The organism is Mesorhizobium sp. B3-1-6 (assembly GCF_006439555.1).
In the GTDB taxonomy this organism is placed as follows: Bacteria; Pseudomonadota; Alphaproteobacteria; order Rhizobiales; family Rhizobiaceae; genus Mesorhizobium.
The window spans coordinates 1-56,257 of record NZ_VFTM01000034.1 but is presented as its reverse complement, the minus strand read 5'-3'; the positions used below and the strand labels follow the sequence as shown (position 1 = coordinate 56,257).

The window sequence follows — 56,257 nt, the reverse complement described above, 5'->3', positions numbered from 1 at the left end:
TCATCGTCTCCTTCGCCCAGAGCAATGCCGGCCTCAGCACCGTGGCCGCGACCACGCAGACGCCCGTCGCCGGCATCACGGCTCCGAACGGCTCCTTCGCGCCGATCATCGCCGTCACCAAGCCGGCCGTTGTCACCATCACTTCGGTGATGAAGGCGCAGCCACAGGACGAGGGCTCGCCGCTCGGCGGCAATGCGCCTTTCGACCAGTTCTTCCAGCAGTTCTTCGGTGACCAGGGCATGCCGATGCCAAAGTCGCCGCCGCAGCAGCAGGGGCAGCGCGCCGAGGCGCTTGGCTCCGGCTTCATCGTCGGCGCGGACGGCACCATCGTCACCAACAATCACGTCATCGACGGCGCAAGCTCGATCAAGGTGACGCTCGACGACGGTACCGAGCTTCCCGCCAAGCTTGTCGGCCACGACGCCAAGAACGATCTGGCGGTGCTCAAGATAAAGGCCGACAAGCCTCTGCCGACCGTCAAATGGGGCGATTCCAATAAGCTGATGACCGGCGACCAGGTTTTGGCGATCGGCAACCCGTTCGGCATCGGCACCACGGTCACCGCCGGCATCGTTTCGGCGCGCGGTCGCGACCTGCATAGCGGCCCGTTCGACGACTTCATCCAGATCGACGCGCCGATCAATCACGGCAATTCCGGCGGCCCGCTGGTCGACGTCAACGGCAATGTCATCGGCATCAACACGGCGATCTATTCGCCCAATGGCGGCAGTGTCGGGGTCGGCTTTGCCATCCCGTCCGACCAGGCTGAGAAGGTCGTCGCCAAGCTGATGAAGGGCGGTGACATCGAGTATGGCTATCTCGGCGTGCAGATCCAGCCGGTCACTCAGGATGTCGCCAGCGCCATCGGCCTCGATCATCCGGGCGGCGCGCTGGTTTCCCAGGTCACCGACGGGTCGCCGGCTGCCAAGGCGGGCATCGAGACCGGCGACGTCATCACCGGCTTCGGCGGCCAGGAGATCAAGGATCCGAAGGATCTGTCGCGCGCCGTCGCCGACGTGTCGCCGGGCGCCAAGGAAACGCTCGATGTCTGGCGCAAGGGCAAGGCGATGCAGATTTCCGCCGATGTCGGCCGCAACGCTGACGATCAGAAGACGGCGTCGAACGGCAATGAAGGCCGCAGCCCGTCGGCCGAACAGGGCTTGCGCGTTCCCTCGCTTGGCCTCGGCCTGACCGACCTCACGCCCGATATTCGCGACCAGCTCAACCTTGCCGGCAACCAGCGCGGCGCGGTGGTCGAGCGGGTCAATCCGGACAAGGCGGCTTCGGTCGCCGGCATCCAGCCCGGCGATGTCATCGTCGGCGTCGACCAGATGCCGGTGAAGACCGCCAGGCAAGCCAACCAGGCGATCGCCGAGGCAGGCAAGTCCGGCAAGAAGTCGGTGCTTTTGCTGATCGATCGCGGTGACGCGCAGATCTTCGTGGCGGTGCCTTTCGCTGCCGGCTGACAATCATGGCGACCTGCCGGAAACCGGCAGGTCGCCGAGATTCCTGTTGCCCGTGGCGATATCTTCGAGAACACTGCGCCGATCGTTTCTGCCGGCGCAGGAGATGTCTCGATGGTTACGCGTGGTTTCTTTTCCGGACGGCGTCCTCCTTCCGACACCGACGCGCGCATTCCGCCCGGCCAGTATCTTGAGCAGGGTTTCCCGGTTCTGTCGGCCGGGCCGACGCCGCGGGTGCGCGCCGAGGACTGGTCCTTCACCCTCAAGCAGGGGCCGCGGCCGATCAAGAAATGGAACTGGGCCGAATTCAACGCACTGCCGCAGAGCAAGGTGACGCGCGACATCCATTGCGTGACGGCCTGGACCAAGTTCAACACGCCGTGGCAAGGCGTGATGATCGACGACATCCTTGCCGACGCCGGCATCGAGCCGCCGACCGCCTATACGCTGGCGCTGTCCTTCGACGGCTATTCCACCAATGTCCCGACCAAGGACCTCGTCACCGGCAAGGCGATGGTGGCGCTGCTCTATGAGGGCAAGCCGATCACATCAGATCATGGCGGGCCGGCGCGGCTCCTGGTGCCGCATCTCTATTTCTGGAAATCGGCCAAATGGGTGAACGGGCTGCAGTTCACCGAACGCGACGAGCCGGGCTTCTGGGAGCTGCGCGGCTATCACATGTATGGCGATCCCTGGCGCGAGCAGCGCTATTCCAGTGACCCGTGAGGGGCGATCTGTGAGCAGCAATCGATGACCGCCGAGCCGTCGCCGCAATCGCCCTGGCAGGCAGCCACGATCGCCCGCATCGAAAAGCGCACGCCGCGCGTCACCAGCTTCTGGTTCCAGCCGTCGCGGCCCTTCGCCCATCTTGCAGGGCAGCATGTCGACATCAGGCTGACGGCGCCGGACGGCTATCAGGCGCGCCGCTCCTATTCCATCGCTTCGGCACCGGAAACAGGTGACGGCATCGAGCTCGCGATCGAACGGCTCGACGACGGCGAGGTCTCGCCCTTCTTCCACGACGTGGCGGCAGTCGGCGACGAGATCGAGCTGCGCGGGCCGCTGGGCGGCCATTTCATCTGGGAGGAGAGCGACGGCGGGCCGATCCTTCTGGTCGGCGGCGGCTCGGGCGTCGTGCCGCTGATGGCGATGCTGCGCCATCGCACGCTGCGCAACAATGCGGTGCCCGTCGCGCTGGTGTTCTCGGCGCGGGTCTGGGACGAGGTGATTTTCCGCAACGAGCTGGTCGGCCTCGACGATCGTCGCGACGGATTCGATCTGGTGCTGACGCTGACCCGCGAGCCGGCGAGGCGACCGTCCGATTATTCCCGGCGCGTCGACGCCCGCATGATGGCGCAGGCCATCGAGCGTCTGCCGAAGACGCCGAGGCTCGCCTATGTCTGCGGCTCGAATGCATTCGTATCGGCCGCCGCCGACGCGCTGATCGGCGCCGGCGTTCCGGCGGGGTTGATCCGCACCGAGCGTTATGGCGTCTGAGGCGAGCCTCGTCTCAGCCGGGTCGGGAGAATCTTGCCGAAACGAGCTGGAAAGGCAGCGCGCCATAGGTGGCGACGGCCTGCTCGTTGTCCCAGACGCGAAACTGCCGTGACGGCCGCGCCTCCAGCACCAGGGTCCGCCCCGTCCGGTCAAGCTTCACCTTGCCGCGAAAGCGCAGCATCCGCTCGCCGCCGGAACGGCTGATCGCCATCGAGCGCAGCCGGGCCACATGCCGGTCGCCCGCATTGATCTCCATTTCGATGCGTCGCCTGACCGGCGGAACGACGATGCGCACGACGAGATCGAGCATCATCTCGCCGGCTTCCCCCTGCGGCTCATCCAGGGTTTGCGAGAGCACAAATGCAGCAGGCCCGCCGGCTGCCTTCGCCGCCATGGACTTGCCGCGCCACACGATGTCCGGCTCGGTCTGCTTCAGCCGGCCTTTCTTGCGCCGCAGGCGCAGCTGCTTCGCAAACCCCCGCGACAGCCAGGTCAGCGCGCCGAAATCGGTACGCGGCTTGGCCTGCAGGACGGATGACAGGCGCGCCGCGCCGCGCCGGTCGGCCATGCCCACCACCTGCGCCAGGACGGCTTCCGGCACCGCGATGCCGATCTCCAGCGCGAGGTAGGAAAGCGCCACCGCCGCGGCGACGGCGAGACCGCGCCTGGCGATGACGTCGAGGAATAGCGCCCAGTCGACATCGCCGCCTTCGATGGCCACGGTGCAGTCGACCAGCCAGTCGCTATGCGTATGCGCGTCGAGGCCGCCATGCGCGATGGCGAGCGCGATGCGGTCGGCGGGCGAGGGGACGACCACGCTGACGTCGCTGAACCTGGCGGCAATCGCGCGGCGCCAGATCGCGAGGTCGTCCTCGGCGTTCTGCTGCGAGCCGTCATAGGCGAGCTGATGCAGGTCGATGTCGCCGTAATTGCCCTTGAAGAAATTCATCGAGCGCAGCGATGCCAGCCTTGTGCGCAGATATTGCGAGGAAACTCCGGTGGCGATCTGCCAGCCGCGGTCGCGCAGCACATCGAAAGCCGGCTGCATATCGTCGGGGCGCACCAGTATATCGATGTCGTGCGCCACGCGCCCGCGCTGCGCGGCGGCGTCGAGCGCGATGCGGCTGGCGCCCTTGATCAGCATAACCGCGCAGCCGGCATCGACCATTGCCTTCAACGCCGGCTCCGCCTCGCGCATGGCCATGCGCGACTTGGTCCACAGCATCTTCTGCAGGCCGACGAGGCGCGGATGGGCGGCGTGGCCGGCAAGCTTGCGCCCGAACCTGTCGGAAATAGCGGCAAGCAGCCGGTGCTCCCGGAAGGAGACACGGTCGATGTCGTTCTCGTCCAGCCACCTTTCGGCGCAAAGGCGCGCCGCCTCTTCGTCGGGCAGAAGCGCTGCCTTGAGCAATTGGTCGAGCGAGCCGGTCGGCCAGGACCAGCCATAGTCTGGAAAACGCTTGCCGATGCGACGGATATTCGCCATCAGCTGGAGCTGGCCTTGCTTTGCGCCCGTCGCAGCATGGCCAGCCGTGCCACTTCCAGGTAGCCGCGGTCGCGTGCCGTATCGCGCCCGTAGGACAGGCTTCCCGGCCTGATGCGTCGCAGCGCCAGGATGTCAGGCATCATGTCGAGGACAAAACCGCTTTCCCGCGCCCGGGCGATCCAGTCGATCATCTCGCCACGGCCGCCCGGCGGGTCGATCATCGGTCCGACGCTCTCCGCGGCCGCTCGGCGCATCAGCATCGTCGAGCGCGACCAGCCGGGCGTTGCGGACGGGGCCATCGCATCGGGCTCTCCGTCGCGAAAACTGCGTATATGGGTGAAGACCCCCGATGTCCCGGGAAGCCGTTCGAGATGGGCAAGCTGCGCCGCGATCTTTCCGGGCAGCCAAAGGTCGTCGGCGTCGAGCGTGGCGATGAAGGGCGTCGACAGCGCGGCGATGCCGCGGGTGGTCGCGCTGCCCGGCCCGGCATTGTCCTGGTGCAAAAGCTTGAGCGGCAGGTCGATGCCGTCGACAGCAGTGGCAATATCATCGGTCGAGCCGTCGTCGACCACCACGACCAGCTCGGGCCGCGTCGTCTGCGCCGCCACTGATCGCAGCGTCTCGGCGATCGTGGCGCTGGCGTTGTAGGCCGGAATGACGACGCCGTATCCGCTCATCACATGAACCGCCAGTCCGCGAGTTTCTTCAGTTCGAAAATGCCTTCGATCGGCTTGAGCGACGGGTTGGCCCTGCGGCGCTTCATCGATTTGTAGATCGCGCGCATGAACTCGCGCGCCTGGACGTCTTCCTGCCTAGTCATGTTGCCGGCATGCCGCCGGTAATAAAGCGCCAGCGTGTCCGGGAGCAGGTATCGGGGGCCGACCTCGAAGCTGCGCAGCAGAAAGTCCGTATCTTCGGCCTGGACGAAGTCCTCGTCGAAATCGCCGAGCCGGTCGACCAAACGGCGCGAGAAGATCGCGGCCGACAGATGAATGCCGCGAATGGTGATGCTGTTGCAGTCTTTCGCCGGCTCCAGCGTCTGGTCATCGATCCTGTCGACCAGCATCATCCTGGAATAGGTAAGATCGAGAGCGGGATCCTTCCGGAAAAGCTCTATGTCGGCGGCGAAGCGCCCGGCTGGCGAGATGTCGTCGGAATCCAGAAAGGACACCAGCTCTGCCTCCGGCTCGAGCTGTCTCAGTCCGCTGTTGCGCGCCCGGGTCACGCCCATGTTCTCTTGCTGAAACAGCCGGATGCAGGATGCTTCGTCCATCATCGCGCGCACGGCTTGAGCCGAACCGTCGGTCGAGCCGTCGTCGATCACGACGATGTCGAGATCGGCGGCGTCGCGCTGTCTTAGCAGCGAGCGGAGTGCTGCGCCGACGTAAGTCTCGCGGTTGTGAACCGGCATGATCACGGAGAGCTTCATCCGTGACCCCCGAACTGTCTTGTGTGGTCCAGCCCCCCGGCGTCCATCACATACCCTGCCAGCTGGGTGGGCTCTTATACTCGAAAATGCCCGGAGCCTCGCGCAGCGACGGATCCGCCCTGCGCCGCCGCATCGCTTTGTGGATCGCCCGCAGATGGTCGCGGAGCCTGCCGTCATTTTGCCGTGTCGCGTTCCCTGCATGACGCCGGTAGTAGATCGCGACGTTGTCCAGCAGCTCGTAACGGGGACCCGTTTCGAAGACGCGCAGCAGATAGTCTGTGTCCTCTGACAACTCGAACTCCTCGTCGAACCAGCCGATGCGATCGACAAGCGCCCGGCCGAACAGGGCGGTGCACAGCGAGAGCCCGCGAAGCGTCAAGATATGGCTGTTCGCGGCCGGCTCCAACGTCTCGTCGTCGATCCGGTCGACCAGCGTCATTAGCGAGTAGGTCAGATCGAGGCCGGGATGCGTTTCGAAATGAGCGAGGTCGGCCTCGAAACGGCCGGGAAGGGAAATATCGTCGGAATCGAGGAAGGACACGAAGCCGGCGTCCGCCGGCAATTGCCGCAGACCGGCATTACGGGCTCGGGCAACACCCATATGAGCGTGTTGGAACAGGCGTATGCAGGCGTTCTCGTCCATCATCGCGCGAACCGCCTCGGCCGACCCGTCCGTCGAGCCGTCGTCGATCACGATGATGTCGAGGTCGACGGCGTCGCGCTGCCGCAGCAGCGAGCGCAGGGCCGGGACGACGAAGCGCTCGCGGTTATAGACCGGCATGATCACGCTCAGCTTCATCGGGCGCCCGCGCAAGGAAATCCGCAATCGTGCCGGCGATCTCCTCCGGATGCGTCCCGAGGTAAAGCCGGTAGCATGGCAGCAAGCGTGTGAGATCGCTGAAGAAGCGAAACCCGCTTTCCCGCTCCCCGGGCATCTGGGCAATGCCGGAGGGCGCCAGCGCGATGAGCGCATCCTTGCGCGAAATCGGTGCGATCGAACTCGTCTTTCCGCCACTGACATGTGGCACCATCAACGCGGAAATGTCCAGACTCGCGCGTACTGGCCGAGGCGCGATCTCGTTAATGTGAAAGGCATGCTTGCCTTGCCAGTTGAGCGGTCGGCCGGTTCCCAGCCGCCTTCCCAGCCCGAGCCGGGCGAAACCGTGCGGATCCTGTTTCAGGATCGAAAACAGCGGTCGCGCGGTCACGCCGCCGGAAAGGTCGATCAGCACATAGTCGTCGCCGACGCTGTCCAGCCCGTTGAGCAGTCCCGCAACGACGGTTCCGGATTTTCCCGCGCCCCCGGCGCCGGCCAGCAGCACGCCCTTGCCATCGAGGCCCAGCGTGCCGGCATGGGCAAGGCGCATGCCGCCTGCGGCGTATTCCCAATGCAGGAAGGCGCGCAGCGGCGCCCCTTGCTCCCAGGGCGGAAACGCGTCGGGGGACCGCATCAGCTGGACGCCGATCCGTCGGTCGGGGTCGTAGACCTGCCAGAAATCCAGATCATGGTAATGATGGCCGCGCAGCCCCGCCTCGGCGAGTTTCTGGGCAAAGCCGTGTTCGGTGAAATGCGCATCGCCCCAGCGTGCCGGCACCGGCATGCCGCCGACGCCTGGATGGCCGATGAAGACATGGCATTGGCGGGAGTCCCGCGGATCGCCGCCGGCTTCGATGAAAGCCTGGCCAAGGGCATCCGCGAGCGCGCCGGGCTCGAGATGCGCGATCAATTCCAGCCCTGGCAGGCGGACAGTCCGCTGGACCGGGAATTGCCCGGCCGCGCTCTCGGCGGCGGCGAGGAGGAAGCGGGCGTAGTTCGGCAGGGTCTCGAGCGTGACGCGTGGCATGGTCTGTTCCAGCTGACCTCGCCCTTCGCCGGTCGCTCAGGAAACCTGCTTGACGGCCGGCCAGCCGAGCGGTTCCTCGACTTCGTGGATCGGATCGACGGTGATGAGGTCGGCAAGATCGTCATGGACGCTGACATTGAGCGGCTCGCGCGCCGCCGCCAGCGCCGCCGGCAAATCGTCGGAAGAGGGCAGCGGCGTTGCGCCGGAAGGCGACAGCAGCCCAAACTCGACCAACTGCCCAATGAAGGACTCGAGCGCGGCGGCGTCGATCCTGGCAGCGCACGCCGCCGATCGGATCAGCGCCTCGGTACCGACACCCGAGGCCAGCGCCTGCCATACCTTGCTGCCGGAATCGGAGAAGCCGAAATACTTGCCGTTGGAGAGGTCGAGCACGACAGCCTCGCCGTCGAAGGATTCGAAGACAATGTCCTTGCTCGCAACGGCATAGACGTCGGAAAGAGGCATGTCGTGGACCCCGCTGCAATTCCAGCCGGCGGCTGCCGGTATCGTTGCCTGACCCCTGGACAACGCCTGTAAACACTCGGTCCTTGCTTTGCAAGGCAGGGCGTGCCGGCGCCACCGCGACCTTTCGGGGTTTAGTTCGCGGTTCGAGTCTCGATCTCGAGCGTCGACAAGGGGCAGCCGCGGCGCTTTCGGCACGAACACCGCTTTTGGCCTTCGGTCGGAACACGGGCCCGATGCGGGCCGAATCGGCCCTTGGAACGGCGGTAGAATGGTTAATAGTATCGAAAAGTGACTATTAGGGGATTCTAAAATCGAACTGAACGGTTCGTTTCTGTTGACGGTGCGTGCAGGACAGTGTGAACGCCGGTGCTCCGATACATTTGGTGAGCCAACCGCCAAATTGGAATAAAATATTGATTTTATTCAATAAAAATAAAGTCATAGGCATGCTTATGAAAACTTCAAGATGCGGATTCATGGTCCAGACGGAAAAACTTCGTGATTGGAATCCGGCAGTCGGTTCACCCAAATCAGCGTTGTCCGAACGACGCGATTTCATTCCCAAGACACGCCGCTAGACGGACTGACTTAAGATACTGGAGTAGTAAAAATGAAAAAGATTGTTCTCACTGCCGCAGCCCTTCTGGCAATTTCTGGCAGCGCCTTCGCTGGTAGCGACCATTACAACCCGAACGAAGCCAATCAGACGGCCGCCAAGGTCGACTCTTCCTACACGGCTTCGGTCCACCAGCCTGCGCCGGCCACTCAGCAGCCTGCCACGACGGGCGCCGACCACAACCTGTTCGGCAACAACTAACAACCGACCTTGAACCGGCGGCGGGCTCGCCCGCCGCATCGGTCGGATCACAAGATTCAGGAGCACTGAAATGAAGAAGATCGTTCTTGCCACGGCCGCCCTGTTGGCCGTTTCCGGCGCTGCTTTTGCCGCGGAGAGCGGCCATACCGGTAACGTAGGCGCCAGTCAGCCGGCTCCCGCCGTCGACACCACGCGCACGTCGTCGATCAATACCGACTCGACGGTCTACAAGCTGTTGAACTCGTCGAACGACGTTCACAAGTCGGCCCCTCAGGGCAGCGACCGTAGCCTCTTCGGCCGCTAACAACTTTAGACGATATACGAACGAAGAACGGCGGGCCTTGGCCCGCCGTTCTTCTTTTCCGCAACGGCTATGCGTCAGCCGGAGCGGCTAACCGTCAGGCAGCCTTTGCTTCCTCGCGATGCAGCGTGAAGGAATGGCCGTCGGCGTCGAAGATGTGCAGATCGCCGCCGCTGGCATTGAGCCGCAGGGTCTCGCCGCGCTTGACCTCGACATTGCCTGGCAGCTTGGTCACCAGCGGCAGGTCGGTGCGGCCGATATCGACATAAACGAGCTGAACCTCGCCAAGTTGCTCGATATAGTCGACCTTGCCTTCGAACAGATAGTCCGCGCCGGTCGCGATCGCGAGATACTCCGGCCGCACGCCGAAGCTGACCGCGGCGCCATTCGCCGAGGCCGGCGTCGCGATCGGCACCGTCGCCTTGCGGCCGCCGACATGGCTGACCACCGTTGGATTGCCGGCCTTCTCGATCTTTGCCGGCAATATGTTCATTGCCGGCGAGCCGATGAACTGGGCGACGAACAAATTGCCCGGACGCTTGTAGAGCTCCATCGGCGTGCCGACCTGTTCGATATAACCTTCCTTCAGCACCACGATGCGGTCCGCCAGCGTCATCGCCTCGACCTGGTCGTGCGTGACGTAGATCATGGTGGTGTTCGGCATCGATTCCTTGAGCTTGGCGATCTCGATGCGGGTGGCGACGCGAAGCGCGGCGTCGAGGTTCGACAGCGGCTCGTCGAACAGGAACACCTTCGGGTTGCGCACGATGGCGCGGCCGATGGCGACGCGCTGGCGCTGGCCGCCCGACATCGCCTTGGGCAGGCGGTCGAGATATTTGGTCAGCTGCAGGATCTCCGCCGCCTGGCGCACGCGCTTGTCGATCTCGGCCTTGCTTTCCTTGCCGATCTTCATCGAGAAGGCCATGTTGTCGTAGACCGTCATATGCGGATAGAGCGCATAGGACTGGAACACCATGGCGATGCCCCGCTTCGACGGCGGCACGTCGTTCACCACCTCGCCGTCGATCTTCAGCTCACCCGAGGTGATCTCCTCGAGGCCGGCGATCGACCGCAGCAAGGTGGATTTGCCGCAACCCGATGGCCCGACGAAGACGATGAACTCGCCCGATTTGATGTCGAGGTCGATGCCGTGGAGAATGTTGAGGTTGCCGTATGATTTCTTCACCTGGTTCAGCGTGACATCGGCCATGTTTTCTCCTCCCAATGATTTCCGTTGCAATGTTCAGTCGATACGCCCGAACCAGGCGCCGTAGCCGCCGAGGCGGACCGGCCCGGTGCCAGTCTGTGCCGAAAAGCCGTGCCCCGGCAAGGGCTGCAGCGAGCCATGGCCGAGATCGACCTCGGCGGGCTTGCCGCCGAGGTTGAAGGCGCAGACGATCCGCTCGTTACCTTCGCGGCGCGTGAAGGCGACGGTGTCGCCATGGCTTTCGATAAAGTCGATGTCGCCCTTGGCCAGCGCCGGATGCTGGCGCCGGAAGGCGAGGAAGCGGCGGTAATGTTCGAGCAGCGAGCTTGCGTCGCCCTGTTGCACGTTGACGGCCTGCGACAGGTGCTTGCCCGGCACCGGCAGCCACGGCTTGGCGGTCGAGAAACCGCCATTCTTGGCGGCCGCGTCCCACACCATCGGCGTGCGGCAGCCGTCGCGGCCCTTGAACTCCGGCCAGAACCGGATGCCGTAGGGGTCTTGCAGGTCTTCGAACTTCAGCTCCGCTTCGCCAAGGCCGAGCTCTTCGCCTTGATAGATGCACACCGAGCCGCGCAGCGACATCAGAAGCGCCGAGATCACCTTCAGATAGCCGGGCGGATCCGCCTCGTTGGCGGCCCAGCGCGAGGCGACCCGCATCACGTCATGATTGGAGAAGGCCCAGCACGACCAGCCGTCGCTGGCGACCGTGCCGAAGGCCTCCAGCACCGCGCGCACTTTCGCCGCGCTGATCTTCTCCGGCGCCAGGAAGTCGAAGGAATAGCACATATGCACCCGCTTGCCGTCGGCGGTATAGGCGGCGACCACTTCCAGGCCGCGCTGGGAATCGCCCACCTCGCCGACGGCGGCCTGCGCCGGATATTCGTCGAGAAGCGCGCGGAAGCGCTCCAGGAAGCCGAGGTTCTCCGGCCGGCTCTTGTCGTAGAGATGGTCCTGGTAGTTGTAGGGATTGACCGCCGGCGCCGTCTGGTCGTTGCGCTGTTCCGGCGGCAGCGGCGGATTGTCCTCCAGTCCCTGGCTGTGGAAGTAGAAATTGATCGTGTCGAGGCGAAAGCCGTCGACGCCGCGCTCCAGCCAGAAGCGGGTGATATCGAGCAGCGCATCCTGGACTTGCCGGTTGTGAAAGTTGAGGTCCGGCTGCTCGGCCAGGAAATTGTGCATGTAATATTGCTGGCGGCTGGTGTCCCACTGCCAGGCCGAGCCGCCGAAGATCGACAGCCAGTTGTTGGGCGGCGTGCCGTCGGGTTTTGCGTCCGCCCATACATACCAGTCGGCTTTCGGATTGTTACGGCTGGAGCGGCTTTCCTTGAACCAGGGGTGGATGTCGGCGGTGTGCGACAGCACCTCGTCGATCATCACCTTGAGGCCCAGCCGATGGGCTTCCGTCACCAGCGCGTCGAAATCGGCGAGCGTTCCGAACATCGGGTCGACGTCGCAATAATCCGACACGTCGTAGCCGAAATCCTTCATCGGCGATTTGAAGAAGGGCGAGATCCAGATGGCATCGACGCCGAGCGAAGCGATGTAGGGCAGGCGCCGCACGATGCCCTTCAGGTCGCCGATGCCGTCGTCGTTGGAGTCCTGGTAGGAGCGCGGATAGATCTGGTAGATCACCGCGCCCCGCCACCAGTCGCGGTCGACGGCGGGGTCTGGTCTCGAAGTCGCCTTCAAAGCCGATTGCATGTCTTCAACCTCCTTTCACCGAGCCGGCAAGCAGCCCGCGGACGAAATAGCGCTGCAGCGAGAAGAACACGATCAGCGGCACGATGATGGTGATGAACGCCGATGTCGTCAGGATCTCCCAGTTGCCGCCGCGCGAGCCGAGCAGCGCGTTGAGCTTGGCCGTCAGCACGATCTGATCGGGTGCCGTGCCGAGGAAAACCATCGCCACCAGGAGATCGTTCCATACCCACAGGAACTGGAAGATGGCGAAGGAGGCAAGCACCGGGAAGGACAGCGGCAGCACGATCTTGACGAAGATCTCGAAGTCGCTGGCGCCGTCGATGCGCGCCGATTCCATGATCTCGCGCGGCAGGCCGGCAATGTAGCTCCTGAGCAGGTAGATGGCGAAGGGCAGGCCGAAGCCGGTATGCGCCAGCCAGATGCCGAGATAGGTCTTGGATGGCACGCCGAAGAAGGTGCCGACGCCGTTGTAGAGCTTGAGCAGCGGAATCAGCGACATCTGCAGCGGCACGACCAGCAGGCCGATGATGACGGCAATCAGCAGCGCCCGGCCCGGAAAGCGCATCCAGGCCAATGCATAGGCCGCGAAGGCTGCGATGAGGATGGGGATGATCGTTGCCGGGATGGTCACCGTCAGCGAGTTCATGAACGAGCGGCCGATGCCTTCGGAAAACAGCACGGCATCGTAGTTGTCCGTGGTGAATTTCGGCGGCGCGGAGGAGGCGAAATAGACGCGTTGGCCGCGGTCGCCCTCGAAGGCTTTCACCGAGGAAAGGATAAACGTGCCGTCGGCGTTCATCTGCAAGGTGGTGCCATCATTGAGCTCGGCAACCGTCCCGGCCTTGTACTGCGTCGGCGCGGACGACTTCACGCCGAAGGCGCTGATCTCACGCTTGGGCCCGTCGCCGAAGATGTTGCCCTCGATGACGTATTTGCCGTCCTTCTGGGTTTGCGCCGACGCCGCGGGAAGCCGCCCGGCCTCGCTCTGGCTGGAACTGGCAAAGGAGTTCCACCAGCCGGCGGCGACGATCTGGTCCTTGTCGCGCAGCGACGAGACGAGAATGCCGAGCGTGGGAATGGTCCAGATCACCACGAAGACGAGCACGGCGATGTGGACGCCGAAACGGCCGGCGAAGGATTTTCCGGTCTTGGCGGCCATCTCAGTGCCCTCCCGTCTCTTTGTTGGCCTGGCGGATGTTCCAGACCATGATCGGGATGACCGCGATCATGATGATGATGGCGATCGTGGCGCCGCGGCCGAAGTCGCCGCCGCCGCGGAACATCCAGTCGAACATCAGATTGGCGAGCACCTGGCTGTTCCATTGGCCGTTGGTCATGGTCAGCACGATGTCGAACACTTTCAGCACCAGGATGGTGATGGTGGTCCACACCACAGCGATCGTGCCCCAGATTTGCGGCACCATGATCTTCCAGAAGATCTGGAACGGGTTGGCGCCGTCGATCACGGCCGCTTCCAATGTCTCTTCCGGAATGCCGCGCAGCGCCGACGACAGGATGACCATCGCAAAGCCGGTCTGGATCCAGACCAGGATGATCATCAGGAAGAAATTGTTCCAGAACGGCAACGATATCCACACCTGCGGCTGGCCGCCGAAATACTGGATGATGGCGTTGAGCAGGCCGATCTGCACCTGGCCCTCGCCGCGATACTCGTAGATGAACTTCCAGATCACGCTGGCGCCGACGAAGGAGATGGCGAGAGGCAGGAAGATCAGGCTCTTGGCGATCGTGCCCCACCAGATCTTGTCGGTGAGCACGGCGATGATCAGCCCAAGGAAGGTGCAGGCCGCCGGCACCACCGCCAGCCAAAGCACATTGTTCAGGATCGAATTGCGGAAATCGTGATCGCCGAGCGCCCATTCATAATTGGCGAGGCCGACGAAATTCTCGCCGCCGCGATCGAGGAAGGAGAGCCTCAGCGTCTCGATGACCGGGTAGATCAGATAGATGGTAAGGATGATCATCGCCGGGCCGACGAACAGCCAGGGCCGCACCAGTCCCTGCCGGCGCAAATTGTCGACGGCGGCGGTGCCCGAGACGCCGCGTGACGGGAAGACGAGATCGAGCAGTTTGTTGGCGCCCCAGAAATAGGCGACACAGCCGCCGACGCCGATGATGATGACGAATATGGCCGAGAAAATCTGAGTCGCCATGGATCCCTCTCCCTGCGCATGACCGGCCAGCCAGGGCTGGCGATCGGATGCGCCGACTTTCGGTTATTCGGAACAATCGAAACGCGAAGGCTTCCGGCGTTGACCGCCGGTCGGATCCGGGCCGTGGCCCGGATCCAGGTGGAGGATTAGGAGGATTTCAGGATGCTTACTTGATGGCATCCCAGCTTTTCTGGATGTCGGCGGCGACGTCCTGCGCGGACTTGCCGCCGACCAGGTCGATCATGCCGGTCCAGAACGAGCCCGCGCCGACCTTGCCGGGCATCAGGTCGGACCCGTCGAAGCGGACAGTCGTGGCGCCGACCAGGATCTCGCCCTGCTTCTTCAGCGCGTCGCTGCCATAGGCATCCTTATTGGCTGCCTTGAAGGGGGTGACGAAGCTCTTCTGCGCCATCCACAATTCATGCGCGAGCGGCATCTCGAGGAATTTGATGAACTCGCGCGAGGCCTTGGAATCCTTGGTGATCATCACCAGCGTGCCGGCCACTTCCAGCGGCGTGCCCAGTTCCGGCTTGGAGGCGTAAGGCGGGTAGGGGAAGAAGTCCGCGTCCTGGCCGAGCTTCACGTTTTCCGGGAAGAAGGAGGGGATGAACGATGCCTGATGGTGCATGTAGCACTTGGGCGGCACGGTGAAGAGGCCCTTCGGGCTGTCGCGGAAGTCGGTCGCCGCGACCGCCTTGGCGCCGCCGTCCACCATCTTGTCGTCGGTGGCGATCTTGCCGAAGATGTCGATGGCGCTGACCACGGACGGGTCGGTGAACGGAATCTCGTTCTTCACCCACTTGTCGTAGACTTCCGGCGGCTGGGTTCTCAGCATGATGTCCTCGACCCAGTCGGTCGCCGGCCAGCCGGTGGCGCCGCCGGAACCGAGCCCGATGCACCAGGGCTTGCCGCCGTCGGCGATGATCTTCTTTTCGAGGTCGGCGAGTTCTTCCTGGGTTTTCGGCACCTTGTAGCCGGCCTCGTCGAAATTGTCGGGCGAGTACCAGACCAGCCCCTTCACGTCGATCTTGTAGGGGAAGGCGTAGAAGCCGGGCTTGCCGTCCTTGCCATTATAGGTGCCGAGCTTGGCCCAGGAGTCGCCGGCGGCGTAGTTTTCCTTGATCCAGGCGGCGACGTCGTCGCCCAGCGGGGTCAGCACGCCCTTGGAAGCAAGATCCTGTATGAGGCCGGGCTGCGGCAGGACGGCGATGTTGGGCGGGCTGCCGGCCTGGGTGTCGATGACGATCTGCTGCTCATAGTTCTCGGACGAGGAATATTTCACCTCCGCGCCGGTGGCCTCGGCGAAATAGTCGAGAACCGAACGCACAAGCGTCTCGTCCTCGCCGCGCCACGGCCCGAAGATCGTCAGCGTCTCGCCCTTGAGATCGACCTTTTTGAGGTCGTCGTAGTTCGCCCAGTGAAACTTCAGATCCTCGCCCGGCTTGAACTTCAGTTCGGCTTGCGCCGGCAGGCTGAGGGTGAGTGCCGCAAACGCCGCACCCAAGAGAAGCATTTTCTTCATCGCAAGTCCTCCCAGTGGTCACAAACAGGACGAAACCTCCATTTCGTCCGCCGACGCCCGCGGAACTGTGACTCAGCGAAAGGGCAACCGCAACCTTTCGAAGAGACTTCCAAAGCGCTTTGGCTATTTTGATCTCGCCATTGAATTGCTCGAGAGTCAAGTGGGAGAGTTTGTAAATCGATTTAAATCTCTCGGGATTAGAGTGAGAAAGGTGCACTGCAGCATAGTTTTTTGGGCCGCAGCAGCAATTTTTGCTTCAAACGGCGCCTAGGGCCCTCTAAGGTCATCATGCTTGGCGATCTCGCCAACACTCATCGGATCGATTCAATTTGAAAGCGCTTTGAGGCTGGAGGCCTCCGATGAACCTCAAGCAACTCTCGCATATGCTGTCACTCTCGCAGACCACGGTGAGCCGGGCGTTGAACGGCTATCCCGAGGTGAATGAGGAAACCCGGCGCCGGGTGATGGATGCGGCCAAGCGCCATGGCTACCGGCCGAACCCCAGTGCGCGCCGGCTCGCCACCGGCAAGTCGGGAATGATCGGCTATGTGCTGCCGACGGGCGCCGCCGTCGACATCGACCCGCACTTCGTCGAATTCCTCTCCGGCCTTGGCGACTATGCCCGCGCGCACGAGCTCGACCTCGTGCTTTCGCCTGCCGATGCCGACGACGAAGAAACGACCTACCGACGCATCGTCGCCAACCGCCAGGTCGACGCCGTCTACCTGTCCTCGCCGCGGCCGGCCGACAAGCGGCTGGCGCTGGTCAACACGCTGGGCATCCCTTTCCTCGTCCATGGCCGCAGCGAAGGTTTCGACTTCGACTATCCCTATCTCGACATCGACAATGAGGGCGCCTTCCACGAAGCGTCGAGACTGCTGATCCAACTCGGCCACAAGCGCCTGGCGCTGATCAACGGCAACGACCGCGAGACCTTCGCCATCCACCGCGAGCGCGGCGTGCGCCGGGCGCTTGCCGCAAGCGGGCTGACGCTCGGCGAACGCCACATCCGTTCGGTGGCGATGACCGAGGAGAACGGCTATCGCGCCGCCCGCCGCCTGCTCGAGGAGGCTGAGCCGCCGACGGCGATCGTCTGCTCCAGCCTGATCATGGCGCTGGGCGTCGTGCGCGCCGTGCGCGATCTGGGTCTCACAATTCCGGGCGACCTGTCGCTGGTCGCCCATGACGACGTCTTCCCCTGGCTGCGGCCGGAGAATTTCCCGGTGCCGCTGTCGACCACGCGCTCCTCGATCCGGCTTGCCGGCGCGCGTGTCGCCGAGCGCCTGGCGGCGCGGATATCAGGGCTGGAGGAAGGGGCTCGCGGCGAGGTCTGGCCGGTGGATCTGGTGGTGCGGGGATCGGTGGCTGGGGCGCCGGTATAGGGAGCGAATTCAAACGCTCGAATGACGCAAGTGAGCCGACGTCCGCCCCGAACTGCGAGCGGCAGCTTTGCGCCTCATTTCAGTCGTCGGGTCGCTTTCGTGACGCTCGTTCTCTCAATTTCGCGAGAGCAGAACTATCCGAAATGCCAATCAGCTCTCAAACGAGCAGTCACCGGGATGGTCTATAATGCCGATAAGGGCGGACCCCATTTCTTCGAGTTTGGGATGTAACGAAATTTCGCTACCGACGAAGTAAGCTGGACGGCCCTCAAGAGCCGACAGCTTGCCAAACCCACGGCCGGCTGCCGCTCCTTGGTATGACATATCGCTTCCGGCAAAGGACACGGCATGCACAGAGAGTTCAATATCGCTGAGACAGGCTTCGGCTCTTATTGGCCGCTCGCCATCCTCAGGTGGGTAATGGTACTGATTTTCGTGTCGTTCGGCATTCAGAAGTTCACACCGCAAGCGGCGCAAGGGATCGTTCTATACATCTCACACAGTCCGTTCGTTTCTTGGCTCCAGATTTTTGGAATCAGAGGCGAGGCCTATCTTCTGGGTTGCATCGAGTTGGCGACAGCCGTTCTTCTCGCCTTGGGGGCTTTTGTGCCCGTCTTGTCTGCCCTGGGCGCATTGATCGGGGTTGGCGCGTTTTTTATCACTTGGTCATTTTTCTTTACGACACCTGGTGTTGTCGTATGGAGCATCTCCACCGATCCCATTGCGTGGAATCTAGCTGGAGAGTTTCTCTACAAAGACATCGTACTTCTCTGTGTTTGTCTGGTTTTATTTCTCAACTCTCTTCCAACAGCTTTGGTTCGCCTACGTGGGAAACAACAATAGATGTGATACTCATTGGAGCCTAACATCGAGGTTGCGCTTAGGGTTGAGCGCTCTGCGACATTCGCGAGATAAGCCACTTGGGCGCCGATGTGGGTCATGATCCGACGACTTCGCTGACCGCCTCCTTCTGGGCTGTTTTTGCTGTCGTGGGACAACGGTCCGCCTTCGGCTGCTCCTGATCTTGGACGGTGACAAACGGTAAGCCAGAACCGTCAACCAGCTCCTCAGAGTGCGCCATTGCCCACATTCCCGTTCACCGAAGCGGATCCAATCCAATACCCTGGTCCTCCGCCGAACACTTCAGAAGTGGTGATCGTCGGTGGCGGTATTATCGGCGTAACGACGGCCCTTTTCCTCGCGGCCCGGAACATTCCGGTGACGCTGCTGGAAAAAGGCCGCGTCGCGGCTGAACAGTCCTCGCGAAACTGGGGGTGGATCAGAAAGCAGGGACGAGACGCGGATGAACTGCCGATTGTCATCGAGGCTTCCCGCCTGTGGCGGCAACTGGCCGAGGAATGCGGCGAAGACATCGGGTTGAACCAGACAGGCGTGACCTACCTGGCGAATGCCGACAAGGACATGGCCAAGTTCGAAGAATTCATGAGGATCGCCGCGATCCATGAGCTCGACACGCGCCTTCTGGACGCCGACGAAACCGCAAAACTCATCAGCGGCATGTCGCGCAAGTTCAAGGGCGCGATCACGACGCCCTCCGATATGCGCGCGGAACCTTGGTTGGCGGTGCCGGCGTTAGCGCGGCTTGCCGTTCGAAAAGGCGCCAGGATCGTCGAGAATTGCGCCGCGCGGACCCTCGAACTCTCGGCCGGCAGGGTCAAAGGCGTGTGGACCGAGGCGGGATATATCGGGGCCTCCACCGTGTTGGTCGCGGGCGGCGCCTGGTCATCCCTCTTCTTGCGAAGACACGGCGTGGCCATCCCCCAGCTCAGCGTCAGGGTGACCACAGCTGCCACAGAACCCATGCCTGAGGTCTATTCAGGTGCGGCGGCCGACGACCACATCGCTTTCCGGCGCAGGCAGGATGGCGGATACACGCTCGCCGCAGGCGGCAGCCACTTGCTTTACCTGGGGCCAGACGCATTCCGGCACGCCACCCAATATCTTCCCGCCCTCAGGGACAATCCGTTCGGAACGCGCTATTTCCCGTTCGCTCCATCGGGCTACCCCGATGGCTGGTCGACCCCGCGCGATTGGGCGCCGGATTCCGCGAGTCCTTTCGAGAGAATGCGGGTGCTCAACCCAGCCCCTGAGCCGGCAAAGCTTCGTTCGATCGAGCGCAATTTCAAACGCCTGTTTCCACAGTTCGATAAAGTTCGCTTGAAGGTCGGCTGGGGCGGCATGATCGACGCAATGCCCGACGTCGTCCCCGCGGTGGATCAGGTCCAGGCGATCGGCGGTCTTTTCGTCGCAACCGGAATGAGCGGCCACGGGTTCGGCATCGGGCCTGGCATAGGCCGCGTCGTCTCCGACATGATCCAGGGAAACGAAACCGGGCACGATCTCGGTCGCTTTCGGCTGCCGCGCTTCTATGATGGAAGCCCTGTCCGGCTAGGTCCGGCTCTTTGAACCGGTCGCGCGCAGTCGGCAACAGTCCGTCGACTGCCCGGATTCACTCCTTCGCCGTCTCAGCCGCTTTCGTATCGATCAGCCCATAGCCAAAATCATTGTCCCGCCCCTTGGGCCCGAGATCCTTGGCCGTTGCCGCCAGCGCCTTCTCGATCTCGTCGGCCGAACGGTCGGGCGCTGCATGGATCAGATTGGCGATGGCGCCGGACACGATCGCGGCGGCGAAGGAGGTGCCAGTCACCACGTCGGAGCCGGCGCCGCTCGGCGCCACCATCTCGACGCCTGGCGCCGAGATGAACACATACGCGCCGCGATTGGCCTGCGGCATCAGCCCGTCCTTGGCGTCGGTGGCGGTGACGGCGATGACGCCGTCGAAGGCGGCCGGATAGCCATAGGGCGCCTTCGGCCCGTTGTTGCCGGCGGCCGCGACCAGCACGATGCCGAGCGCCCGGGCGTTACGGCAGGCGGTGCCGAGCAGGTCGTTCTTCGGCCCGACGAAGCTCATATTGATGATGCGTGCGTCCTGTTCGGCGGCCCAGTCCAGCGCCGACAGGATGACATCCATGGTCGACTTGCCGCCTTCGAAGGCGCGCGCGTGATAGATCCTGGCGCCCGGCGCCATGCCTTCCAGCGGGCCGACGCCGGCGATCAGCCCGTCGACCGAGGTGCCGTGGTCGCGCTTCTCGATCGGCACGTTGGGCATCGCGTCGTATTGCTCGGCGATGACGCCGGCGAGCGCCGGATTGGTGTCGTCAATGCCGGTGTCGATGACGGCGACGCGCACATTCTCGCCGCTCGCCTGTTTTGAATCGAGCGCGATGCGGTCGAAGGCGTAATTCACGACACCGGCCACTTGCTGAAGCGTGTAGATGTGGTTCGGTTCGCGGCGCTGCGTGCGCCCGTCCGCGGCAAGCTGCGCCAGCACCACGCCGACGGGCCGCCCGTCGGTGATGCCGAAGCGCACCAGCGTGGTGCCGAGCAGCCGCGACTGGCGCTGCGAGCGCACCTGCAGGCCGAAGGAATTGGCGATCTGCTGCACCACGCTAGCATCGCCGTCGACGGTCACCAGCACTTCGTCGGGCACGAATTCGCCGGCAATCGCGCGCGGCGGCTCCGCCAGATTGAGGCCCTGAGGCACCGCGACGGGTCCGTTCGGCGTCGGCGCTGGCGGCGGCGTGTTGCCGGAACCATTCGACGACGATGTTCCATTGGACGGCGCGGGCGTTTGCGGAGCCGCGCCGGCGGGCGTGTTCGGGAACAGGTCGACGATCAGCGCCGGCAGGAACACCGCGCCGCCTGTGGCGCCGCCAGATCCCGGTTTCTCGTCATTATTCGCGGTGCCGCCGTTCTTGTCGCAGCCGGCGCCCGCCGCTGTCGTGCGGTTCAGGCAGTCGACCTGGGTCTGCGAAAGATTCGGATCGTTGGTCTGCGCAAACGCAGGGGCGGCGGCAAAGGCCGCCGCCGCGAGGAGTGCCGCATGCAGAATGACCGCCTTAGCCGCCATCGACCGGTTTCCTTCCCTGGATCACCGTATCGGCGAAAGGCTGGGCCGCAATAAGGCTGACGAGCTTGTCGTAATCGGCCGCACTGCTCACCGGAATGGTCAGGTGAAAGACGCCGTCGGCGGTCGGCCCGCCGGCAATCTTCAACCCGTTCTGGCCGAGGAAGGCGGCGATATCGGCCATCTTGGCATCCGGCTTGAACTTGACCAGCGCAAAAGGCAGCTTGGCGAGATCGTCCTGAGCGCCGGCCACTTCGAAATCGCTGCCCTTGCCGCCCGGCTGTTCGAACGATTGCACGATGACCAGCGCAAGCAGCGCCGCGGCCGCGGCCCAGGCGATGCCGGCAGGCATTGCCGTCACCCGGCCGAAAACCTTGGCGAGCCACGATTGGCCGGCCGGCGCGCGCGCCGGGCCGGCCTCGGCGTCCAGCGCCTTGGCGAACCGGCTGAGCGCGTCGGCGGGCGGCCGGACCGCCTCGTTGGCGGCGGCGGCACCGGAGAACTCGGCCTCCGCTTCGCCAAGCGCATTCATTGCCGCCGGATCGGTGGCCAGCCATTCCTCGACGGCCTCCAGCTCGGCGCCTTCCAGCGAGCCGTTCAGGTAGAACGGCAGCAGCGTTTCCATCTCGTCGCGGCGCGACATCTTTTCAGCGGCGCTCATGGCCAACCCCTGTCGTAACCGGCGGCCTTGAGGGCTTCGCCGAGTTTCTTGCGGGCGTAGAACATCCTGGTCTTGACGGTGGCGACCGGGATGTCGAGCACCTCGCCGATCTCGGTCACCGACTGGCCATGGTAATAGGCAAGGTCGATCACCGTGCGGTGTTCTTCCGGCAAGGCATCGATGAAGCGGCGCAAGGCGGCGGCTTTGTCTTCCTTCATGGTCACGACTTCCGGCGTGTCGGCGCCGTCGGGAACTTGCGCCGCGTCGTCGTCGTCGATCCAGTCTTCCTTCTTCTTGCGCAGCATGGACAGCCCCTTGAAGCGGGCGATGCCGAGCAGCCATGTGGAAACTTCAGAGCGCCCCTCGAAGCTGGGCGCCTGTTTCCACAGCTCCAGAAAGACCTCGTTCGCGATATCGTCGGCCATCATTTCCGATCCCGTCTGGCGCGCCACGAAGCGGTAGATCCGCGCGTGGTGACGCATGAACAGGAGCCGGACGGCGGCCCGGTCGCCCTTCGCGACCCGGTCAACAAGCGCGCGATCGGTTTCCGTCGCCGCGTTCATGGCCGGTCGAGCCGCCTGGCTCCTCGAAGCTCTGTCGCTGATCGGTCCAAAAAGGTTCATCCTCCGCCAAGGAATTTTCGGAGGCTAACTGAAGAGAGGGGAGGTTGCCAGAGGGGGCGCTTCTCCTACTCCTTCCCGGCGATAGGCCGAGACGCCTATTGCTTCGTCATCCTAGGGCGAAGCAAGGAGCGAAGCGACGCGCAGACCCGAGGATCCATTCCGTGACGTCAAGGCATTGATCCCGTTGCAGAACTTTCTCAGTTGCACCCTTCGCGCGAGGTCACGGAATGGATCCTCGGGTCTGCGCGTCCGCTTCGCTCCCGCTCCGCCCGTGGATGACGAAGTTGCTTGGCCTTCGCCAATCTCCAACGTTGCAACGGGAGAAGGGGGAACTAAACCAAGAACACCTTCGCCTTCATCGTCTCCGGTATCGCCACCCCAAGCCGGCTCAGCACCGTCGGCGCGAGCTGCAGCTGATCGAGCAGCGTGTCGGCTTGAGGCCCCTTGGCCGGGCCGAAATAATAGAGCGCGAAATCCTGCATCTCGTCGTCATGGCCGCCATGATGGCCGCGATCTGTCTGGCCATGGTCGGCCGTCACGATCACTTCATAGCCGGCTGCGCGCCATTGCGGCAGGAAGGCTGCCAGCATCGCGTCCATCGCGTAGCAGGCATGGTCCATCTCGTGACAGTCATGGCCGAAGCGATGGCCCATCGAGTCCAGCGTGCAGGTGTGGAGGATGCCGTAATCGATGCCGTGGCGCTTCGCCAGCATGGTCAGCGTCGCGAACAGGTCGACGTCGCTCGGCGTCATCTGGTTCTTGAGATTGTAGCCAGTCATGGTGTGGAAGCGGCCATGCGTGATCGGCCCATCGGGCTCGTCGAATTCCATCTCCTCGACCAGGTCGAACGGGTACGAGCGGAAGAATTCCGACCAGTAGGAATGGGTCACGGCGCCGGTCTTGCCGCCGGCCTTGCTGACTTCCGAGAAGATATCCGGCTGCGTGACGCGAAAGCGGTTCTCGTTGGAAAGGATGCCGTGCACCTGCGGCGTGACCCCGGTGTGGATCGAGGCGTAGCAGCAGGCCGAGGTCGACGGCAGCACCGAACGCATCTTCCAGACCTGCGCTTCGCCGGACTGCGCCCAGCCCTCGAGGTTGCCCATCAGCCGGCGCCAGTTCCGGTAGGGCACGCCGTCGAGGATGATGAGCAGCAGTTTGGATTTGAGCGCCACGGCGGTTCCCATGATCATGCATCGAAAACAGAAGCGCCGCGTGCCAGGCGACACGCGGCGCTTCTTAGGACTAGCCCGATATCAGGCGTTCAGCCAGCACTCGTTGAGCGCATAGCCGTCCATCATCTCGCCATTCGGGTTCTTCACCCAGCCGCTGACCTTCTTGGTGTTGGCGGCGTCGACGAACTGGTTGAAGAACGGCACGATCAGGCCGCCTTCGTCGCGCATCAGCATAGCCATGTCGCGATAGATCGCCTTGCGCTTGGCCTGGTCCAGCTCGGCGCGGGCCGTGTAGAGCATCTTGTCGAATTCAGGCCGCTTGAAGCGCGTGTCGTTCCAGTCGGCGGTCGACAGATAGCCGGTGGAATACATCTGGCCCTGCGTCGGCCGGCCGCCCCAGTAGGAGAGCGAGAACGGCTGCTTGTTCCACACTTCCGACCAGTAGCCGTCGCCCGGCTCGCGCTTGATCTCTACCTTGATGCCGGCCTTGGCGCAGCTCTGCTGATAGAGCTGGGCCGCATCGACCGCCCCGGGGAAGGCGACATCGGAAGTGCGCAGCAGGACCGGGCCGCTATGGCCCGACTTCTTGTAGGCCGCGGCCGCCTTTTCGGGATCGAACTTGCGCTGCTCGATGTCGGAGGAAAACAGCGGATAGGCCTCGTTGATCGGGAAGTCATTGCCGACCGAGCCATAGCCGCGCAGGATCTTGTCCAGCATCTCCTCGCGGTCCATCGCCAGCTTCAACGCCATCCTGAGGTCACTGTTGTCGAAGGGCGCGGTGTCGCAGAACATGTTGAACGGGTAGTAGCCGCGCCCGGCGACGTTCTCGATGCTGACGCCCGGCATGCGCTTCACCAGGTCGACGACCTTGGGCTCGACCCGATTGATGAGATGCACCTGGCCGCCCTGCAGCGCCGCAAGCCGGGCCGTCGGATCGTTGATGACGACGATCTCGATCTGGTCGGCATGGCCGGCCTTGTCGCCGCGCCAGTAATTGGCGAAGCGCTCGCCGCCATGCTTCACGCCGGGCTGGTTGACGCTGACCTTGTACGGGCCGGCGCTGATACCGGCATTCGGGTTGTCCTTGCCGCCATTCGGCTGGATGACCAGATGGTAGTCGGCCATCAGATAGGGGAAGTCGGCATCGGCGTCGCCGAGCGTCACCACCACGTCCTTGCCATCGGCCTTGATGGTCTTGATGTTCTTCAGAACGCCGAGCGCGCCGGATTTCGACTTCTCGTCGGCATGGCGCTCGAGCGTCGCGACAACGTCTTCCGCCGTTACCGTCTTGCCGTTGTGGAACTCGATGCCGTCGCGGATCTTCATTGTCCAGGTCTTGGCGTCGGCCGAGGCGCCGATCTCCTCGGCAATCAGGTTCTCGACGCCGCCCTCGGGCGTCAGCCGCACGAGGAATTCGCCCCACTGCTTGCAAAAATTGTAGGTCACCTGGCTGAGGTTCAGCGCCGGATCGAGGCTGTTGGTCGATTCGCCGCCCTGCAGGCCGGCCTTGATGATACCGCCCTTCACCGGCGTCGCGGCAAAAGCCTTGCCAGCCAGCGTCGCAGCCAGCGCCGCCGAGGCGCCGAGCGCCGCCGCGCGGCCGAGAAAATCGCGCCGCGAGATCCTGCCCTTGCCGGCGAGTGCGGCGAGATGGTCGAGTTCGGTCTGCATGTCCTGCCCCCTTTTTGAGATTGGTTTGCTGCGGGCTCTACCCGCCCGCGGCCGATCTTTCCTGCTGCGCATTGCAGCCGCATGACAGCTTCTGGTCCGGGCTGACTTTCGGGGGCTAATTTCCGGCGCTCGCCATGCGCCGGCCCTTGATCGCCTTCTCCAGCCAGCCGATCTCCATTTCCGGCACGGAGGACAGCAGCAGGTCCGTATAGGCGTCGAAGGGCGGCGTCAGCACCTTGCTCCTGGAGCCGTAGCGCACGACCTCGCCGCGATACATCACCGCGATCGAATCGGCGATCGACTTCACCGTCGCCAGGTCATGCGTGATGAACAAATAGGCGACCTTTTCGTGCTGCTGCAGGTTCAGAAGCAGCTTCAGGATGCCGTTGGCGACCAGCGGGTCGAGCGCCGATGTCACCTCGTCGCAGATGATCAGCTTCGGCTTGGCGGCGAGCGAGCGGGCGATGCAGACGCGCTGCTTCTGGCCGCCGGACAGCTCGGCCGGGTAGCGGTCGACGAAACCCTTGCCCATCTCGATCTCGTCGAGCAGTTCGGCGACGCGCTTGTCGCGCTCGCGTCCCTTCATACCGAAATAGAACTCCAGCGGCCGGCCGATGATGGTGCCGACCGTCTGGCGCGGGTTCATAGCTACGTCGGCCATCTGGTAGATCATCTGCAATTGACGCAGATCCTCCTTCGGCCGGTCGGAAAGCCGGTTGGCCAGCGGGCGCCCATCGAAGGTCACCGTGCCTTGCTCGGGCGGCAAAAGCCCGGTGATGGCGCGCGCCAGCGTCGACTTGCCGGAGCCGCTCTCGCCGACGACGGCCAGAGTCTGGCCGGGATAGATGTCGACCGAGACGTTCTTCAGGACCTTCACATGGCCGCCGCCGTAGGCGGCGGTGACATTCTTCACCGACAGGAACGGCGTTGCGCCGGGCTGCTGTTCCTGGTGCTCGATCTCATGCACCGAAACCAGCGCGTTGGTATATTCCTGGCGCGGCTCCTTGATGATCTGCTGCGTGCCGCCCCACTCCACCAGCCGGCCGTGGCGCAGCACCATGATTTCGTCCGACACCTGGGCGACGACGGCAAGATCGTGAGTGATGTAGAGGGCCGCCACATGGGTGTCGCGGATGGCGTCCTTGATCGCCGCAAGCACGTCGATCTGGGTCGTCACGTCGAGCGCCGTGGTCGGCTCGTCGAAGACGATGAGGTCGGGCTCCGAGCAGAGCGCCATCGCTGTCATCACGCGCTGCAATTGGCCGCCGGAGACCTGGTGCGGGTAGCGCTCGCCGATCGTTTCGGGGTTGGGCAGGCTAAGCTTCTTGAACAGCGCAATGGCCCGCTTCTCGGCCTCGGCGCGGTTCGCGGTACCATGCAACAGGGTCGCCTCGACCACCTGGTCGATCAGCTTGTGCGCCGGATTGAACGCCGCCGCCGCCGACTGCGCGACATAGCACACCTCGCGTCCGCGCAGCGCCCGCACGCCTCTTGGTCCGGCCTTCATGATGTCGCGGCCGTTGAGGATCACCTCGCCGCCGGTGATGCGCACGCCGCCGCGGCCATAGGCCATGGACGACAGGCCGATGGTCGATTTGCCGGCGCCGGATTCGCCGATCAGGCCGAGCACCTTGCCCTTTTCGAGCGTCAGCGAGACATCGTGGACCAGCGTGATGGTCTTCGGCGTCTCGCCCGGCGGATAGACGGTCGCCTCGATGCGCAGGTTGCGGATGTCGAGGAGCTTGCCCGAGCTTGCCTGCCCGGACTTCGCCTGCCCGGACCTTGCTTGATTGCCAGCCATCAGCCACGTCCTCCCTTCAGGCTCGTCGTGCGGTTGAGCACCCAGTCGGCGACGAGGTTGACCGAGATCGCCAGCACCGCGATCGCCGCGGCCGGGATCAGCGCCGCCGGAATGCCGAACACGATGCCGTCCTTGTTTTCCTTGACCATGCCGCCCCAGTCCGAATCCGGCGGCTGCACGCCAAGCCCGAGGAAGGACAGCGCCGACAGGAAGAGCACGGCGAAGATGAAGCGCACGCCAAGCTCCGCCACCAGCGGCGACAGCGCATTGGGCAGGATCTCACGGAAGATGATCCAGGCCTTGCCTTCGCCGCGCAGCTTGGCCGCCTCGACGAAGTCCATGACGTTGATGTCGACGGCGACCGCGCGCGACAGGCGATAGACGCGGGTGGAGTCCAGAATGCCCATGACCAGGATCAGCGTCAGCGTGGTTGTCGGCAACACCGATAGCACGACGAGGCCGAAGATCAGCGTCGGGATCGACATCAAAAGATCGACGAAGCGTGACAGCAGCGTGTCGAACCAGCCGCCGAAGACAGCGGCCGTGAAGCCGAGAATCGAGCCCAGGGAGAAGGACAGCGCAGTCGCCGCCACCGCGATCTCCATTGTGATGCGCGCGCCGTAGATCATGCGCGAGATAAGGTCGCGGCCGAGATTGTCGGTGCCCAGCCAATGGGCGGCCGACATCGGCTCCCAGACGTCGCCGACGATCTCGCCATTGCCGTGCGGCGCGACCCAAGGCGCGAAGATGGCGCAGAACGCAAAGAAGCCGGTCAGGATAAGCCCGACCCAGGCGGTGAACGGGATTTGTCGTAGCGCCATTCGCCTCAGTTCCCCCTTTGGTCGTCTTGCATCCGGCCCGTCATTTCGGATGCCCCCGTCATTTCGGATGCCTAAGCCGCGGATTGGCCACGATGGCGGCGATATCGGCGACGATGTTGAGCGTGATGTAGACCGCGGCGAAGATCAGGCCGACCGCCTGCACCACCGGCACGTCGCGCTTGGCGACATGATCGACCAGATACTGTCCCATGCCCGGATAGACGAAGATCACCTCCACCACCACGACGCCGACGATAAGATAGGCGAGGTTGAGCATGACGACGTTGACGACCGGCGCTATCGCGTTCGGGAAAGCATGCTTGCGGATGATGTCGAAGGCCTTCAGCCCCTTCAATTCTGCCGTCTCGATATAGGCCGACTGCATGACGTTGAGGATCGCCGCGCGCGTCATGCGCATCATATGGGCGAGCACCACCAGCGTCAGCGCGGTCGCGGGCAGCACGACGGCCTGCAACCTTTCGAGGAAGGGAGTTGAGTCATCCACCGTCGAGATGCTGGGGAAGATCTGCCATTTCACGGCGAAGAAATAGATCAGCACATAGCCGATGAAGAATTCCGGGAAGGAGGTCGAGGCCAGCGCCAGCCCGGAGATCAGCTTGTCGACGAAGCCGTTGCGATAGCGCACCGCGATCAGACCGAGGACGATCGCCAGCGGCACGGCGACGATCGCGGCGCAAGCGGCCAGGAACAGTGTGTTCTTCAGCCGGGTGCTGATCGAGGTCGCGATGTCCAGTCCGCTCGACTGCGCCGTGCCGAAGTCGCCATGCAGGATGCCCCAGAGCCAGTGCACGTAGCGCAGCCACGCCGGATCGTTCAGCCCGAGCTGTTCGCGCAGGTTCGCCAGCGCCTCCGGCGTCGCCGACTGGCCGAGGATCGCCTGGGCGACGTCGCCCGGCAGAATCTGCGTGCCGGCGAAGATAAGCACCGAAACGGCCAAAAGAAGAACCAGGCCCAGCAAGACGCGCTGAGCGACCAATCTCAGGATCGGAGACGACATCGGCTACCTGCAACGGTGAAGAAGGGATGACACCCGCTTTCGGGCGGGTCATGAAAACGGGGAAGGGCCGGCCTACGCCAGCCCTTCCCGTATCCTTCATCAGGCCTGCAGCCAGCACTCGATCAGGGCATGGCCGTTGCTGAGTTCCTGCGCCGGGTTGTCGACCCAGCCTTCGACGCCCTTGCCGGTCGCGTCGACGAACTGGTTGAAGAACGGCACGATCAGGCCACCTTCGTCGCGCATGACCTCGCCCATGTCGCGGTAGATCTTCTTGCGCTTGGCTTCGTCGAGCTCGCCGCGCGCCGCAAGCACCATCTTGTCGAAGTCCGGGCGCTTCCAGCGGGTGTCGTTCCAGTCGGCGGTCGACAGATAGGCGGTCGAATACATTTGGTCCTGGGTCGGACGGCCGCCCCAGTAGGACAGCGAGAAGGGCTGCTTGTTCCAGACTTCGGTCCAGTAACCGTCGCCCGGCTCGCGCTTGATCTCGATCTTGATGCCGGCCTTGGCCGCGCTCTGCTGGTAAAGCTGGGCCGCATCGACCGCGCCCGGGAAAGCGACGTCGGAGGTGCGCAGCAGGATCGAGCCGCTATGGCCCGACTTCTTGTAAGCCGCGGCCGCCTTTTCGGGGTCGAACTTACGCTGCTCGAAATCGCCTGCGAACAGCGGGTAGGCCTTGTTGACCGGCATGTCGTTGCCAACCTCGCCGTAGCCGCGCAGGATTTTGGTCAGCATCTCCTCGCGGTCCATGGCGAGCTTCAGCGCCATCCTGAGATCGTTGTTGTCGAAGGGCGCGGTGTCGCAGAACATGTTGAAGGGATAGAAGCCGCGGCCCGAGGCGGCGCGGATGGTGACGCCGGGCAGCCGCTTGACCAGGTCGACGATCTTCGGCTCGACGCGGTTGATCATGTTGACCTGGCCGCCCTGGAGCGCGGCCATGCGCGCCGTCGGATCGTTGACGACGACGATCTCGACCTGATCGGCATGGCCGTATTTGTCGGGCTGCCAGTAGTGGTCGAAACGCGCGGCGGTGTGCTTCACGCCGGGCTGGTTGCCGGTGATCTTGTACGGCCCGGTGCCGATGCCGGCGTCCGGCTTGTCCATGCCGCCATTCGGCTGGATGATCAGGTGATAGTCCGCCATCAGGTAAGGCATGTCGGCATTCGGGTCCTTCAGCGTGACCACGACATTGCCGCCATCGACCTTGATGGTGTTGATGCTCTTCAGGACGCCGAGCGCGCCGGATTTTGACTTCTCGTCGCTGTGGCGCTTCAGCGTCGCCACGACGTCGTCCGGCGTTACTTCCTTGCCGTTGTGGAACTGGACGCCCTTGCGGATCTTCATCGTCCAGGTCTTGGCGTCGTCCGAAGAGCCGATTTCTTCGGCGATGAGGTATTCGACGCCGCCGCCCGGCGCGAGCTCGACCAGCGTTTCGCCCCAGCATTTGCCGAAGGCGAACGGAACCTGGCTAAGGAAAGTCGCCGGATCGAGACTGTTGGTGGATTCACCGCCCTGCAGGCCGGCCTTCAACGTGCCGCCTTTGACCGGGCCCGCCGCACGAACGGCCTTGGAGAGCAGCGAGTTGGCAACGGTGGCGGCGACGCCGAGCGCCGCGGCGCGACCGAGAAAATCGCGACGGCTAAGTTTTCCGGCCGCGACTCGCCGGCTGAGATAGTCGAGTTCGTTGGACATTACGGTTCCTCACTCTGGATATCCGACCTTAGGGTCGTTTCTTGCTATTGGAGGAGATAATGACCGTAAGGGAAAGCGGCAGGCAAGACCGAATGCGACATACCGTGGCGTAAATCGCACGTCGCATTTGGCCCAATCTGCCCTGGCTCAAACCAGGGCGCGGAGAATCGCCTGCTGGAAGCCGCGCTCGAAGACCAGTTTTTCACCCTCATAGGCTTCGATTCTGGCGCTGACGATGAAGTTGCCGGCGTCCGATCGCATCTCGGCAAAAGTTTCGGTCCGCACCGACCATTCATTGCGCGACAATGTCTGCGTCCAATGCGTGGCTCCGGTGGCCGACAGCGGGTCATTGGGATGGATCGTCCATGTCTCGCGCACGATGCTGCCATTGACCAACCCATGGTCGAGGTCGCGCACCTCGCCGAAATCGTCTGTTATGGAAAGCGTGACAAGACCGGTCTTCTCGTCGCGGCCGACGTGGCGTTCGGAATTCGCCGGCCGAATCGTCTCGGTCGCCCAGGGTGTCGCGCCTTCCGGCTCTGGAAACGAAACCTCATTGCCTTTCGCCAGCGGGCGCAACGGCAGCTTCAGCGTCGCCTTCGCGAGATCAAGCCGCACCGACTCCGGCGAGGGCCAGATCATCGGCCAATAGGCGGTCGAAACGGCGACGCGCAATTTGTGGCCGGCCGGCACCCGGTAGGCGCATTGGTCGAGCACGACGCGCGCCGAAACCGTCTCGCCGGGAATTAGCGCTTGCGGAAATTCATGCGAGTTTCGATGCGTGAGATTGAGCACACCATAGGAGATCAGCTCCGAGGCCCCATCGGGATGCACGTCGCAGAGGCGCACCGCGATGTTGGCCTGGGGTCGATCGGAAGCAACCCGGACCTCGAGCTCCGGCGCCCCGACGACGTCGATCGCCTCGCCGAGTTCAGGCTGGTCGAAACAAACCGAAAGCGCGTCATCGGGACGCTGGTCGCCCGGCAATTCCGGTCCGAAGGTGAAGGGAAAATACTCGCCGCCGGCAAGCCCGCAGGTCTGCGGCGACGCGACGATCGACGGCTTTGCGCCCGCGGAAATGAGTTCGATCGCCTCGACCTTGATGTTGGAGGACGGCCATTCCTGTTCCGCGACCCAGCGGCCCGGCCGCTCGGGATGCCAGCGCGCCGGCCGCACACTGTCCATGACATAGGCGCGATAGTCCGGATCGGCCTCGACGCCGGTCTCAGCACCCTTCAGCCAGCGGTCCCACCAGCGCAACGCCTCCTGTAGGAAGCCGATGGCCGGATTGGGCCCGGCGTAATGCGGGTATTTGTGGATCCAGGGGCCGACGATGCCTTTGACCGGCGATTGGATGCCGGTGACGAGATTGGAGATGGTGTTGCGGTAGCCGTCATGCCAGCCGCCGATCGACAGCACGGCCGCTTTCACCGCCGAAAAATCCTCGCAGATCGAGCCGCGCTTCCAATAGGCGTCGCGATGCTGGTGGCTGAACCAGAGCGGCAGGAGAAAAGACTGGTTCTCCAGCCGGCTGAGCCACAGGTCGCGCCAGCGATTGCCGCCGGCGATCGCCGGGTCCGGCGGCCGCGACGAATAGGACAGCATCGTCGAGGCCCAGCCGAAATTTTCCAAGAGCAGGCAGCCGCCCTTGTAATGGATGTCGTCGGCATAGCGGTCGACGGTCGAGCACAGGCTGATCACCGCCTTCAGCGCCGGCGGCTGTTTCGCGGCCACCTGCAGGCAGTTGAAGCCGCCCCAGGAAATGCCCATCATGCCGACATTGCCGTTGCACCAGGGCTGCGCCGCCGCCCAGGCGATGACGTCGCAGGCATCCTGCAGTTCCTGCTCGGAATATTCGTCGTCCATCAGCCCTTCGGAATCGCCATTGCCGCGCATGTCGACGCGGATCGAGGCGTAGCCGTGGCCGGCGAAATAGGGATGGGTGAGCTGGTCGCGAAAAATGGTGCCGTCGCGCTTGCGGTAGGGCAGGTGCTCGAGGATCGCCGGCACCGGTTTGTCGGCCGCGTCCTCGGGCATCCAGATGCGCGCCGACAGCCGGCAACCGTCCGGCATGGCGATGCCCATATCGGGAAATTCGACGACTTTTCGGGGGAATTCGGTGACGGTTTTCATGGGGCGCATAACGCCCCGCTGCGCTGCGACTTTCAATCGCCATTCGCGACTGGAGCAGCGAAATATGCGACCTGGGTCGTTAGCGAACGCACCCTCCGATCATCCAGCTTATTCTTGTGTCTCTCGATTAATTTGTGTATTACGTTTATTCACGTGGCCTGACGCAGACACACTGGATGATCTCGCCTGAAAATCGTTTGGGATGAGCCAAAACGGGTGACGAACCTCGCAAACCGGGGTCTCGACTTCTCCGATCTCGATATCGAGTTTTTTGCCACGTCAATCGTCCTCCCGGCCAAGGCCGGTCGGCTGAAGGCGATTGGAGAATTTGGAGGGATCATTCTCGCCGTGATCTTCAAGCCGCTTGGTTCCGAAGCGATCTCGGTGATCTCGATGCGTCATGCCAGCCGAAAGGAAAGGTCCGTGTATGAGCAACACTAAGTCACACATTCGGCGGCTTACCGATGCCGAGGAAGCCGAAATTCAAAGACAGATTGCTGCTGATCCCGAGGACGGGGAGGCGACCGACGAACAGCTGACACAAGCCAAGCCTTTCGCGGAAGTGCTCCCGGAGCTTTTCGAGAGCATAAGGCGTTCCCGTGGCCGACCGACCCTGGAGAAACCAAAGCAAGTCGTCTCCATCCGCCTGGACCAGGATGTCGTCAGAAAATTCAAGGCGACCGGCAAGGGCTGGCAGGCAAGGATAAATGAAGTGCTGAAAAACGCGAAGGTAAGGTAGGCTATACGCGTCAGTTCAGCGGAATGTCGTTCTCGGCCTTGCTGGCCTGATAGGCGCCTGACAGCTCGTCATAAAGCGTCGAAATCCTGCCGATGCGCGCTTCCAGACGGTTGCGTTCGGCCTCGGGCAAAGCCCGCACCAGCCGGCGGATGGAAAAACTTTTCCAATAGGCGTTCTCGGCATTGTAGCCGCCGGGGTCGAGGGTGAAGACCTCTTTCAGGATCTTGAGGTCGTGCGGGATTGCAAAACTGTCGCGTGAATCCTCATGGCTGAACAGGTAGTAGAAATTGTCGAAGCCGGTCCAGGTGATCGCCGACAGGCAGAGCGAGCAGGGCTCGTGGGTGGCTATGAATAGCGCGTCCTTGGTGTCGACGCGCTCGGCCTTTGGCATTTCGTAGAAGCGCTTCAGGCAATGCACCTCGCCATGCCAGAGCGGGTTTTCGATCTCGTTATTGGTCTCGGCCAGCACCAGCGAGCGGTCGTCCTTCCGCAGGATCGCGGCGCCGAACAGCTTGTTGCCATGGGCGACGCCTTCGGCGGTCTTGGGCACGATGTCGTGCTCGATCACGTCGAGCAGGCGGTCGATCAGCGAAATGTCGGTCATGGAAATCGCGAGCTTTCAGGAGAGGTGGATCTCGTATGGATGCGAGAAATAAAATTCTTCAAGATTGGAGCCGTCGCCGCCGCGGTCGACGATGAGGAAATCCTGTTCTTCGCCGATCGGCGTCAGCACGCCGTGCCAGAGGTTGCGGCGGTAATTGATGCCCTGTCCCGGACCGGCGAGAAAGGCATGCGGCTCGCCCGGCCCATCCTCGCTGTCGTGGCAGACGACCACCAGGAACGGTCGCGGCGACAGCGGGATGAAGGCCTGGCTCCCAAGCGGATGGCGCTCGACCATGGTGAGCTTCAGCGGCATCTCATAGGGCGTGCCGCGCACCATCGAGATCAGCACGCGCGCGTTCGGTCCGGCGGCCTCCGCGGTGGCGAGGTCGTGATAGCGCATCGCCTTGCCAGCATTGATCGGGTAGCGGTTGTCGCCGCCCATGTCGATGACATCGCCGAAGGGCGCGAAGTTCTCGCGCGTCAGCGGTCGGGCGACGATGCGGCTCACCGCCCTTTGCCCCCAAGATAGCCGCCCCCAAAATAGCCGCCAAGCCTGGCGTGACGGTTGACGTCCTTGTACAGCAGATAACGGAAATTACCGGGGCCGCCGGCATAGCAGGCCTGCGGGCAAAAGGCGCGCAGCCACATGAAGTCGCCGGCTTCGACCTCCACCCAGTCCTGGTTGAGGCGATAGACCGCCTTGCCTTCGAGCACATAGAGCCCGTGCTCCATGACATGCGTCTCGGCGAAGGGGATGACCGCGCCCGGCTTCAGCGTCACGATGGTGACGTGCATGTCGTGGCGCATGTCGGCCGGGTCGACGAAGCGGGTCGTTGCCCAGCGCCCCTCCGTGCCCGGCATCGGGCTCGGCGCCACATCCTGGTCGCTCGAGAAGAAGGCTTCCGGCGCGTCGAGGCCGTCGACAGCCTCATAGGCCTTGCGGATCCAGTGGAAGCGGGCAGCAGTGCCGCTTTCGTTGCGCACCGTCCAGCCACTGGATGGCGGCAGGAAGGCGAAGCCGCCGGGGGCAAGCACGTGTTCTTTGCCGGCAAGCGATACGGTGAGTTCGCCCTCGACGACGAACAGCACGCCCTCGGCGGCGGCATCGAGTTCCGGCCGCTCGCTACCGCCGCCGGGCAGAACCTCGACGATGTATTGCGAAAAGGTCTCGGCGAAGCCCGACAGTGGCCTTGCGATGATCCAGGCCCTCGTCTTGTCCCAGAACGGCAGCGGGCTGGTGACGATGTCCTGCATCACGCCCTTGGGGATGACAGCATAGGCTTCGGTGAAGACGGCGCGGCCGGTCAAGAGCTCGTTCTGGCCGGGATGGCCGCCATGCGGGGCGTAATAGGTTCGCTCGGCAGTCTTGATCATATCCATGGGGTCCTGGCCCTCAAAACATTACAATGGAAGCATGTCTTTCAGCCGAAGCAGGGCGATGCGTTCGACCTGTCTGCAGGCGGTTTCGAACTCGGTGCCGCGGCTGTTGCCGATCCGCGCCTCGAACTCCGCCAGGATTTCGTCCTTGCTCTTGCCCTTGACCGCGATGATGAAGGGGAAGCCGAAGGTGGTGACGTAGGCGGCGTTGAGTTTCGAGAACAGCTCGCGCTCCTTGTCGGTCAGCGCGTCGAGCCCGGCTGAGGCCTGCTCCTTGGCCGATTCCGGCGTCAGGCGCCTGGCCTTGGCCAGCTTGCCGGCGAGGTCCGGGTGGGCGTTCAGCACGGAAAGTCGTTCGGCTTCGCTCGCCGCGCGGAAGACGCGGCAGAGCGCGTTGTGCAGGCCGCCGGCGCTGTCATGCGCCGGGCCGAGCTCCAATTCGTAGGCGCGCTCCGCGATCCAGGGCGAATGCTCGAACACGCCGCCGAAGGCATGCACGAATTCCTCGAATTCCATCCGCGACGGACGCAGCGCCGGCGCCTCGTAGGGGTGCGTTTCGCGCCAGTGTTTGGCGATGTCGATGCGCCGCGTCAGCCATACCTTGTCGTGCGACTTCACATAGTCGACGAAGCGCTTCAATGCCGCCACCCGCCCGGGACGGCCGACCAGCCGGCAGTGCAGGCCGATATTCATCATGCGCGGCCGGCCTGCCTTGCCCTCGGCATAGAGCGTGTCGAAACTGTCCTTCAGATAGGCGAAGAACTGGTCGCCCGAGTTGAAGCCCTGCGGCGTCGCAAAGCGCATGTCGTTGGCGTCGAGCGTGTAGGGGATGATGAGTTGCGGTTTCTCCAGCCCGTCGCGGTCGAACCAATAGGGCAGTTCGTCGTCATAGGTGTCGGAGACATAGTCGAAGCCGCCTTCCTCGGCGACGAGCCGCACCGTGTTGACCGAGGTCCGGCCGGTGTACCAGCCGGTCGGGCGCGCGCCGGTGACCTCGTAATGCAGCTTGATCGCCTCTTCGAGATCGCGCCGCTCGTCTTCGGCCGCATGGTCGCGATAGTCGATCCATTTCAGCCCGTGCGAAGCGATCTCCCAACCAGCCTCCTGCATGGCGGCCACTTGGTCGGGCGAGCGCGCCAACGCCGTGGCGACGCCGTAGCAGGTCACCGGCACCTGCGCTTCGGTGAGCAGCCGATAGAGCCGCCAGAAGCCCGCTCGCGCGCCATACTCGTAGATCGATTCCATGTTCCAGTGGCGCTGGCCGACCCAGGGAGCCGCCCCAACGATCTCCGAAAGGAAGGCCTCCGAAGCCTTGTCGCCATGCAGCACGCAGTTCTCGCCGCCTTCTTCATAGTTGACGACGAACTGCACCGCGACATGCGCGCCGGCGGGCCATTTCGGGTCCGGCGGATTGGCCCCATAACCGCGCATGTCCCGATCGTAACGCATTGCCACTCCTGCCCGATGGTTGAGATGAAGATATCGAAAGGAGTGCGCACGCATTCCCCCGAAAATTTTTGAAAGTGCTTTTCGCCGCACTCCGCTCGACCGGGGCTTATGCATCGCCTTTAATTGGCGCACAATCGATCTGAAACGTATCGGGATGGGAGGCGGCCAGTGGCAGAAACGTCGAAAGCCGATGGCGGGCGTCTGACGACCCATGTGCTTGACACCGCGACCGGCCGGCCGGCAAAAGGACTGTCGATCGAGCTTTTCCGCATCGAAGGCCAAAGCCGCACGCGTCTCAAGACCGTGACCACCAATGACGACGGCCGCTGCGACGCGCCGCTGCTGGCCGACGCCGATTTCCTTACCGGCGAATATGAGTTGGTCTTCGCCGCTGGCGACTATCTGCGCGGCCAGGGTATCGACCTGCCCCAACCCGCCTTTCTCGATATCGTGCCGATCCGCTTCGGCATGGCGGAGCAGCGGCATTATCACGTCCCGCTCTTGATTTCGCCCTATGGCTACTCGACCTATCGGGGGAGCTGAGACATGGCTGAGACCCGCAATCAAATACGCTTTATCCTGAACGGCAGCGACGTGGCTCTGAAGGACGTCGCGCCCGATGCGACGCTGCTCGACTGGCTGCGGCTCAACCGCTCGCTTCGCGGCACCAAGGAAGGTTGCGCCGAGGGCGACTGCGGCGCCTGCACGGTGTTGGTCGGCAAGCTCTCCGCCGAAGGTCTCGTCTACGAAAGCGTGAATGCCTGCATCCGCTTCATGGGCTCGCTCGACGGCACGCATGTCGTGACTGTGGAGCACCTGCGCGGCGACGGTGAGAAACTGCATCCGGTGCAGCAGGCGATGGTCGATTTCCACGGATCGCAATGCGGCTTCTGCACGCCGGGCTTCATCATGTCGCTCTATGGCCTCTGGATGAAGACCCCCGATCCGTCCAACGCCGCGATCGAAAAGGCGCTGCAGGGCAATCTCTGCCGCTGCACCGGCTACGAGGCCATCATGCGCGCCGCGCACGCCATTTCGAGCTACGGCAAGGCGTCGAAGGATCCGCTGGCAGTGGAGCGCAAGGACATCACCGCGCGGCTGAAGGTGTTGCGTGATGGCGCCAGGGTCGAGATCGGGTCGGGCAAGGCGCGATTGATCGTGCCGGCCAGCGTCGACGATTTCGCCGCTTTGCTCGAAAAGGAACCGGGCGCTACCATCGTCGCGGGTTCGACCGATGTCGGCCTGTGGGTCACCAAGCAGATGCGCGACATCTCGCCGGCGATCTTCATCGGTGGCCTCGACGGCTTGCGTACGACGTCGGAGAAGGATGGCGTCATCACCATCGGCGCCGGCGTCACCTACACCGAAGCCTTCGAGACGCTGTCGAAGCGCATCCCGGCACTGGGACCGCTGGTCGACCGCATCGGCGGCGAACAGGTGCGCAACATGGGCACGATCGGCGGCAACATCGCCAACGGCTCGCCGATCGGCGACACGCCGCCGCCCTTGATCGCGCTCGGCGCGCAGCTGACGCTCCGCAAGGGCAAGGCGCGTCGCACGATACCGCTCGAAACCTTCTTCATCGCCTATGGCAAGCAGGACCGTCAGCCCGGGGAGTTCGTCGAAGCAGTCCAAGTGCCCGTGCCGGCAAAAGGAACGAAGTTTGCCGTCTACAAGGTCACCAAGCGCCGGGACGAGGATATCACGGCGACGCTCGGGGCTTTCTACCTGACCTTGGCCAAGGATGGCACGGTGGCCGACATCCGCATCGCCTATGGCGGCATGGCGGCGACGCCGAAGCGCTCCACTGCGGTCGAGAAGGCGCTGATCGGCAAGGCCTGGGATGAAGCGACGGTGGAGGCCGCGATGGCTGAGTACGCCAAGGATTTCACGCCGCTGACCGACATGCGGGCGACCGCCGAATACCGGGCGCTGGCAGCGAAGAACCTTTTGCTACGGTTTTATATCGAGACGACCGGAACGAAGGCGCCGTTCCAGGTCTCGCGCAACGAGGCGGCCTGATGCGTCCGCAATCCAACATATCGAGGCAAAGCGCCGGGCGGTCGCGAGTAGCGTCCTTCTCCCCGTTCACGGGGAGAAGATGCCGGCAGGCAGATGAGGGGCAGCGCCATCGTCGATCATCTCGCGCGAATTCGTCAACGTCTGCGCTGCCCCTCATCCGACCCTTCGGGCCACCTTCTCCCCGTGAACGGGGAGAAGGGAAGGAGGCAGAATGAACAAGCACGCCACACCCAGCCTCAAGGCTGAAAAGATCGTCGGCGGCGTCGCCACCGACCAGCGGCACGATTCCGCGCACAAGCATGTCAGCGGCACCGCCGTCTATATCGACGACATGCCGGAGCCCGCCGGCACGCTGCATGTCGGCCTCGGCCTCTCCAAGGTCGCGCACGGCGCGTTGAAGAGCGTCGACCTGTCGGCTGTGCGCGCGGCGCCCGGCGTGATCGATGTGCTGACCTATGCCGATGTCCCCGGCGAGAACGATGTCTCGCCGAGCAACATGCATGACGATCCGGTGCTCGCCGAAGCCAACGTGCAGTTTTACGGACAGCCGATCTTCGCAGTGGTTGCCGAGACGCGCGAGGAAGCGCGCCGCGCCGCGCGTCTCGCAAAAATCGAGTATGACGAGCTTCCGGCCGTCATCGACATCTGGAACCTCGATCCGGTCAAGGACAGGCAGGTCACCACGCCGCTGACCCTGAAGCGCGGCGATGCCGCCGCGGCGATCGCGGCGGCTCCCCGCCGCATCAAGAACCGCATGTGGCTCGGCGGCCAGGACCACTTCTATCTCGAGGGCCAGGTTTCGCTGGCAATCCCTGGCGAGGACGACGAGGTGATCGTCTATTGCTCGACGCAGGGCCCGAGCGAGACGCAGCATCTGGTCGCGCATGCGCTCGGCGTGCCGAGCCATGCTGTCACGGTCGAAGTGCGCCGCATGGGCGGCGGCTTCGGCGGCAAGGAAACCCAGGCCAACCAATGCGCGGCGATCGCCGCCATTGCCGCCAAGAAATTGAAGCGCGCGGTCAAGATCAGGCTCGACCGCGACGAGGACATGACCGCCACCGGCAAGCGGCATGATTTCGCCATCGATTATGAAGTCGGCTTCGACGATGAGGGCAACATCCTCGGCGTCGACTTCACCTATGCGCTGCGTTGCGGCTTTTCCGCCGATCTGTCCGGTCCGGTCGGCGACCGCGCGCTGTTCCACTGCGACAACGCCTATTTCTATCCGGCGGTGCACGCCAAGTCGGCGCCGCTCTACACCAACACCGTCTCCAACACCGCCTTCCGCGGCTTTGGCGGCCCGCAAGGCATGGTTGGCGCCGAGCGCGTCATCGACGAGGTGGCCTTCGCCGTCGGCAAGGACTCGCTCGAAATCCGCAAGCTGAACTTTTACGATCCCATGGAGGCGATCGGCGAGCGCAGCATCACGCCCTACCACCAGAAGGTCGAGGATTGCATCATCCAGCGCATCGTCGCCGAACTGGAGGAAAGCGCGAACTATGCGCGGCGCCGCCGCGAGATCAGCGCCTTCAACAACAACAGCCGGTTCGTCAAACGCGGGCTGGCGATGACGCCGGTGAAGTTCGGCATCTCATTCACCAAGACAGAGGCCAACCAGGCCGGCGCGCTGGTGCATGTCTATGCTGACGGTTCGGTCCACATGAACCATGGCGGCACCGAGATGGGCCAGGGCCTGCATCTCAAGGTGGCGCAGGTCGTGGCGGAAGAATTCCAGATCGATCTCGACCGGGTCAAGATCACCGCGACCACCACCGCCAAGGTGCCGAACACCTCGCCGACGGCCGCGTCTTCCGGCGCCGACCTCAACGGCATGGCGGCGCAGGACGCCGCCCGCCAGATCCGCAAGCGGCTGACCGACTTCGCCGCGGACAAATACCAGGTGCCGCACGACCAGGTCGTGTTCCTGCCCAACCGGGTGCGCATCGGCAATCAGGAAGTGGCCTTCAACGATCTGGTCAAGCAGGCCTATATCAACCGCATCCAGCTCTCGGCGGCCGGTTTCTACAAGACGCCGAAGATCCATTGGGACCGTAGCAAGGGCCGCGGCCATGCCTTCTACTATTACGCCTATGGCGCGGCCTGCTCGGAGGTCTCGGTCGACACGCTCACCGGCGAGTATGTCGTCGAGCGCACCGACATCCTGCACGACGCCGGCCGCTCGCTGAACCGGGCGATCGACCTCGGCCAGATCGAGGGCGGGTTCATCCAGGGCATGGGCTGGCTGACGACGGAGGAATTGTGGTGGGACGATAGCGGCCGGCTGCGGACGCATGCGCCGTCGACCTACAAGATCCCGCTCGCTTCCGACCGTCCAAAGATCTTCAACGTCAAGCTGACCGACTGGTCGTCGGCCTATGAGCCGACCATCCATCGCTCAAAGGCCGTGGGCGAGCCGCCGCTGCCGCACGGCATGTCGGTGCTGCATGCGCTGTCGGACGCGGTCGCGAGCGTGGCCGACCACAAGATCTGTCCGCGCCTCGACGCGCCGGCGACGCCGGAGCGGGTGCTGACGGCGATCGAGCGGTTGAAGCGGGAAGCCGAAAAGCCGGCCTAAAACGTGCAATTCGGCCGAAAAACACTATATTTTGGCGCTAGGGCATGATCCCGAAAAGTGGGAACCGGTTTTCGGAGAAAGATCATGCTCCAACAAAGAGTTAGATCGTGAGGGCGGTTCAACGAAACGCCATCACGATCTAGGAATGCAGACGATGAACTCGAAAGTGCAAAGCCTGAAGACGTTTTTCGGCCAAGCTGGCCGGGTCGCTCTCGTCGAGGTCGCGGCCACCAAAGGCTCGACACCGCGCGAGGCCGGCGCCTTTATGCTTGTCTCTTCGTCATCGATCTTCGGTACGATCGGGGGCGGTCAGCTCGAATATATGGCGATCGACAAGGCGCGGCAGATGCTGCGCTCCTCGCCTCGCGACAACGGGGAGGGTGAACAGGCCCGCATAGAGGTCGATGAGGTGTGCGCGACGCTCGACGTGCCGCTCGGGCCGGAAATCGGCCAATGTTGCGGCGGGCGTGTCGAGGTGCTGATCAGATTGGTCGATAGGACAATCAAAGAAAGGCTGATCGCCAACGCCGAAGCCGAAGAGGCGCATCTTCCGCATGTCTATCTCTTCGGCGGCGGCCATGTCGGCCAGGCGCTGGCCGCGTCGCTGGCATTGCTGCCAATCCATGTGGTAGTCGTCGAGACTCGATCCGATGCGTTGGAAGGCATGCCGGAAACGGTGGAGACGCGGCTGACGCCGTTGCCCGAAGCCGTGGTGCGCGAGGCGCCGGCGCGATCGGCCTTCGCCATCCTCACCCACGACCATGCGTTGGATTTCCTGATCGTTGCCGAGGCGCTGAAGCGCGACGACACCGCCTATGTCGGCATGATCGGTTCGAAGACCAAGAAGGCAACCTTCAGGAACTGGTTCCTGAAATCCGCCGAGGGCAGCGAGGCCCAGTTCGCCCGGCTCGTCTCCCCGATCGGCGGCAATGCGGTGAAGGACAAGCGGCCGCCGGTGATCGCCGCGCTTGCCGCCGCCGAAATCATGACCGCGCTGGTGTCGCGTGCCTCGGACACGCCAAGCGCGGCCAGTGCTGAAAAGGCGATGGCCGGCTGATCCGGCCGTCCAAGCAAGAACAGTTCCCGGTTATTCCTTTTCCTGCGTGTGCGCCTCGAGGAACCACAGCAATTTATCGAGCGAGCGAGAATAGGCGGTGAAGATATCGGCGGTGTCGGCATCGCCGGCGTCGTCCGCCTCGTCGATCGCTTCGCGGGTCAGCTTGGCCGCCGCCGCATAGCGGTCGATCAGCGCCGCCAGATGATCCTTGGTCTTGTGGATGTCGGTCGGATAGGGTTTTAGCCTGGTCGTCTTCGACACGTCCTGCGAGGTGCCATGCGCGGTGCCGCCGAGCTGGACGGCGCGCTCGGCGACGATGTCGACATGGCCGTCGATCTCCTCGCGGAATTCATTGAGCATCTCATGGATGGCGATGAATTGCGGGCCTTTGACGTTCCAATGCGCTTGCTTGGTGATCAGGGCCAGGTCGATGGCGTCAGCAAGCCTGGCGTTGAGCAGATCGATCGATTCCTTCTTGGCATCGGCTTTGAGGTCGTTCTTGGTGACGATGGCGTCCATGGTTGGCTCCTGTCGCGCTGCGTCGATGGCTGGGAACTGAAGGACGGCCCGAACGACCGCCAATCGTCAAAACGGCGATGGGTCGAATTTCGTTCCGCATTGGATTGAAGCGCTGGCTCCGATCGCAGATGTGACTGGCGCTCACCGCTGCTCGCCGCTTTCTTCATTTCCCAAGACGGCCCGAAACGTGTTTGTTGCGCCCACGCACAACGAGGCCAGGAACATGGATGTATTGAAGATCGCAGCATTTTCAGACGGCAACACCGGCGGTAATCCGGCCGGCGTGGTGATTGGCGAAGCCTTGCCCGATGCGGCCGACATGCAGCGCGTCGCGGCCGAAGTCGGCTTTTCGGAAACCGCCTTTGCCGCGCCCGAAGGCGATCAATGGCGCGTGCGCTACTTTTCGCCGGAGTCGGAAGTACCGTTCTGCGGCCACGCCACCATCGCGCTTGGCGCGGCGCTGGTCGGAAAATTCGGCGACGGCACTTTCAAGCTGACCCTCAACCAGGCCGACATCACCGTCGAGGGTTTTCGCAATGGCGCCAACTTTGCCGCCGCCCTGCGGTCGCCGCCGACGCGCAGCCGGCCGGCGCCGAAGGAACTGGCCGGCGAGGCGCTCGCCTTGTTCGGCTATGAGCCGGGCGATCTCGATCCCGCCATTCCGCCGGCGCTCATCCATGGAGGCGCCGATCATCTCGTGCTGGCGCTGAGGTCGCGCGAGGCGTTGGCCGCCATGGCCTATGATCTGAGGCAAGGCCAGTCCTTCATGCGGCGCGAAGGCCTGGTCACGATCCTCCTCGCCCACGCCGAGACGCCGCGCCTCTTCCACACGCGCAATCCATTCGCTTCCGGCGGCGTCTATGAGGATCCGGCGACAGGGGCGGCGACCGCGGCCTTTGCCGGCTATCTGCGCGATCTCGGCTGGCCGCATGGCGGCTCGATCGACATCGTCCAGGGCGAGGACATGGGCATGCGTTCGCGCCTCCATGCCGATATTCCGCCGGCCGCCGGCAGCTCGATCAGGGTGTCCGGAGCAGCCCGGCTGATGGATTGAACAAACTTAGATCGGCCGCTTGAGGCCGAGATGTTCGCGCAGCGTGCGGCCTTCATAGTCCTTGCGGAACAGCCCGCGCCGCTGCAATTCCGGCACGACCAGCGTCGCGAAGGCGTCGAGCTCGCCCGGGAACCAGGACGGCATGACGTTGAAACCGTCGGCGGCGCCGCCTTCGAAGCGGGCCTGCAACTCGTCGGCGATCTGCTCCGCCGTGCCGACGATCCGCCAATGGCCGCGCGCGCCGGCAAAATAGCGCGCGAGCTGGCGGATCGACAGGCCATCGCGACGCGCCTGCTCGATGACCAGCGCCTGCCGGCTCTTCATGCCTTCGCTTTCCGGCAGTTCGGGCAGCGGCCCGTCGATCGGGTAGCGGCGGAGGTCGGAGATACTGAGATAGCTGGAGAGCAGCGCCACGCCGACATCGTCGGGGATCAATTCCTGCAGCGCGTCGTATTTTGCGTGCGCCTCGGCTTTCGTGGCGGCCACGATCGGCGCCACGCCGGGCATGATCTTCACGTCGTCCGGCTGTCGTCCATAGGCGGCGAGCCGTCCCTTGAGGTCGTCGTAAAAGGCCTTGGCTTCCTCGAAAGTCTGCGCCGCCGAGAACACGACATCGGCGGTGCGCGCGGCAAGATTCTTGCCGTCGTCGGAGGCGCCCGCCTGCACCATCACCGGCGCGCCTTGCGGCGAGGGCGGGATGTCGAGTGGATCGCGCACGGAAAAGCTCTCGCCGTCATGGCCGGCGACGCGCCGATTCCACAACCCAGTGATCACCGTGGCGAATTCCCGCGCCCGCGCATAACGGTCGGCATGCGGCCGCAAACCCGTCGCGCCGAAATTCGCGGCCTCGATCGGACTGGCCGAGGTGACGAGGTTCCAACCGGCCCGACCGCCGCTCAGATTGTCGAGCGAAGCAAAAGTCCGCGCCAGGCCGTAGGGCTCGTTGTAGCTGGTCGATGCCGTGGACACGAGGCCGATGCGATCGGTCTGCGCGGCCAGCGCCGAAAGCAGGCTGATCGGCTCGAAGCCGATCGAGCGCGAGGTCTGGCTGGCGATGTTGATATTGGCCTCGCGCAGTCCGGCGGCGTCCTCGCAGAACACCATGTCGAACTTCGCCGCTTCCGCCGTGCGCGCCAGCGCGATGTAATGGTCGATGTCGATGCCGGCTCTCACATGCGCGTCCGGATGACGCCAGGCGGCGATGTGATGGCCGGTCGCCCACAAAAACAGGCCGAGCTTCATCTGACGCGCGCTCATGGCTTGCTATCCTCACTCAACCCAAGGCGATCGCGCAGCGTTTTGCCCGGCTGTGCTTTGGCAAATCCGTGTCGCTTGAGTTCCGGCAGCAATCGCTCGACAAAAGCCTCCACGGCGGCAGCCCGAGGCTGCACAGTCAGAACGATACCGTCGCAGCTGGATGACAGGCATAGGTCCTCCAGACTACGGCCATCGTGTTCGGGCCCCGCATCGGCCATCGCCAGCACCTTGATCGTCACCGGGTCGCGCCCTGCTTCGTGCGCCCTGCGTTTGATCTCATCGCGGGTCGCTCTCGCGCCCGACGGTTCAAGCTTGTCCAGCAGCACGACATCGGCGCGGCGGCTGGCGAAATCGAGCTCCGTCCCTGCCAAGCCGGACATCACCAGCACTGGCACGTCTTGCGGCGAACGGGCGACATTGAGTGGCCCGCGCACCGAGAAGAATTCCCCGGTGAAGTTCGCCGGGTGCATCTTGTCTGGATCGTGGAAGCGGCCTGATGCCTTGTCGAACAACAAGGCGTCATGTTCCCAGCCGATCCACAAGAGCCGCACAATGTTGATGAACTCCCAGGCGCGGCGGCGAAAATCATCGTCGGAGAAACCTTCCGGCCGGCTGAAATTCGCAGCTTCGCGCGGGGTCTGCGCCGTCGTGGCGTTCCAGCCGATGCGGCCATGGCCGATGATGTCGAGCGAGGCAAAGCGGCGCGCCAGGTTGTAGGGCTGATGCGCGAGCGTCGAGGCGCTGGCGACGAGTCCGATCCTGTCGGTCACCGTCGCCAAAGCGGCCAGCAGCGTGGTCGCTTCGAACGGGCTGCTCGATGGCTTATCGGCGGAGTCGGAAATGATGACCATGTCCACGCCCGCCGCTTCCGCCTTGCGCACGAAGCTGCTGATCTGGTCGAAGTGGAGGACGTCTTGTCCGTCGGCGGCGGCGATGTTGAGCGAAATGGCGAGATGCATGGTGCGGTCCTTCGGTCGCCTTGAAAGCAGCCGCTTTGGCTACCAACCTAGGCTCGCTTTCGCGCAAGGCAACGGGAGCAAGTGGACCACCGGACTGTCACTTGCCAGCCAGCCTTCGCGTGTGTCGAGATGGAGGTCTTGACGGCCCGAAGGCGATTAGCCTGAACGCCCATCACGTCATCATTCTGTGGCGGAGCAACGAGCGAAGCGACGCGGCGCAGACCATAGAATCCGTTCCGTGACTTCGAAGCGTTGCGACGGTGCAGAATTCTGCTCCGCAGCACCCTACGATCAAAGTCACGGAATGGATCCTCGGGTCTGCGCTCCGCTTCGCGTCGCTCCGCCCGTGGATGACGACGTCACGGATGCTTCGGCCAATCGCGATACAACGCTACCAGCCCTTACTTTCCGGCCAAGAGGTCCTTGATCAGCCGCTGGCAGCGCTCGGCCATGAAGTCGAGCAGCAGCCGCACCTTCGGGTCCTGCAGCTTCTTGTGCGGATAAACGGCGGCGAATTGCACCGGCGTCGGCGGCGCCTGGGGCAGGATCACCTTCAGCCGCCGGTCGCGGATGAACGGCTCGACCTCGAAACGCGGCTTGTTGATGATGCCGCGCCCCGACAAAGCCCAGCCGGTCAGAACGTCGCCGTCGTCGGTGTCGTAGGGACCATGCACCTCGAATTTTTGCGGTCCGTTCGGCGTCTGCAGCGTCCAGACATATTCTCGCGCGCCGGCATAGCGCAGCATCAGGCAGTCGTGCTTCTTGCCGATCAGTTCCTGCGCCTCGGCCGGCTCGCCGCGCGCTTCCAGATATTTCGGCGCCGCCACCAGCACGCGCTCGCATTCCATGATGCCGCGCATCCTGAGGCTCGAATCCTCGATGATGCCGAGCCGGAAGGCGACGTCGATGCCTTCCTTCATGATATCGACATTGTGGTCGGAGAGCCTGAGCCGCACCTCGATATCGGGGTATTTGTCGTGGAAATCCGGAATGCCGGAAGCGATCAGCCGCCGGCCGAGGCCGAGCGGCGCCGTGACCCTGATGGTGCCGCGCGGCTGGCCGGAAAGTGCCGCGACCGCGGCTTCCGCTTCGGTGATCGCGTCCAGCACCTGCTTGGCGCCGGTGTAGAACACCGTGCCGTGCTCGGTCGGCATCAACTGCCTTGTGGTGCGGTTGAACAGCCTGACCCCGAGATGCTTTTCCAACTCCTTGATGCGGTTGGAGGCGACCGCCGGCGAAATGCGCATGTCGCGCCCCGCCGCCGACAGATTGCCGAGCTCGACGACACGGACGAAGACGGCAATGTTGTCGAGATAGGCCATGCGGCGGCTTCCGTGGCTCTGAAAAGGCTGGGCAAAGCAACCCTAGTATTTTTTATTTTTTTTTGAAAGTCATCGCGCACCTCGCCTCTTTTCGTTTGCGCGCCAGCCCGTAAAGTCCCTCTCATCGGCAAGGACGAGTTCCCAGGGGCCACTCGATGACGGATTTCGCGATTTTCTGGGACTGGCTGAGTTTTGCGGTCCGCTGGCTGCATGTCGTTACCGGCATCGCCTGGATCGGCTCGTCCTTCTATTTCGTCGCCCTCGATCTTGGGCTCCGCCAGCGTCCCGGCCTGCCTGCCGGCGCCTTCGGCGAGGAATGGCAGGTGCATGGCGGCGGCTTCTACCATATCCAGAAATATCTGGTGGCGCCGGCCGAGATGCCGGAGCACCTCACCTGGTTCAAATGGGAATCCTACGCCACCTGGCTGTCGGGCTTCGCCATGCTCTGCGTGGTCTATTATGCCGGCGCCGATCTCTTCCTAATCGACCCCAACGTGCTCAACATCTCGGTGCCGGTCGGCATCCTTCTGTCGCTGGCCACCATCGGCGTCGGCTGGATCGTCTACGACCTGCTCTGCCGCTCACCGTTAGGTAAAAGCGATACCGGGCTGATGCTGGTGCTCTACTGCGTGCTGGTGTTCATCGCCTGGGGGCTTACACACCTCTTCACCGGCCGCGCTGCCTTCCTGCATCTCGGCGCCATCACCGCCACGATCATGTCGGCCAATGTCTTCATGGTCATCATCCCCAACCAGAAGATCGTCGTCGCCGACCTGATCGCCGGCCGCAAGCCAGACCCGAAATACGGCAAGATCGCCAAGCAGCGCTCGCTGCACAACAACTACCTGACCTTGCCGGTCCTGTTCCTGATGCTGTCGAATCATTATCCGCTGGCTTTCGGCACCCAGTTCAACTGGGTCATCGCCTCGCTGGTCTTCATCATCGGCGTGCTGATCCGGCACTATTTCAACACGGTGCATGCGCGAAAGGGCAACCCGACCTGGACCTGGCTGGGCGCCGCCGTGCTGTTCATGATCATCATCTGGCTGTCGACCGTGCCGAAAGTGCTGACCGGCGAGCCGAAGGCTTCCGCCGCGTCGGCCGCCGCCCAGGTCTACATCGCTTCGGCCCACTTCCCGGCCGTGCGCGACACCGTGCTCGGGCGCTGCTCCATGTGCCATACGGAAGAGCCGGTCTATGAAGGCATCTACCATGCGCCGAAGGGCGTGCTGCTCGACACCGACGAGCGCATCGCCGAGCATGCGCGCGAGATCTATATCCAGGCTGGCCGGGCGCATGCCATGCCGCCCGCCAACGTCAGCCACATAACCGACCAGGAACGGGCCCTTCTGGTCGCCTGGTTCGAAGGCGCCGGAAAGTGAGCATGACATCGAAACTTCTGCGCGGCCGCACGCTCTCCTTCCTGCGCTGGCCCGAAGCGATAGACGACCATTCCGCCTGGCGCTACGAGGAGGATGGCGGGTTGCTGATCGACAACGGCAAGATCGTTGCCGCCGGCTCCTATGCGGACGTCTTGAAGAAGGCGGGCGCCGGTGTCGAGACGATCGACCATCGTCCACATCTCATCCTGCCGGGCTTCCTCGACGCCCATGTGCATGTGCCGCAGATGCAGATCATCGCCTCTTACGGCGCCGAGCTGCTCGACTGGCTGAACAAATACACGTTTCCGGAAGAATCGAAATTCCAGAACGCGCAGCACGGGCGCCGCATCGCCAGGCTGTTCCTCGACGAGATGTTGCGGCATGGCACGACGTCGGTCGCTGCCTATTGCTCGGTGCACAAATCTTCCGCCGAAGCCTTCTTCGCCGAGTCGCATGAACGCAACATGCTCAACATCGCCGGCAAGGTGATGATGGACCGCAACGCGCCGGACGGCGTGCTCGACACGCCTCAGACCGGCTATGACGATACCAAGGCGCTGATCGCCGAATGGCACGGCAAGGGCCGCCAGCTCTATGCCATCACGCCGCGCTTCGCCATCACCTCCTCGCCCGAGCAGATGGAGATGGCCGGCGCGCTGTGCCGCGAATATCCCGATCTCCACATGCAGACGCATCTGTCGGAAAACCACGCCGAGATCGCCTTCACCCAGGAGCTCTATCCCTGGTCGCGCGACTACACCGACGTCTATGAGCATTACGGCCTGCTCGGCAAAAAGAGCCTGTTCGGCCACTGCATCCATCTTTCCGAGCGTGAGGCCGATGCGCTGTCGCGATCGGGTTCGGTCGCGGTGTTCTGCCCGACCTCCAATCTTTTCCTGGGCTCCGGCCTGTTCGATTATCAGCGCTATCGCCGGCGCGAGGCACCGCTCAGGATCGCGGCCGCCACCGATGTCGGCGGCGGCACCAACTATTCGATGCTGCGCACCATGGATGAAGGCTACAAGGTCATCGCGCTGAACGGTGAGAAGCTCAACCCTTTCCAGTCCTTCTGGCAGTTGACGCGCGGCAATGCCGAGGCGCTGTCGGTGGCCGACAAGGTCGGCACGCTGGACGAAGGCACCGATGCCGATCTCGTCGTGCTCGACGCCCACGCCACGCCGGGCATGCGGCTCAGGATGGAGACGGTGGAAACGCTGGCGGAAGAACTCTTCCTGCTGCAGACGCTGGGCGACGACCGTGCCGTGCGCGAGGTCTATGTGGCGGGGCGGCCGGCGAAGAGCGCCATTGCGGCGTGAGCTTTGATGCGCTCTCGGCTTGACCCGGCGTCAGTCATCGGCCAAAGCGTGCCTCGACGCTGACAGGGGAACGCCATGGCCACCGCCGACGACATCGCTCTGATCAAGAAACAGGAAGCCACGCTGGTCTTCCCGGCCTTCGACGAGGCCGTCGCTTTCAAGATCGGCTCTGTCATCAGGGACCGGGCGCTGAAGGAAAACCTGCCTGTTATCGTCGACATCAGGACCTTCGACCGGCCGCTCTTCTACGCCGCGATGCCGGGCTCGAATGCTTCCAATCCCGACTGGGCGCGGCGCAAGATCAACGTCGTGAAGCGCTATCTGAGAAGCACCTATCGGCTGGTGCTGGAGCAGCAGCGACCGGACCGCACGTTCAAGATCGGTGAGGGTCTGGACATCGCCGACTATGTGTTGGCCGGCGGCGGCTTCCCGGTCACGGTGAAAGGCGCCGGCGTCATCGGTGTCATCGCGGTCTCGGGCCTGCCGGAACGCGAGGATCATGGCGTCGTCGTCGACGCGCTTTGCGCTCATCTTGGCATCGATGCGAGCGGGCTCGCGCTGCCGCCGGAAGAAAAATGACCGACCCGAAAAGCTTCCTGACGTCGATCTTCAACGCCGCCGTCGCCGCCGCCGACCCGGAAAGGACGATCCGCAGTCATTTGCCAGCGAAGCCGAAGGGCCGCACCATCGTCATCGGCGCGGGAAAAGGCTCGGCGCAGATGGCGGCAGCCTTCGAGAAGGTCTGGGACAGTCCCGTCGACGGCCTTGTCGTCACCCGCTACGGTTACGGTGCCAGATGCGAGCGTATCGAAATCATCGAGGCGGCGCATCCGGTGCCGGATGCCGCCGGCCTGGAAGCCTCGCGCCGGCTGCTTGAGAAGGTACAGGGCTTAACCGCTGACGATCTGGTGGTAGCGCTGATCTCCGGCGGCGGCTCGGCTCTGCTGCCGTCGCCCGCTGCCGGATTGACGCTCGCCGACGAGATCGCCGTCAACGAGGCGCTGCTTGCCTCCGGCGCGCCGATCGCGGCGATGAACACTATCCGCAAGCATGTCTCGACCATCAAGGGTGGACGCCTGGCCGCGGCCGCTCATCCGGCGCGCGTGGTGTCGCTGGTTGTCTCCGACATCCCCGGCGACAACCCGGCGCTGGTTGCTTCGGGACCGACCATTCCCGACACAGGCAGCCGCGAGGATGCGCTGGCGTCGATCGCCGCCTATGGCATGAAGCTGCCGGCTTCGGTAATGGCGCACATTCAGTCGTCGGCGGCGGCCGCGCCGCGCCCGGACGATCCGCGCTTCGCCGGCAACGAGGTGCACCTGACCGCCTCGGCCGGCGTGTCGCTGGAAGCGGCTGCCGCCGAAGCGAAGCGGCAAGGCATCGAGGCCGTCATCCTGTCGGATTCGATCGAAGGCGAGGCGCGTGAGGTCGGCGGCGTGCATGCCGCGATCGCGCGCGAGGTGGCGACCCGCAATCGCCCCTTCGCCAAGCCCGTGCTCATCCTCTCCGGTGGCGAGACCACTGTGACCTTGCGCGCCAAGGGCAAGGGTGGCCGCAACTCGGAATTCCTGCTTGCCTTCGCCATCGGCATCGACGGCGTGAACGGCATACATGCGTTGGCCGCCGACACCGACGGCATCGACGGCTCCGAGAACAATGCCGGCGCCTTCGCCGACGGCTCGACCGTGGCGCGCATGCGGGCGGCAGGCGCCGACGCCAAGGCAATGCTTGCCGGCAACAACGCCTGGACGGCGTTCAATGCGGTCGGGGATTTGTTTGTCCCGGGTCCGACCGGAACGAACGTGAATGATCTGAGGGCGATTCTTATCCGCTAGCGGCAAAGCTTCAAAGGTCGTCATTCCAGGGCGAAGCAGGAGCGAAGCTCCGTCGCGAAGACCCTGGAATCCATTCCGTGACCTGAACCGTAGGATGCAGCGGAGCAGAACTCTGCACCGTTGCGGCGTTCATGCGTCACGGAATGGATCCTCGGGTCTGCGCGCGTCGCTACGCTCCTTGCTCCGCCCGTGGATGACGAAGCGACGAGCGTTTCGGCCAATCTCCTAAGTCGCAGGATACGTGCGTCTACGCGAGGCTCGTTCGGGCGCCTAAATTGATCACGCTCTCATCAGCCCTTTCACCTTCCGGATATCCTGCAAAAACCGGTCCCTCTCCGCCTCCTTATCCTCCTGATCGCGGATGCGCAGGATGAAGGAGGGGTGGATGGTCACAAACACGCGCAAGCCATCCTCGCGCTCGATCACATCGCCGCGCATCTTGGTGATCGGCACGGCCTTGCCGAGCAGCGACTGCGCCGCCGTCGCGCCGAGCGCAACCACGAGGTTCGGCTTGACGAGGTCGAGCTCCTTGTCCAGCCACCAGCGGCAGGCCTGGATTTCGCCGGCATTGGGCTTCGAATGGATGCGCCTCTTGCCGCGCGGTTCGAATTTGAAGTGCTTCACCGCATTGGTCACATAGACCTTGCGGCGATCGATTTCGGCGTCGTCCAGGGTGCTGTCGAATATTCTGCCGGCCGGGCCGACAAATGGCTTGCCGGCCAGATCCTCCTGATCGCCTGGCTGTTCGCCGACGAAGACCACGTCCGCGCTTTCCGGTCCTTCGCCGAACACGGTCTGCGTTGCGTCATGCCAAAGCGGGCAGCGGCGGCAGCCTTTCGCCTCTTCGCGCAACTCCGGAATGTCTTCGGCTTCAGGCGCCACCACATCGGCCGGCTCGGGCGTCGGCCAATGCTTGACCTTCACCTTGGCATGGTGCGGTGCTGGGGTGGTTGGCATCCGGGCGATCATCTCTGACGCGGCTCTGTCTGCTCCTGCTATCAAACCTGGAATGAGCGAGGCCACGGGAAGGTTCCGCCAATATTTCTTCGGCATCTCCTGCCGTCGCCAAAGCGCGATCGCCGCGCCTGTCAGGCCCTGTGCTCAAACCTCGTGCAGATAGAGATGATAATCCAGCTCGCTGACGGTGCGGGCGACACGCAGATATTCCGCCTGCTTGATCGCCACGAAGGTGCGATGCAGGTCGGCGCCGAGCGCTGATTTCAGGAAATCGGAGCCCCTGGCCGCCTCGATCGCGGCGCGCCAGTCGGCCGGCATGGTCGACTTCTCCGGGGCCTGCTCGTAGCCATTCCCGGTCGTCTCGGGGCCGGGGTCCAGACCCTCATCCAGGCCTTTGACGATGCCGGCCAGCACCGTTGCGGCGATCAGGTAGGGATTGGCGTCGACGCCCGACGGCCGGTGCTCGATGCGGCGGTTCTTGGCGTCGCCCGCCGGCACGCGCAGCGCCACCGAGCGGTTGTTGACGCCCCATGTCGGCGCCACCGGCGCGTAGGATTGGGCGACGAAGCGCCGCCATGAATTGGCATGCGGGGCAAACACCAGCATCGATTCCGCCATGGTGTGGATGAGGCCGCCAAGCGCATTGAGCAGTGTTGGCGACCACTTTTCACCGGCGGCCTCGGTGAAGACGTTCCGGCCCGCATCGTCCTGCAGCGAGACATGGAAATGCATGCCCGAGCCGGCATAGGCCTCGATCGGCTTGGCCATGAAGCAGGCGGTGACGCCGTGCCGGCGCGCCTGTGCCCGCACCAGCCGCTTCAGCATGACGAGGTCGTCGGCTGCCCGCATCACGTCCTTGCGATAGTTCAGCGTCAGCTCGTACTGGCCGGGCGCGTATTCGGAAATGACGGTTTCGGCCGGAATGCCTTGCGCCTTGGCCGCCGCGTAGATGTCGGAAAACAGCGGCTCCATGCCATGCAGATGGTCGACCGAATAGACCTCGGTCTTGGCCGAACGGCGGCCGTCGAGCACCGCGCGGGCGGCTTGCACCTTGCCGTCCGCGTCGCGTTCGTTGGCAAGGAGAAAAAATTCGAGTTCGAAGGCGCCGGCCGGATGCAGGCCGCGTGCCGCCAGCAGTTCCACCTGCCTTGCCAGCACCAGCCGTGGGTCTGAGGTCATCGGCTCGCCGTCGAGGTGGTGCATCGACATCAGCACCTGGCCGCGCGGCGGTTTGGTGCCGAAGAGCGGCGCCAACGTGCCTGGGATCGGCCATGCGCGCAGGTCGCCGTCGCCAGTGTCCCAGACCAGCCCGGTTTCGTGCACGTCCTCGCCGGTGATGTCGAGGCCGAGGATCGAGATCGGAAGATGCCGGCCGCTCTCGAAAATGCCCATCAGCTCGTGCCGGCGCACGATCTTGCCGCGACCGATGCCGTTGGCGTCAGTAAGCACGATGTCGAAAGCCTCGATCTCGGGATGCGCGTCGAGAAAGGCCTTCGCCTCGGCGGGCGTCGAGCCGGAGGGCGAAGTTGTTACGGCGTTCGGATTGTCCATCGCCGCTTTTCTCACGCCGTAAGCCTTGCCGCAACCGCGGCGAAGGCGGCGATCAGCCGGCTCACTTGCGCTGAAGTCGTTGCCGGCGAGATAAGCATCATGTTGTGGAACGGCGCGATCAGCACGCCGCGGTTGACCAGCGCCACATGGATTGCGGCCTCCAGCTCAGGCGCATGCGCCTTTTCCGCCTCGCCGCCATTCCCGAGCGGCCCGGGCGCGCAGATGAACTCGACGCGGGCGCCGACACGCGCCACATGCCAGGGCAGCTTGTTGCGCGCGATGACGGCGGTCAGTCCAGCGTCGAGGCGGCGCGCCAGCCGGTCCATATGGGCATAGGCCTCCTCGGTCATCACCTCTTCCAGCGTCGCCCGCATCGCCGCGAATTGCAGCGGGTTCGCCGACAGCGTCGTGCCCATGCCGGAATAGCCGGGCTCCTTCACCCGGTTGTAGGCGCCGTAGCGCGTGGCGACCTCCTCGCTCATGCCCCAGATGCTCGCCGGCACGCCGCCCGCTACCGGCTTGCCGAGCACGAAAAGGTCCGGCTCCAGCCCGTGCTTGCGCGTATAGCCGCCGGGGCCGGTCGAAATCGTGTGCGTCTCGTCGATCAGAAGCAGCGTGCCGGCATCGCGGGTAAGGCGGCGCAGCGCGTCGTGGAAACCAGGTTCCGGCAGCACCATGCAGGAATTGGTCAGCACCGGCTCGGCGATGACGCAGGCGACGTCGCGGTCAGCCAGCGCTGATTCCAATGCGGCAACATCGTTGAATTCGACGACCTTCGTTGCCCGTGTCAGGTCGCGGAATTCGCCGGCCAGGCCCGGCCGGTTCACAGGCTTGCCGTCGATCAGCTGCACCATCGTCTCGTCGACCGAGCCGTGATAGCAGCCGTTGAAGACCAGGATCTTCTCGCGCCCGGTCACGGCACGGGCGACGCGCAGCGCGAAGCGATTGGCGTCGGTGGCGGTCGTGGCGATCTGCCAGTAGGGCAGGCCGAAGCGCTGCTGCAGCAGCGCGCCAATCGCCAGCGCATCCTCGCTGGGCAGCATATAGGTCAGCCCGCGCCCGGACTGCCTGCGGATGGCGCGGGCGACCGCCGGCGGCGAATGGCCGAGCATCGAACCGGTGTCGCCAAGGCAGAAATCGTCGAGCTTGTTGCCGTCGATGTCGGTGATGGTGGCGCCTTTCGCGCCCTCGACCAGGATCGGGAACGGCGTCGGCCAGTCGGTCATCCAGTGCATCGGCACGCCGCCGAGAAATCCGGCGATGCCGTTGCCCAGCTTCGCCTCGGATTTCGGCCGTGCCTTACGGAAGGCGGCCGCCTCTGTCTCGCGCAATTCGGCGATGCGGGCGACGTCGATGCCGCCGATGGAAGTTTGGTCGATTGAATGCATGAAGCCCCCTCAGGCAGTAGGCAGTAGGCAGTAGGCAGTAGGCAGTAGGCAGTAGGCAGTAGGCAGTAGGCAGTAGGCAGTAGGCAGTAG

General features: G+C 63.9%; 51 protein-coding genes (1 of these 51 cut by a window edge). 19 read left to right on the top strand and 32 right to left on the bottom strand.

Going from position 1 to position 56,257, the window contains the following annotated elements:
- From FJ414_RS25635 to FJ414_RS25625, 3 genes are all read left to right on the top strand, one after another.
- Positions 1-1,466 carry the 3' portion of a DegQ family serine endoprotease gene (locus FJ414_RS25635; RefSeq protein ID WP_140647166.1) on the top strand. Its footprint begins 73 nt before the window's first position, so 1,466 of the gene's 1,539 nt are visible here — the last part of the coding sequence; its start codon lies off the left edge, out of view; its stop codon occupies positions 1,464-1,466.
- Positions 1,467-1,577: 111 nt separating this feature from the next.
- Complete coding sequence (locus tag FJ414_RS25630; protein WP_140647165.1) at positions 1,578-2,189, top strand: molybdopterin-dependent oxidoreductase; 612 nt, start codon at positions 1,578-1,580, stop codon at positions 2,187-2,189.
- Positions 2,190-2,213: 24 nt separating this feature from the next.
- The gene (locus FJ414_RS25625; protein ID WP_140647164.1) at positions 2,214-2,960 is read left to right on the top strand and encodes a ferredoxin reductase; all 747 of its coding nucleotides are present in this window, start codon (positions 2,214-2,216) and stop codon (positions 2,958-2,960) included.
- A 13-nt stretch (positions 2,961-2,973) separates the two neighbouring features.
- Here FJ414_RS25625 and FJ414_RS25620 read toward each other — a convergent pair whose 3' ends face one another.
- Genes FJ414_RS25620 through FJ414_RS25595 form a run of 6 tightly spaced genes read right to left on the bottom strand, consistent with a single transcriptional unit; the run spans position 2,974 to position 8,184 of the window.
- Complete coding sequence (locus tag FJ414_RS25620; RefSeq protein ID WP_140647163.1) at positions 2,974-4,446, bottom strand: nucleotidyltransferase family protein; 1,473 nt, start codon at positions 4,444-4,446, stop codon at positions 2,974-2,976.
- On the bottom strand, positions 4,446-5,123 hold the full coding sequence (locus FJ414_RS25615; RefSeq protein ID WP_140647162.1) for a glycosyltransferase family A protein: 678 nt from the start codon (positions 5,121-5,123) through the stop codon (positions 4,446-4,448). The genes FJ414_RS25620 and FJ414_RS25615 overlap by 1 nt, the downstream gene beginning before the upstream one ends.
- Complete coding sequence (locus tag FJ414_RS25610; RefSeq protein WP_140647161.1) at positions 5,123-5,875, bottom strand: glycosyltransferase family A protein; 753 nt, start codon at positions 5,873-5,875, stop codon at positions 5,123-5,125. Before FJ414_RS25610 ends, FJ414_RS25615 begins: the two co-directional genes overlap by 1 nt.
- A gap of 46 nt (positions 5,876-5,921) precedes the next feature.
- Positions 5,922-6,674, bottom strand: coding sequence for a glycosyltransferase (locus FJ414_RS25605; RefSeq protein ID WP_181181713.1), 753 nt, complete (start codon positions 6,672-6,674; stop codon positions 5,922-5,924).
- Positions 6,643-7,719, bottom strand: a complete 1,077-nt coding sequence (locus FJ414_RS25600) for a serine kinase (protein ID WP_140647160.1) — start codon at positions 7,717-7,719, stop codon at positions 6,643-6,645. The genes FJ414_RS25605 and FJ414_RS25600 overlap by 32 nt, the downstream gene beginning before the upstream one ends.
- A gap of 36 nt (positions 7,720-7,755) precedes the next feature.
- Positions 7,756-8,184, bottom strand: a complete 429-nt coding sequence (locus FJ414_RS25595; RefSeq protein ID WP_140647159.1) for a PqqD family peptide modification chaperone — start codon at positions 8,182-8,184, stop codon at positions 7,756-7,758.
- Between the two features lie 610 nt (positions 8,185-8,794).
- Between FJ414_RS25595 and FJ414_RS25590 the strand changes: the two genes are divergently transcribed.
- Both FJ414_RS25590 and FJ414_RS25585 read left to right on the top strand, forming a co-directional pair.
- Entirely contained in the window at positions 8,795-9,001 is a 207-nt protein-coding gene (locus FJ414_RS25590) for a DUF680 domain-containing protein (RefSeq protein ID WP_140647158.1), read from the top strand.
- 70 nt (positions 9,002-9,071) lie between these two features.
- Positions 9,072-9,305: a DUF680 domain-containing protein gene (locus FJ414_RS25585; protein ID WP_140647157.1), complete on the top strand. Its 234-nt coding sequence runs from the start codon at positions 9,072-9,074 to the stop codon at positions 9,303-9,305.
- Between the two features lie 94 nt (positions 9,306-9,399).
- Here the strand turns inward: FJ414_RS25585 and ugpC are convergent, their stop codons facing one another.
- From ugpC to FJ414_RS25560, 5 genes are all read right to left on the bottom strand, one after another.
- Positions 9,400-10,512, bottom strand: coding sequence for a sn-glycerol-3-phosphate ABC transporter ATP-binding protein UgpC (gene ugpC, locus FJ414_RS25580; RefSeq protein WP_140647156.1), 1,113 nt, complete (start codon positions 10,510-10,512; stop codon positions 9,400-9,402).
- A gap of 33 nt (positions 10,513-10,545) precedes the next feature.
- A complete protein-coding gene (locus FJ414_RS25575) occupies positions 10,546-12,210 on the bottom strand; it encodes an alpha-glucosidase (protein ID WP_140647155.1) in 1,665 nt (554 codons plus the stop codon).
- Positions 12,211-12,214: 4 nt separating this feature from the next.
- Positions 12,215-13,369, bottom strand: a complete 1,155-nt coding sequence (locus FJ414_RS25570; protein ID WP_140647154.1) for a carbohydrate ABC transporter permease — start codon at positions 13,367-13,369, stop codon at positions 12,215-12,217.
- 1 nt (position 13,370) lies between these two features.
- A complete protein-coding gene (locus FJ414_RS25565) occupies positions 13,371-14,384 on the bottom strand; it encodes a sugar ABC transporter permease (protein ID WP_140647153.1) in 1,014 nt (337 codons plus the stop codon).
- A 166-nt stretch (positions 14,385-14,550) separates the two neighbouring features.
- The gene (locus tag FJ414_RS25560; protein ID WP_140647152.1) at positions 14,551-15,906 is read right to left on the bottom strand and encodes an ABC transporter substrate-binding protein; all 1,356 of its coding nucleotides are present in this window, start codon (positions 15,904-15,906) and stop codon (positions 14,551-14,553) included.
- Between the two features lie 359 nt (positions 15,907-16,265).
- On the opposite strand from FJ414_RS25560, the gene FJ414_RS25555 reads away from it, so the two are divergent.
- The 3 genes from FJ414_RS25555 to FJ414_RS25545 all read left to right on the top strand — a co-directional run bounded on the left by FJ414_RS25555 (position 16,266) and on the right by FJ414_RS25545 (position 19,715).
- Positions 16,266-17,288, top strand: coding sequence for a substrate-binding domain-containing protein (locus tag FJ414_RS25555; RefSeq protein WP_140647151.1), 1,023 nt, complete (start codon positions 16,266-16,268; stop codon positions 17,286-17,288).
- Between the two features lie 348 nt (positions 17,289-17,636).
- The gene (locus FJ414_RS25550) at positions 17,637-18,131 is read left to right on the top strand and encodes a DUF417 family protein (protein WP_140647150.1); all 495 of its coding nucleotides are present in this window, start codon (positions 17,637-17,639) and stop codon (positions 18,129-18,131) included.
- A gap of 237 nt (positions 18,132-18,368) precedes the next feature.
- Positions 18,369-19,715 (top strand): FAD-binding oxidoreductase, encoded by a 1,347-nt coding sequence (locus FJ414_RS25545; protein WP_140647149.1) that lies wholly within the window; start codon positions 18,369-18,371, stop codon positions 19,713-19,715.
- A gap of 43 nt (positions 19,716-19,758) precedes the next feature.
- On the opposite strand, the gene FJ414_RS25540 is transcribed toward FJ414_RS25545, so the two are convergent.
- The 10 genes from FJ414_RS25540 to FJ414_RS25495 all read right to left on the bottom strand — a co-directional run bounded on the left by FJ414_RS25540 (position 19,759) and on the right by FJ414_RS25495 (position 32,805).
- Positions 19,759-21,219, bottom strand: a complete 1,461-nt coding sequence (locus FJ414_RS25540) for a S8 family serine peptidase (RefSeq protein ID WP_140647148.1) — start codon at positions 21,217-21,219, stop codon at positions 19,759-19,761.
- Positions 21,209-21,877 carry an anti-sigma factor gene (locus tag FJ414_RS25535; RefSeq protein WP_140647147.1) on the bottom strand — a complete coding sequence of 223 codons (669 nt, stop codon included), beginning with the start codon at positions 21,875-21,877 and terminating at the stop codon, positions 21,209-21,211. The genes FJ414_RS25540 and FJ414_RS25535 overlap by 11 nt, the downstream gene beginning before the upstream one ends.
- A complete protein-coding gene (locus tag FJ414_RS25530; RefSeq protein ID WP_140647146.1) occupies positions 21,874-22,440 on the bottom strand; it encodes a sigma-70 family RNA polymerase sigma factor in 567 nt (188 codons plus the stop codon). Before FJ414_RS25530 ends, FJ414_RS25535 begins: the two co-directional genes overlap by 4 nt.
- A gap of 392 nt (positions 22,441-22,832) precedes the next feature.
- Positions 22,833-23,672, bottom strand: a complete 840-nt coding sequence (locus FJ414_RS25525; protein WP_140647145.1) for an alkaline phosphatase family protein — start codon at positions 23,670-23,672, stop codon at positions 22,833-22,835.
- 81 nt (positions 23,673-23,753) lie between these two features.
- Entirely contained in the window at positions 23,754-25,343 is a 1,590-nt protein-coding gene (locus tag FJ414_RS25520) for an ABC transporter substrate-binding protein (protein ID WP_140647144.1), read from the bottom strand.
- A 115-nt stretch (positions 25,344-25,458) separates the two neighbouring features.
- Complete coding sequence (locus FJ414_RS25515) at positions 25,459-27,144, bottom strand: ABC transporter ATP-binding protein (protein WP_140647143.1); 1,686 nt, start codon at positions 27,142-27,144, stop codon at positions 25,459-25,461.
- Complete coding sequence (locus FJ414_RS25510; protein WP_140647142.1) at positions 27,144-27,965, bottom strand: ABC transporter permease; 822 nt, start codon at positions 27,963-27,965, stop codon at positions 27,144-27,146. Before FJ414_RS25510 ends, FJ414_RS25515 begins: the two co-directional genes overlap by 1 nt.
- Before the next feature lie 58 nt (positions 27,966-28,023).
- Positions 28,024-28,983 (bottom strand): ABC transporter permease, encoded by a 960-nt coding sequence (locus FJ414_RS25505; RefSeq protein ID WP_140647141.1) that lies wholly within the window; start codon positions 28,981-28,983, stop codon positions 28,024-28,026.
- A gap of 99 nt (positions 28,984-29,082) precedes the next feature.
- Entirely contained in the window at positions 29,083-30,672 is a 1,590-nt protein-coding gene (locus FJ414_RS25500; RefSeq protein WP_140647140.1) for an ABC transporter substrate-binding protein, read from the bottom strand.
- Positions 30,673-30,819: 147 nt separating this feature from the next.
- Positions 30,820-32,805: a CocE/NonD family hydrolase gene (locus tag FJ414_RS25495; RefSeq protein WP_140647139.1), complete on the bottom strand. Its 1,986-nt coding sequence runs from the start codon at positions 32,803-32,805 to the stop codon at positions 30,820-30,822.
- 186 nt (positions 32,806-32,991) lie between these two features.
- Here FJ414_RS25495 and FJ414_RS25490 point away from each other — a divergent pair, with 186 nt between their 5' ends.
- Both FJ414_RS25490 and FJ414_RS25485 read left to right on the top strand, forming a co-directional pair.
- Positions 32,992-33,246, top strand: coding sequence for a BrnT family toxin (locus FJ414_RS25490; protein ID WP_140647138.1), 255 nt, complete (start codon positions 32,992-32,994; stop codon positions 33,244-33,246).
- Positions 33,233-33,544, top strand: coding sequence for a BrnA antitoxin family protein (locus FJ414_RS25485; protein ID WP_140647137.1), 312 nt, complete (start codon positions 33,233-33,235; stop codon positions 33,542-33,544). Before FJ414_RS25490 ends, FJ414_RS25485 begins: the two co-directional genes overlap by 14 nt.
- Positions 33,545-33,554: 10 nt before the next feature.
- Here FJ414_RS25485 and FJ414_RS25480 read toward each other — a convergent pair whose 3' ends face one another.
- Genes FJ414_RS25480 through puuE form a run of 4 tightly spaced genes read right to left on the bottom strand, consistent with a single transcriptional unit; the run spans position 33,555 to position 36,973 of the window.
- Complete coding sequence (locus tag FJ414_RS25480; RefSeq protein WP_140647136.1) at positions 33,555-34,148, bottom strand: nucleoside deaminase; 594 nt, start codon at positions 34,146-34,148, stop codon at positions 33,555-33,557.
- A 15-nt stretch (positions 34,149-34,163) separates the two neighbouring features.
- Positions 34,164-34,655, bottom strand: a complete 492-nt coding sequence (locus tag FJ414_RS25475) for an ureidoglycolate lyase (RefSeq protein ID WP_140647135.1) — start codon at positions 34,653-34,655, stop codon at positions 34,164-34,166.
- Complete coding sequence (locus FJ414_RS25470; protein WP_140647134.1) at positions 34,652-35,527, bottom strand: bifunctional allantoicase/(S)-ureidoglycine aminohydrolase; 876 nt, start codon at positions 35,525-35,527, stop codon at positions 34,652-34,654. Before FJ414_RS25470 ends, FJ414_RS25475 begins: the two co-directional genes overlap by 4 nt.
- 21 nt (positions 35,528-35,548) lie before the next feature.
- On the bottom strand, positions 35,549-36,973 hold the full coding sequence (puuE, locus tag FJ414_RS25465; RefSeq protein ID WP_140647133.1) for an allantoinase PuuE: 1,425 nt from the start codon (positions 36,971-36,973) through the stop codon (positions 35,549-35,551).
- Between the two features lie 168 nt (positions 36,974-37,141).
- On the opposite strand from puuE, the gene uraH reads away from it, so the two are divergent.
- The 4 genes from uraH (at position 37,142) to xdhC (ending at position 42,627) form a co-directional block, all read left to right on the top strand.
- A complete protein-coding gene (gene uraH, locus FJ414_RS25460; protein WP_140647132.1) occupies positions 37,142-37,516 on the top strand; it encodes a hydroxyisourate hydrolase in 375 nt (124 codons plus the stop codon).
- Positions 37,517-37,519: 3 nt separating this feature from the next.
- Entirely contained in the window at positions 37,520-38,995 is a 1,476-nt protein-coding gene (xdhA, locus tag FJ414_RS25455; RefSeq protein WP_140647131.1) for a xanthine dehydrogenase small subunit, read from the top strand.
- A gap of 211 nt (positions 38,996-39,206) precedes the next feature.
- Positions 39,207-41,570 (top strand): xanthine dehydrogenase molybdopterin binding subunit, encoded by a 2,364-nt coding sequence (xdhB, locus tag FJ414_RS25450; RefSeq protein ID WP_140647130.1) that lies wholly within the window; start codon positions 39,207-39,209, stop codon positions 41,568-41,570.
- A gap of 154 nt (positions 41,571-41,724) precedes the next feature.
- Complete coding sequence (gene xdhC, locus FJ414_RS25445) at positions 41,725-42,627, top strand: xanthine dehydrogenase accessory protein XdhC (RefSeq protein ID WP_140647129.1); 903 nt, start codon at positions 41,725-41,727, stop codon at positions 42,625-42,627.
- A gap of 30 nt (positions 42,628-42,657) precedes the next feature.
- On the opposite strand, the gene dps is transcribed toward xdhC, so the two are convergent.
- Positions 42,658-43,146, bottom strand: a complete 489-nt coding sequence (gene dps / locus FJ414_RS25440) for a DNA starvation/stationary phase protection protein Dps (protein ID WP_140647128.1) — start codon at positions 43,144-43,146, stop codon at positions 42,658-42,660.
- Positions 43,147-43,369: 223 nt separating this feature from the next.
- Between dps and FJ414_RS25435 the strand changes: the two genes are divergently transcribed.
- On the top strand, positions 43,370-44,200 hold the full coding sequence (locus FJ414_RS25435) for a PhzF family phenazine biosynthesis protein (RefSeq protein WP_140647127.1): 831 nt from the start codon (positions 43,370-43,372) through the stop codon (positions 44,198-44,200).
- Positions 44,201-44,206: 6 nt separating this feature from the next.
- Here FJ414_RS25435 and FJ414_RS25430 read toward each other — a convergent pair whose 3' ends face one another.
- From FJ414_RS25430 to FJ414_RS25420, 3 genes are all read right to left on the bottom strand, one after another.
- Complete coding sequence (locus tag FJ414_RS25430) at positions 44,207-45,457, bottom strand: LLM class flavin-dependent oxidoreductase (protein WP_140647126.1); 1,251 nt, start codon at positions 45,455-45,457, stop codon at positions 44,207-44,209.
- Complete coding sequence (locus tag FJ414_RS25425; protein ID WP_140647125.1) at positions 45,454-46,416, bottom strand: LLM class flavin-dependent oxidoreductase; 963 nt, start codon at positions 46,414-46,416, stop codon at positions 45,454-45,456. Before FJ414_RS25425 ends, FJ414_RS25430 begins: the two co-directional genes overlap by 4 nt.
- A gap of 401 nt (positions 46,417-46,817) precedes the next feature.
- Positions 46,818-47,738: a LysR family transcriptional regulator gene (locus tag FJ414_RS25420; RefSeq protein WP_140545059.1), complete on the bottom strand. Its 921-nt coding sequence runs from the start codon at positions 47,736-47,738 to the stop codon at positions 46,818-46,820.
- Between the two features lie 155 nt (positions 47,739-47,893).
- Between FJ414_RS25420 and FJ414_RS25415 the strand changes: the two genes are divergently transcribed.
- From FJ414_RS25415 to FJ414_RS25400, 4 genes are all read left to right on the top strand, one after another.
- Positions 47,894-49,120: a urate hydroxylase PuuD gene (locus FJ414_RS25415; protein ID WP_140647124.1), complete on the top strand. Its 1,227-nt coding sequence runs from the start codon at positions 47,894-47,896 to the stop codon at positions 49,118-49,120.
- Positions 49,121-49,122: 2 nt separating this feature from the next.
- On the top strand, positions 49,123-50,436 hold the full coding sequence (gene guaD / locus FJ414_RS25410) for a guanine deaminase (RefSeq protein WP_140647123.1): 1,314 nt from the start codon (positions 49,123-49,125) through the stop codon (positions 50,434-50,436).
- Between the two features lie 75 nt (positions 50,437-50,511).
- Positions 50,512-51,015: a heme-degrading domain-containing protein gene (locus FJ414_RS25405; RefSeq protein ID WP_140647122.1), complete on the top strand. Its 504-nt coding sequence runs from the start codon at positions 50,512-50,514 to the stop codon at positions 51,013-51,015.
- On the top strand, positions 51,012-52,271 hold the full coding sequence (locus FJ414_RS25400) for a glycerate kinase (RefSeq protein ID WP_140647121.1): 1,260 nt from the start codon (positions 51,012-51,014) through the stop codon (positions 52,269-52,271). Before FJ414_RS25405 ends, FJ414_RS25400 begins: the two co-directional genes overlap by 4 nt.
- Positions 52,272-52,550: 279 nt before the next feature.
- On the opposite strand, the gene FJ414_RS25395 is transcribed toward FJ414_RS25400, so the two are convergent.
- The 3 genes from FJ414_RS25395 to FJ414_RS25385 are packed head-to-tail and all read right to left on the bottom strand — an operon-like array spanning position 52,551 to position 56,167.
- The gene (locus FJ414_RS25395; protein WP_181181711.1) at positions 52,551-53,324 is read right to left on the bottom strand and encodes a UdgX family uracil-DNA binding protein; all 774 of its coding nucleotides are present in this window, start codon (positions 53,322-53,324) and stop codon (positions 52,551-52,553) included.
- Positions 53,325-53,372: 48 nt separating this feature from the next.
- Entirely contained in the window at positions 53,373-54,779 is a 1,407-nt protein-coding gene (locus FJ414_RS25390) for a glutamine synthetase family protein (RefSeq protein ID WP_140647119.1), read from the bottom strand.
- Positions 54,780-54,790: 11 nt separating this feature from the next.
- The gene (locus FJ414_RS25385; RefSeq protein WP_140647118.1) at positions 54,791-56,167 is read right to left on the bottom strand and encodes an aspartate aminotransferase family protein; all 1,377 of its coding nucleotides are present in this window, start codon (positions 56,165-56,167) and stop codon (positions 54,791-54,793) included.
- Positions 56,168-56,257: the final 90 nt, after the last annotated feature.

Excerpts from the sequence above, each read along its gene's own strand:
- FJ414_RS25470 (WP_140647134.1), bottom strand. The coding sequence starts at position 35,527 with ATGGATATGATCAAGACTGCCGAGCGAACCTATTACGCCCCGCATGGC.
- FJ414_RS25585 (WP_140647157.1), top strand. The coding sequence starts at position 9,072 with ATGAAGAAGATCGTTCTTGCCACGGCCGCCCTGTTGGCCGTTTCCGGC.
- FJ414_RS25495 (WP_140647139.1), bottom strand. The coding sequence starts at position 32,805 with ATGAAAACCGTCACCGAATTCCCCCGAAAAGTCGTCGAATTTCCCGAT.
- xdhC (WP_140647129.1), top strand. The coding sequence starts at position 41,725 with ATGAACTCGAAAGTGCAAAGCCTGAAGACGTTTTTCGGCCAAGCTGGC.
- FJ414_RS25395 (WP_181181711.1), bottom strand. The coding sequence starts at position 53,324 with ATGCCGAAGAAATATTGGCGGAACCTTCCCGTGGCCTCGCTCATTCCA.
- xdhA (WP_140647131.1), top strand. The coding sequence starts at position 37,520 with ATGGCTGAGACCCGCAATCAAATACGCTTTATCCTGAACGGCAGCGAC.
- dps (WP_140647128.1), bottom strand. The coding sequence starts at position 43,146 with ATGGACGCCATCGTCACCAAGAACGACCTCAAAGCCGATGCCAAGAAG.
- puuE (WP_140647133.1), bottom strand. The coding sequence starts at position 36,973 with ATGCGTTACGATCGGGACATGCGCGGTTATGGGGCCAATCCGCCGGAC.
- FJ414_RS25540 (WP_140647148.1), bottom strand. The coding sequence starts at position 21,219 with ATGGCGGCTAAGGCGGTCATTCTGCATGCGGCACTCCTCGCGGCGGCG.
- FJ414_RS25550 (WP_140647150.1), top strand. The coding sequence starts at position 17,637 with ATGCACAGAGAGTTCAATATCGCTGAGACAGGCTTCGGCTCTTATTGG.
- FJ414_RS25420 (WP_140545059.1), bottom strand. The coding sequence starts at position 47,738 with ATGGCCTATCTCGACAACATTGCCGTCTTCGTCCGTGTCGTCGAGCTC.
- FJ414_RS25515 (WP_140647143.1), bottom strand. The coding sequence starts at position 27,144 with ATGGCTGGCAATCAAGCAAGGTCCGGGCAGGCGAAGTCCGGGCAGGCA.
- FJ414_RS25605 (WP_181181713.1), bottom strand. The coding sequence starts at position 6,674 with ATGAAGCTGAGCGTGATCATGCCGGTCTATAACCGCGAGCGCTTCGTC.
- FJ414_RS25625 (WP_140647164.1), top strand. The coding sequence starts at position 2,214 with ATGACCGCCGAGCCGTCGCCGCAATCGCCCTGGCAGGCAGCCACGATC.
- FJ414_RS25485 (WP_140647137.1), top strand. The coding sequence starts at position 33,233 with ATGAGCAACACTAAGTCACACATTCGGCGGCTTACCGATGCCGAGGAA.
- FJ414_RS25425 (WP_140647125.1), bottom strand. The coding sequence starts at position 46,416 with ATGCATCTCGCCATTTCGCTCAACATCGCCGCCGCCGACGGACAAGAC.
- FJ414_RS25510 (WP_140647142.1), bottom strand. The coding sequence starts at position 27,965 with ATGGCGCTACGACAAATCCCGTTCACCGCCTGGGTCGGGCTTATCCTG.
- FJ414_RS25480 (WP_140647136.1), bottom strand. The coding sequence starts at position 34,148 with ATGACCGACATTTCGCTGATCGACCGCCTGCTCGACGTGATCGAGCAC.
- FJ414_RS25405 (WP_140647122.1), top strand. The coding sequence starts at position 50,512 with ATGGCCACCGCCGACGACATCGCTCTGATCAAGAAACAGGAAGCCACG.
- FJ414_RS25560 (WP_140647152.1), bottom strand. The coding sequence starts at position 15,906 with ATGAAGAAAATGCTTCTCTTGGGTGCGGCGTTTGCGGCACTCACCCTC.
- FJ414_RS25505 (WP_140647141.1), bottom strand. The coding sequence starts at position 28,983 with ATGTCGTCTCCGATCCTGAGATTGGTCGCTCAGCGCGTCTTGCTGGGC.
- FJ414_RS25530 (WP_140647146.1), bottom strand. The coding sequence starts at position 22,440 with ATGAACGCGGCGACGGAAACCGATCGCGCGCTTGTTGACCGGGTCGCG.
- FJ414_RS25620 (WP_140647163.1), bottom strand. The coding sequence starts at position 4,446 with ATGGCGAATATCCGTCGCATCGGCAAGCGTTTTCCAGACTATGGCTGG.
- FJ414_RS25415 (WP_140647124.1), top strand. The coding sequence starts at position 47,894 with ATGACGGATTTCGCGATTTTCTGGGACTGGCTGAGTTTTGCGGTCCGC.
- FJ414_RS25610 (WP_140647161.1), bottom strand. The coding sequence starts at position 5,875 with ATGAAGCTCTCCGTGATCATGCCGGTTCACAACCGCGAGACTTACGTC.
- FJ414_RS25595 (WP_140647159.1), bottom strand. The coding sequence starts at position 8,184 with ATGCCTCTTTCCGACGTCTATGCCGTTGCGAGCAAGGACATTGTCTTC.
- FJ414_RS25500 (WP_140647140.1), bottom strand. The coding sequence starts at position 30,672 with ATGTCCAACGAACTCGACTATCTCAGCCGGCGAGTCGCGGCCGGAAAA.
- xdhB (WP_140647130.1), top strand. The coding sequence starts at position 39,207 with ATGAACAAGCACGCCACACCCAGCCTCAAGGCTGAAAAGATCGTCGGC.
- FJ414_RS25400 (WP_140647121.1), top strand. The coding sequence starts at position 51,012 with ATGACCGACCCGAAAAGCTTCCTGACGTCGATCTTCAACGCCGCCGTC.
- FJ414_RS25535 (WP_140647147.1), bottom strand. The coding sequence starts at position 21,877 with ATGAGCGCCGCTGAAAAGATGTCGCGCCGCGACGAGATGGAAACGCTG.
- ugpC (WP_140647156.1), bottom strand. The coding sequence starts at position 10,512 with ATGGCCGATGTCACGCTGAACCAGGTGAAGAAATCATACGGCAACCTC.
- FJ414_RS25615 (WP_140647162.1), bottom strand. The coding sequence starts at position 5,123 with ATGAGCGGATACGGCGTCGTCATTCCGGCCTACAACGCCAGCGCCACG.
- FJ414_RS25570 (WP_140647154.1), bottom strand. The coding sequence starts at position 13,369 with ATGGCCGCCAAGACCGGAAAATCCTTCGCCGGCCGTTTCGGCGTCCAC.
- FJ414_RS25555 (WP_140647151.1), top strand. The coding sequence starts at position 16,266 with ATGAACCTCAAGCAACTCTCGCATATGCTGTCACTCTCGCAGACCACG.
- guaD (WP_140647123.1), top strand. The coding sequence starts at position 49,123 with ATGACATCGAAACTTCTGCGCGGCCGCACGCTCTCCTTCCTGCGCTGG.
- FJ414_RS25385 (WP_140647118.1), bottom strand. The coding sequence starts at position 56,167 with ATGCATTCAATCGACCAAACTTCCATCGGCGGCATCGACGTCGCCCGC.
- FJ414_RS25590 (WP_140647158.1), top strand. The coding sequence starts at position 8,795 with ATGAAAAAGATTGTTCTCACTGCCGCAGCCCTTCTGGCAATTTCTGGC.
- FJ414_RS25575 (WP_140647155.1), bottom strand. The coding sequence starts at position 12,210 with ATGCAATCGGCTTTGAAGGCGACTTCGAGACCAGACCCCGCCGTCGAC.
- FJ414_RS25430 (WP_140647126.1), bottom strand. The coding sequence starts at position 45,457 with ATGAGCGCGCGTCAGATGAAGCTCGGCCTGTTTTTGTGGGCGACCGGC.
- FJ414_RS25600 (WP_140647160.1), bottom strand. The coding sequence starts at position 7,719 with ATGCCACGCGTCACGCTCGAGACCCTGCCGAACTACGCCCGCTTCCTC.
- FJ414_RS25565 (WP_140647153.1), bottom strand. The coding sequence starts at position 14,384 with ATGGCGACTCAGATTTTCTCGGCCATATTCGTCATCATCATCGGCGTC.
- FJ414_RS25630 (WP_140647165.1), top strand. The coding sequence starts at position 1,578 with ATGGTTACGCGTGGTTTCTTTTCCGGACGGCGTCCTCCTTCCGACACC.
- FJ414_RS25435 (WP_140647127.1), top strand. The coding sequence starts at position 43,370 with ATGGATGTATTGAAGATCGCAGCATTTTCAGACGGCAACACCGGCGGT.
- FJ414_RS25520 (WP_140647144.1), bottom strand. The coding sequence starts at position 25,343 with ATGCAGACCGAACTCGACCATCTCGCCGCACTCGCCGGCAAGGGCAGG.
- FJ414_RS25390 (WP_140647119.1), bottom strand. The coding sequence starts at position 54,779 with ATGGACAATCCGAACGCCGTAACAACTTCGCCCTCCGGCTCGACGCCC.